The 54,325-nt window shown below is 65.7% G+C and carries 58 protein-coding genes, 1 tRNA gene, 3 pseudogenes and 1 riboswitch; of the genes and pseudogenes, 36 read left to right on the top strand and 26 right to left on the bottom strand.

The window, feature by feature from the left end:
* Positions 1–89: 89 nt before the first annotated feature.
* The 8 genes and pseudogenes from GGQ98_RS12385 to GGQ98_RS12350 all read left to right on the top strand — a co-directional run.
* A pseudogene (locus tag GGQ98_RS12385) lies at positions 90–1,473 on the top strand (TraG/VirB4 family ATPase); the annotation flags it as partial.
* Positions 1,470–2,201 (top strand): P-type conjugative transfer protein TrbJ, encoded by a 732-nt coding sequence (gene trbJ, locus GGQ98_RS12380; RefSeq protein ID WP_184069954.1) that lies wholly within the window; start codon positions 1,470–1,472, stop codon positions 2,199–2,201. The pseudogene GGQ98_RS12385 and the gene trbJ, both read left to right, overlap by 4 nt.
* Positions 2,202–2,329: 128 nt before the next feature.
* Positions 2,330–3,625 carry a P-type conjugative transfer protein TrbL gene (gene trbL / locus GGQ98_RS12375; protein ID WP_184069952.1) on the top strand — a complete coding sequence of 432 codons (1,296 nt, stop codon included), beginning with the start codon at positions 2,330–2,332 and terminating at the stop codon, positions 3,623–3,625.
* A 3-nt stretch (positions 3,626–3,628) separates the two neighbouring features.
* The gene (gene trbF / locus GGQ98_RS12370; protein ID WP_184069950.1) at positions 3,629–4,399 is read left to right on the top strand and encodes a conjugal transfer protein TrbF; all 771 of its coding nucleotides are present in this window, start codon (positions 3,629–3,631) and stop codon (positions 4,397–4,399) included.
* Complete coding sequence (trbG, locus tag GGQ98_RS12365) at positions 4,396–5,223, top strand: P-type conjugative transfer protein TrbG (RefSeq protein ID WP_184069947.1); 828 nt, start codon at positions 4,396–4,398, stop codon at positions 5,221–5,223. The genes trbF and trbG overlap by 4 nt, the downstream gene beginning before the upstream one ends.
* A gap of 395 nt (positions 5,224–5,618) precedes the next feature.
* Positions 5,619–6,503, top strand: coding sequence for a TraB/TrbI/VirB10 family type IV secretion system protein (locus GGQ98_RS12360; protein WP_341534206.1), 885 nt, complete (start codon positions 5,619–5,621; stop codon positions 6,501–6,503).
* Positions 6,496–6,720 (top strand): DUF2274 domain-containing protein, encoded by a 225-nt coding sequence (locus tag GGQ98_RS12355; RefSeq protein ID WP_184069943.1) that lies wholly within the window; start codon positions 6,496–6,498, stop codon positions 6,718–6,720. Before GGQ98_RS12360 ends, GGQ98_RS12355 begins: the two co-directional genes overlap by 8 nt.
* Positions 6,721–6,725: 5 nt before the next feature.
* On the top strand, positions 6,726–6,947 hold the full coding sequence (locus GGQ98_RS12350; protein ID WP_184069941.1) for a helix-turn-helix transcriptional regulator: 222 nt from the start codon (positions 6,726–6,728) through the stop codon (positions 6,945–6,947).
* Positions 6,948–6,956: 9 nt separating this feature from the next.
* Here the strand turns inward: GGQ98_RS12350 and GGQ98_RS18665 are convergent, their stop codons facing one another.
* From GGQ98_RS18665 to flgB, 23 genes are all read right to left on the bottom strand, one after another.
* Positions 6,957–7,784: a tyrosine-type recombinase/integrase gene (locus GGQ98_RS18665; RefSeq protein ID WP_424141358.1), complete on the bottom strand. Its 828-nt coding sequence runs from the start codon at positions 7,782–7,784 to the stop codon at positions 6,957–6,959.
* Entirely contained in the window at positions 7,706–8,293 is a 588-nt protein-coding gene (locus tag GGQ98_RS18660; protein WP_279380245.1) for a tyrosine-type recombinase/integrase, read from the bottom strand. The genes GGQ98_RS18665 and GGQ98_RS18660 overlap by 79 nt, the downstream gene beginning before the upstream one ends.
* Before the next feature lie 167 nt (positions 8,294–8,460).
* A tRNA-Ser gene (locus tag GGQ98_RS12340) sits at positions 8,461–8,550 on the bottom strand.
* Positions 8,551–8,648: 98 nt separating this feature from the next.
* A complete protein-coding gene (gene purU, locus GGQ98_RS12335) occupies positions 8,649–9,509 on the bottom strand; it encodes a formyltetrahydrofolate deformylase (protein WP_184069939.1) in 861 nt (286 codons plus the stop codon).
* Between the two features lie 10 nt (positions 9,510–9,519).
* Positions 9,520–10,023, bottom strand: coding sequence for a sarcosine oxidase subunit gamma (locus GGQ98_RS12330; protein ID WP_184069937.1), 504 nt, complete (start codon positions 10,021–10,023; stop codon positions 9,520–9,522).
* Positions 10,016–12,940, bottom strand: a complete 2,925-nt coding sequence (locus GGQ98_RS12325; RefSeq protein WP_184069935.1) for a sarcosine oxidase subunit alpha family protein — start codon at positions 12,938–12,940, stop codon at positions 10,016–10,018. The genes GGQ98_RS12330 and GGQ98_RS12325 overlap by 8 nt, the downstream gene beginning before the upstream one ends.
* The gene (locus GGQ98_RS12320; protein WP_184069933.1) at positions 12,937–13,224 is read right to left on the bottom strand and encodes a sarcosine oxidase subunit delta; all 288 of its coding nucleotides are present in this window, start codon (positions 13,222–13,224) and stop codon (positions 12,937–12,939) included. The genes GGQ98_RS12325 and GGQ98_RS12320 overlap by 4 nt, the downstream gene beginning before the upstream one ends.
* Positions 13,225–13,231: 7 nt before the next feature.
* Entirely contained in the window at positions 13,232–14,476 is a 1,245-nt protein-coding gene (locus GGQ98_RS12315; protein ID WP_184069931.1) for a sarcosine oxidase subunit beta family protein, read from the bottom strand.
* Positions 14,477–14,636: 160 nt separating this feature from the next.
* On the bottom strand, positions 14,637–15,296 hold the full coding sequence (locus GGQ98_RS12310) for a TetR/AcrR family transcriptional regulator (protein ID WP_184069929.1): 660 nt from the start codon (positions 15,294–15,296) through the stop codon (positions 14,637–14,639).
* Positions 15,297–15,360: 64 nt separating this feature from the next.
* Complete coding sequence (locus GGQ98_RS12305; RefSeq protein WP_184069926.1) at positions 15,361–15,930, bottom strand: TMEM165/GDT1 family protein; 570 nt, start codon at positions 15,928–15,930, stop codon at positions 15,361–15,363.
* 11 nt (positions 15,931–15,941) lie between these two features.
* Positions 15,942–16,122: riboswitch (yybP-ykoY riboswitch) on the bottom strand.
* A gap of 40 nt (positions 16,123–16,162) precedes the next feature.
* Entirely contained in the window at positions 16,163–17,104 is a 942-nt protein-coding gene (locus GGQ98_RS12300; protein ID WP_184069924.1) for a flagellar motor protein MotB, read from the bottom strand.
* Positions 17,101–17,964 carry a flagellar motor stator protein MotA gene (motA, locus tag GGQ98_RS12295; protein WP_184069922.1) on the bottom strand — a complete coding sequence of 288 codons (864 nt, stop codon included), beginning with the start codon at positions 17,962–17,964 and terminating at the stop codon, positions 17,101–17,103. The genes GGQ98_RS12300 and motA overlap by 4 nt, the downstream gene beginning before the upstream one ends.
* A gap of 164 nt (positions 17,965–18,128) precedes the next feature.
* Entirely contained in the window at positions 18,129–19,049 is a 921-nt protein-coding gene (flgL, locus tag GGQ98_RS12290) for a flagellar hook-associated protein FlgL (RefSeq protein ID WP_184069920.1), read from the bottom strand.
* Positions 19,050–19,066: 17 nt separating this feature from the next.
* Positions 19,067–20,956 carry a flagellar hook-associated protein FlgK gene (gene flgK / locus GGQ98_RS12285; protein ID WP_184069918.1) on the bottom strand — a complete coding sequence of 630 codons (1,890 nt, stop codon included), beginning with the start codon at positions 20,954–20,956 and terminating at the stop codon, positions 19,067–19,069.
* Positions 20,953–21,264, bottom strand: coding sequence for a rod-binding protein (locus tag GGQ98_RS12280; RefSeq protein ID WP_184069916.1), 312 nt, complete (start codon positions 21,262–21,264; stop codon positions 20,953–20,955). The genes flgK and GGQ98_RS12280 overlap by 4 nt, the downstream gene beginning before the upstream one ends.
* Positions 21,261–22,355, bottom strand: coding sequence for a flagellar basal body P-ring protein FlgI (locus GGQ98_RS12275; protein ID WP_184069914.1), 1,095 nt, complete (start codon positions 22,353–22,355; stop codon positions 21,261–21,263). The genes GGQ98_RS12280 and GGQ98_RS12275 overlap by 4 nt, the downstream gene beginning before the upstream one ends.
* A 14-nt stretch (positions 22,356–22,369) precedes the next feature.
* The gene (locus GGQ98_RS12270; protein WP_184069912.1) at positions 22,370–23,029 is read right to left on the bottom strand and encodes a flagellar basal body L-ring protein FlgH; all 660 of its coding nucleotides are present in this window, start codon (positions 23,027–23,029) and stop codon (positions 22,370–22,372) included.
* Positions 23,030–23,147: 118 nt separating this feature from the next.
* Entirely contained in the window at positions 23,148–23,933 is a 786-nt protein-coding gene (gene flgG, locus GGQ98_RS12265; RefSeq protein ID WP_184069910.1) for a flagellar basal-body rod protein FlgG, read from the bottom strand.
* A 19-nt stretch (positions 23,934–23,952) separates the two neighbouring features.
* A complete protein-coding gene (gene flgF, locus GGQ98_RS12260) occupies positions 23,953–24,696 on the bottom strand; it encodes a flagellar basal-body rod protein FlgF (protein WP_184069908.1) in 744 nt (247 codons plus the stop codon).
* A 25-nt stretch (positions 24,697–24,721) separates the two neighbouring features.
* On the bottom strand, positions 24,722–26,017 hold the full coding sequence (locus GGQ98_RS12255; protein ID WP_184069907.1) for a flagellar hook protein FlgE: 1,296 nt from the start codon (positions 26,015–26,017) through the stop codon (positions 24,722–24,724).
* Between the two features lie 30 nt (positions 26,018–26,047).
* Complete coding sequence (locus GGQ98_RS12250) at positions 26,048–26,728, bottom strand: flagellar hook assembly protein FlgD (protein ID WP_184069905.1); 681 nt, start codon at positions 26,726–26,728, stop codon at positions 26,048–26,050.
* Between the two features lie 7 nt (positions 26,729–26,735).
* On the bottom strand, positions 26,736–27,146 hold the full coding sequence (gene flgC / locus GGQ98_RS12245; protein ID WP_184069903.1) for a flagellar basal body rod protein FlgC: 411 nt from the start codon (positions 27,144–27,146) through the stop codon (positions 26,736–26,738).
* Positions 27,147–27,148: 2 nt separating this feature from the next.
* Positions 27,149–27,535 carry a flagellar basal body rod protein FlgB gene (flgB, locus tag GGQ98_RS12240; protein WP_184069901.1) on the bottom strand — a complete coding sequence of 129 codons (387 nt, stop codon included), beginning with the start codon at positions 27,533–27,535 and terminating at the stop codon, positions 27,149–27,151.
* A 200-nt stretch (positions 27,536–27,735) separates the two neighbouring features.
* Here flgB and GGQ98_RS12235 point away from each other — a divergent pair, with 200 nt between their 5' ends.
* The 10 genes from GGQ98_RS12235 (at position 27,736) to GGQ98_RS12190 (ending at position 36,247) form a co-directional block, all read left to right on the top strand.
* Positions 27,736–28,113, top strand: a complete 378-nt coding sequence (locus GGQ98_RS12235) for an LPP20 family lipoprotein (RefSeq protein WP_184069899.1) — start codon at positions 27,736–27,738, stop codon at positions 28,111–28,113.
* Positions 28,113–29,183 carry a flagellar assembly protein T N-terminal domain-containing protein gene (locus GGQ98_RS12230; RefSeq protein ID WP_184069897.1) on the top strand — a complete coding sequence of 357 codons (1,071 nt, stop codon included), beginning with the start codon at positions 28,113–28,115 and terminating at the stop codon, positions 29,181–29,183. Before GGQ98_RS12235 ends, GGQ98_RS12230 begins: the two co-directional genes overlap by 1 nt.
* 51 nt (positions 29,184–29,234) lie before the next feature.
* Complete coding sequence (flgA, locus tag GGQ98_RS12225) at positions 29,235–29,954, top strand: flagellar basal body P-ring formation chaperone FlgA (protein WP_184069895.1); 720 nt, start codon at positions 29,235–29,237, stop codon at positions 29,952–29,954.
* Between the two features lie 47 nt (positions 29,955–30,001).
* Positions 30,002–30,301 (top strand): flagellar biosynthesis anti-sigma factor FlgM, encoded by a 300-nt coding sequence (flgM, locus tag GGQ98_RS12220; protein ID WP_184069893.1) that lies wholly within the window; start codon positions 30,002–30,004, stop codon positions 30,299–30,301.
* Positions 30,298–30,663 carry a hypothetical protein gene (locus GGQ98_RS12215; RefSeq protein WP_184069891.1) on the top strand — a complete coding sequence of 122 codons (366 nt, stop codon included), beginning with the start codon at positions 30,298–30,300 and terminating at the stop codon, positions 30,661–30,663. Before flgM ends, GGQ98_RS12215 begins: the two co-directional genes overlap by 4 nt.
* Before the next feature lie 65 nt (positions 30,664–30,728).
* Complete coding sequence (locus GGQ98_RS12210) at positions 30,729–31,523, top strand: lysozyme family protein (protein WP_184069890.1); 795 nt, start codon at positions 30,729–30,731, stop codon at positions 31,521–31,523.
* Between the two features lie 72 nt (positions 31,524–31,595).
* On the top strand, positions 31,596–33,665 hold the full coding sequence (gene flhA / locus GGQ98_RS12205; protein ID WP_184069958.1) for a flagellar biosynthesis protein FlhA: 2,070 nt from the start codon (positions 31,596–31,598) through the stop codon (positions 33,663–33,665).
* Between the two features lie 17 nt (positions 33,666–33,682).
* A complete protein-coding gene (locus GGQ98_RS12200) occupies positions 33,683–34,639 on the top strand; it encodes a flagellar biosynthesis protein FlhF (RefSeq protein ID WP_184069888.1) in 957 nt (318 codons plus the stop codon).
* A gap of 41 nt (positions 34,640–34,680) precedes the next feature.
* Complete coding sequence (locus GGQ98_RS12195; RefSeq protein ID WP_184069886.1) at positions 34,681–35,526, top strand: P-loop NTPase; 846 nt, start codon at positions 34,681–34,683, stop codon at positions 35,524–35,526.
* The gene (locus tag GGQ98_RS12190; RefSeq protein ID WP_184069884.1) at positions 35,510–36,247 is read left to right on the top strand and encodes a sigma-70 family RNA polymerase sigma factor; all 738 of its coding nucleotides are present in this window, start codon (positions 35,510–35,512) and stop codon (positions 36,245–36,247) included. The genes GGQ98_RS12195 and GGQ98_RS12190 overlap by 17 nt, the downstream gene beginning before the upstream one ends.
* A 12-nt stretch (positions 36,248–36,259) precedes the next feature.
* Here the strand turns inward: GGQ98_RS12190 and GGQ98_RS12185 are convergent, their stop codons facing one another.
* The 3 genes and pseudogenes from GGQ98_RS12185 to GGQ98_RS19015 form a co-directional block, all read right to left on the bottom strand.
* On the bottom strand, positions 36,260–36,982 hold the full coding sequence (locus tag GGQ98_RS12185) for a hypothetical protein (protein ID WP_184069882.1): 723 nt from the start codon (positions 36,980–36,982) through the stop codon (positions 36,260–36,262).
* Positions 36,983–37,077: 95 nt separating this feature from the next.
* Positions 37,078–37,332, bottom strand: a pseudogene (locus GGQ98_RS19020) (flagellin); the annotation flags it as partial.
* Positions 37,333–38,010: 678 nt separating this feature from the next.
* A pseudogene (locus GGQ98_RS19015) lies at positions 38,011–38,715 on the bottom strand (flagellin N-terminal helical domain-containing protein); the annotation flags it as partial.
* Positions 38,716–38,955: 240 nt separating this feature from the next.
* Between GGQ98_RS19015 and fliE the strand changes: the two are divergent.
* The 18 genes from fliE (at position 38,956) to GGQ98_RS12090 (ending at position 54,234) form a co-directional block, all read left to right on the top strand.
* Positions 38,956–39,273: a flagellar hook-basal body complex protein FliE gene (fliE, locus tag GGQ98_RS12175; protein ID WP_184069878.1), complete on the top strand. Its 318-nt coding sequence runs from the start codon at positions 38,956–38,958 to the stop codon at positions 39,271–39,273.
* A 53-nt stretch (positions 39,274–39,326) separates the two neighbouring features.
* Positions 39,327–41,057, top strand: coding sequence for a flagellar basal-body MS-ring/collar protein FliF (gene fliF, locus GGQ98_RS12170; protein ID WP_184069876.1), 1,731 nt, complete (start codon positions 39,327–39,329; stop codon positions 41,055–41,057).
* On the top strand, positions 41,050–42,069 hold the full coding sequence (gene fliG / locus GGQ98_RS12165) for a flagellar motor switch protein FliG (RefSeq protein ID WP_184069874.1): 1,020 nt from the start codon (positions 41,050–41,052) through the stop codon (positions 42,067–42,069). The genes fliF and fliG overlap by 8 nt, the downstream gene beginning before the upstream one ends.
* Positions 42,062–42,757, top strand: a complete 696-nt coding sequence (locus tag GGQ98_RS12160; protein WP_184069872.1) for a FliH/SctL family protein — start codon at positions 42,062–42,064, stop codon at positions 42,755–42,757. The genes fliG and GGQ98_RS12160 overlap by 8 nt, the downstream gene beginning before the upstream one ends.
* 26 nt (positions 42,758–42,783) lie before the next feature.
* Positions 42,784–44,094 carry a FliI/YscN family ATPase gene (locus tag GGQ98_RS12155; RefSeq protein ID WP_184069956.1) on the top strand — a complete coding sequence of 437 codons (1,311 nt, stop codon included), beginning with the start codon at positions 42,784–42,786 and terminating at the stop codon, positions 44,092–44,094.
* Position 44,095: 1 nt separating this feature from the next.
* Positions 44,096–44,512, top strand: coding sequence for a hypothetical protein (locus tag GGQ98_RS12150; RefSeq protein WP_184069870.1), 417 nt, complete (start codon positions 44,096–44,098; stop codon positions 44,510–44,512).
* A gap of 75 nt (positions 44,513–44,587) precedes the next feature.
* Entirely contained in the window at positions 44,588–46,093 is a 1,506-nt protein-coding gene (locus GGQ98_RS12145) for a flagellar hook-length control protein FliK (protein WP_184069868.1), read from the top strand.
* Positions 46,094–46,104: 11 nt separating this feature from the next.
* Entirely contained in the window at positions 46,105–46,662 is a 558-nt protein-coding gene (locus GGQ98_RS12140; protein ID WP_184069866.1) for a flagellar basal body-associated FliL family protein, read from the top strand.
* Between the two features lie 7 nt (positions 46,663–46,669).
* Positions 46,670–47,659 carry a flagellar motor switch protein FliM gene (gene fliM / locus GGQ98_RS12135; protein ID WP_184069864.1) on the top strand — a complete coding sequence of 330 codons (990 nt, stop codon included), beginning with the start codon at positions 46,670–46,672 and terminating at the stop codon, positions 47,657–47,659.
* A gap of 16 nt (positions 47,660–47,675) precedes the next feature.
* A complete protein-coding gene (gene fliN / locus GGQ98_RS12130; RefSeq protein WP_184069862.1) occupies positions 47,676–47,990 on the top strand; it encodes a flagellar motor switch protein FliN in 315 nt (104 codons plus the stop codon).
* A 28-nt stretch (positions 47,991–48,018) separates the two neighbouring features.
* Entirely contained in the window at positions 48,019–48,327 is a 309-nt protein-coding gene (locus GGQ98_RS12125) for a flagellar biosynthetic protein FliO (protein WP_184069860.1), read from the top strand.
* Positions 48,317–49,108 carry a flagellar type III secretion system pore protein FliP gene (gene fliP / locus GGQ98_RS12120; RefSeq protein ID WP_184069858.1) on the top strand — a complete coding sequence of 264 codons (792 nt, stop codon included), beginning with the start codon at positions 48,317–48,319 and terminating at the stop codon, positions 49,106–49,108. The genes GGQ98_RS12125 and fliP overlap by 11 nt, the downstream gene beginning before the upstream one ends.
* Positions 49,109–49,119: 11 nt before the next feature.
* On the top strand, positions 49,120–49,389 hold the full coding sequence (gene fliQ, locus GGQ98_RS12115; protein ID WP_184069856.1) for a flagellar biosynthesis protein FliQ: 270 nt from the start codon (positions 49,120–49,122) through the stop codon (positions 49,387–49,389).
* Between the two features lie 154 nt (positions 49,390–49,543).
* Entirely contained in the window at positions 49,544–50,311 is a 768-nt protein-coding gene (gene fliR / locus GGQ98_RS12110) for a flagellar biosynthetic protein FliR (protein ID WP_184069854.1), read from the top strand.
* A gap of 3 nt (positions 50,312–50,314) precedes the next feature.
* Positions 50,315–51,442 carry an EscU/YscU/HrcU family type III secretion system export apparatus switch protein gene (locus GGQ98_RS12105; protein ID WP_184069852.1) on the top strand — a complete coding sequence of 376 codons (1,128 nt, stop codon included), beginning with the start codon at positions 50,315–50,317 and terminating at the stop codon, positions 51,440–51,442.
* A gap of 109 nt (positions 51,443–51,551) precedes the next feature.
* On the top strand, positions 51,552–53,537 hold the full coding sequence (gene fliD / locus GGQ98_RS12100) for a flagellar filament capping protein FliD (RefSeq protein ID WP_184069850.1): 1,986 nt from the start codon (positions 51,552–51,554) through the stop codon (positions 53,535–53,537).
* Positions 53,537–53,920: a flagellar export chaperone FliS gene (fliS, locus tag GGQ98_RS12095; protein WP_184069848.1), complete on the top strand. Its 384-nt coding sequence runs from the start codon at positions 53,537–53,539 to the stop codon at positions 53,918–53,920. Before fliD ends, fliS begins: the two co-directional genes overlap by 1 nt.
* Positions 53,917–54,234 (top strand): hypothetical protein, encoded by a 318-nt coding sequence (locus GGQ98_RS12090; protein ID WP_184069846.1) that lies wholly within the window; start codon positions 53,917–53,919, stop codon positions 54,232–54,234. The genes fliS and GGQ98_RS12090 overlap by 4 nt, the downstream gene beginning before the upstream one ends.
* Positions 54,235–54,325 lie beyond the last annotated feature (91 nt).

Genomic DNA, 54,325 nt, shown 5'->3' with positions numbered 1-54,325 from the left:
ACCCCATATGAATATGTCTGCAAAATATGGTCCGAGCAGCCAAAACGGTTTATCAGAGAACCGCACCATCAAAACGAGGGACTAAACACATAGGCTTCACCTGCATTCGCGAGGACGTCAATGCCGTGGAAGCCTGGCTCGGATCGCTCCCGGGGCAGGTTTACGCCAATGTCCGGCAACCCCTCGTTCATACGCTCAACCTCGCGCATCTGATGCCGCTGTCGTCGGTGTGGGCGGGACCGGCGCGCAACGCGCATCTGGACGGCCCGCCTTTGCTCTATGCCGAGACCAGCGGGTCGACACCGTTCCGGCTCTCCACCCATGTCGGCGACGTCGGCCACATGCTCGTCGTCGGTCCGACGGGCGCGGGAAAGTCGGTTCTGCTTGCGCTGCTGGCACTGCAGTTCCGCCGCTAACCGGAAAGCGCAGATCTATATCTTCGACAAGGGATATTCCGCGCGCGCCGCCGTGCTCGCGTGTGGAGGCGCGTATCACGCGCTCGGGCTGGGCGGAGGGAGCGAGCACAACGAAGGCGGCGGCGCCGTCACCTTCCAGCCTTTGCGCCGCATCGACCGGACCGGCGAGCGGGTATGGGCGGCGGAATGGATCGGCGCGCTGCTCGCGCACGAAAAGGTACTGGTCACGCCGGAGGTCAAGGAAGCCGTCTGGTCGGCGCTCAGCAATCTCGCGACCGCCCCGATCGAAGAGCGGACGCTCACCGGCCTCTCGCTGCTGCTGCAGTTTGTACAGCTGCGATCGGCACTGGCTCCCTACACGCTCGAAGGGCCGTTCGGACGCCTGCTCGATGCCGCCGAGGACGATTTGCGCGTCGCCGATGTGCAGTGTTTCGAGACAGAAGCCCTGATGGGGCAGGCAGGCGTGGTTGCGCCGGTCCTCACCTATCTCTTTCACCGCCTGGAGGAACGATTCACGGGCAGGCCGACGCTTCTCATTCTTGATGAGGCCTGGATCTTCCTCGATCACCCGCTGTTTGCCGCGCGCATCCGCGAATGGCTGAAAGTGCTCAGGAAGAAAAATGTCAGCGTCGTGTTTGCGACGCAGAGCCTCGCGGACATTGCGGACTCGACCATCGCGCCTGCGATCATCGAGAGCTGCCCGCAGCGTATCCTGCTTCCCAACGACCGCGCGATCGAACCGCAATCCCAGGCAGCTTACGCCCGCTTCGGACTCAACGCGCGCCAGATCGAGCTCGTCAGCCGCGCGGTGCCCAAGCGGCAATATTATCTGCAATCGGCGCGCGGGCACAGGCTGTTCGAGCTCGCCCTGGGGCCGATCGCACTCGCGCTTTGCGGGGCGTCCGATCCTGAAAGCCAGGCACGCATCGACGCGGTGCTGGCCGAATACGGAGGGCGCGATTTTGCCAAGCATTTCCTGCGCGCGTCAGGCCTCGATTGGGCAGCCGACCTGCTCGCTGAATTCACTGAAACAGAAAGCCGAAGGAGTCCCTCATGAGAACAACCATTGTTCGTGCCGCTTTGTCCGCGTCGTTCGTCGCAGCAACAATTGTTGGGGCTGTGGTCGCGGTCGCGCCGGCCTATGCGATCCCGGTCTTCGACAGCACCAACTATGCGCAGAATCTGCTGATCGCGGCGCGCACGCTCAGCCAGATCAACAACCAGATCCTGTCGCTGCAGAACGAAGCGAAGATGCTTCTGAACCAGGGCAAGAACCTCTCGCGGATCGATTTCCCGCAGCTGGATGCACTTCGTGAGCGGCTCGCCGATATCGACGGGCTGATGGGCGAGGCGAAGGGAATCGACTTTCAAATCGATAGCCTCGATGAGCGCTACCGGGAGCTGTTCCCTGACAGCTTCGACAGTGTGTTCAGCCGCGACCAGCGCATCGTCCGTGCGCGCGACCAGCTGGACAGCGCCATGGCGGCGTTCCGGCAGACAATGGATCTTCAGAACCGCATCGTCCTCACTGTAAAGCGTGACGCAGAAGTGCTCGGCGAGATCGCCGGGAAAAGCCAGGACGCGGAAGGCGCGCTGCAGGTCGCCCAGGCGACCAACCAGCTTCTCGCGCTTGGCGCCAAGCAGCAATTGCAGATCCAGCAGATGATGGCCGCCGAGTATCGCAGCCAGGCGATCGAGAAGGCGCGCGCCGGGCAGATCGCGCGCGAAGCGCGCGAATCCACGCGCCGTTTCCTCGGCGACGGCAAGGCGTACACGCGCGATTGAGTTTGGGACGAGGGCAGGGCTGCTTCCCCCAAGCTCCCCCGGCCCGCCCTGGTCCCGTCGCGGGGCTCGGCAGATGTGCCGGCTGTCACCGCTGCCGGCCCCGCGGCACCATCAGGAGATGTGCAAACGTGGATGATCTAAGCGTCATTGATGGGTTCCTGGAGGCGTTCATCGCCTACATCGACAGCGGCTTCGGGCTGCTCGGCGGAGATGTCGGGTTCCTGACCTCAATCCTCATCGGCATCGACATCACGCTTGCCGGCCTCTTCTGGGCTCTGGGCGGCGAAGACAATGTCATCGGAAAATTTCTTGGCAAGATCCTCTACATCGGTGTCTTCGCGCTCATCATCAACAGTTTCTCCGTGCTCTCGGACATCATCTTTCATTCGTTCGCCGGCCTCGGCCTTACCGCAGGCGGCGGCACGATCACTCCGGACGACCTGCTGCACCCCGGGCATCTTGCCGGCACGGGCTTCGAGGCGGCGGCGCCGCTGCTTGCGCAGGCCGCAGACCTCGTCGGGCCGGTCGCGTTCTTCGAGAACTTCGTCGAAATCGCGGTGCTGATGATCGCCTGGATCATCGTCATCGCCGCCTTCTTCATCCTCGCAATCCAGCTCTTCGTCACCATCCTCGAGTTCAAGCTGACCAGCCTTGCGGGGTTCATCCTCGTGCCCTTCGCGCTCTGGACCCGGACGGCGTTCCTCGCCGAGCGCGTGCTCGGCCATGTCGTGAGTTCGGGCGTCAAGGTGATGGTGCTCGCCGTCATTGTCGGCATCGGTTCGGGCTATTTTGCGGATTTCACGGGCGCGCTCACCGGCGATACCGTCAATATCGAACAGGCGATGTCGCTGATGCTCGCAAGCCTTGCGATGTTCGGTCTCGCGATCTTCGGTCCGGGCATCGCGTCAGGGCTTGTTGCAGGCGCCCCACAGCTTGGTGCGGGTTCAGCGATCACGACGACGGCGCTTGCCGCCGGCGGTCTTGCTGCGGGCGGCGCGGGCGCTGTCGCGGGCGCGCGCGGCGTGGCGAGCGCCGGTCTCGGCGCTGTCCGTGCGGGTACGTCCATGGGCGCAGCGGCGCACGCTTCCTACAGGCTCGGCCAGGAAACGTCTGGCGCAAGTACCGTTCGCGCGGGTCTCGGCGGTGTCGGCACGGCGCTCAAAGGTGGGGCACTCCAAGGCGCCGACAATGCGCTCGGCCTCAGGTCCGCAGTGGCGGAGGGCAGAACGGCGGCATGGCAAGCCGGCGCGGGCCTATCGCGTCCGCCGGCAAACTCTCAATCCGCCGAGCCCATGCCCGCCTGGGCGCAGAAGCTTCAGAGCGCGCAGTCCGCCCGCCACCGGCGTCAGATGGCGATCCACGCGATCCGAGATGGCGACCGCGGCGGCGGCGGGATCACGCCGGACATCAAGGAAAGGGACTGAGCCATGCGATTCAGACGTGCTGTTCAGCGTTACGGCAAGACACCCGAGCCGGAGACGCCGTACCAGAGGGCGGGACAACTCTGGGACGACCGGATCGGTGCCGCGCGTGTCCAGGCGCGCAGCTGGCGATGGATGGCGTTCGGCGGACTATTTCTCACCGCAGGCCTGTCCGCCGCGCTCGTCTGGCAATCGCTGCAGAGCCGTATCGTTCCCTACGTGGTCGAGGTCGACCGGGTCGGCGAGGCGCGCAGCGTCGCGCCTGCGGCGGCCGACTTCGATCCCACCGATCCCCAGATCGCCTGGCACCTCGGGCGTTTCATCAGCAATGTCCGCAGCCGGTCACTCGACTCGGTGCTGATGCGCGAAAATTGGCTCTCGGCCTATGACTTCGCAGGCGAGCGCGCGGTGCGCTTCCTTGGCGAATACGCCCGCGACGCAAGTCCGTTCGCCGAGGTCGGACGCCGCACCGTGTCGGTGCAGGTGACGAGCATCGTCCGCGCGTCAGACGACAGCTTCCGCGTCAACTGGACCGAGAGCGAATATGAGAGGGGCAGCCTTGCCGGCACCTCGCAGTGGACGGCGATGGTCACAGTCAGGATCCAAACGCCCCGCTCCGCCGAGGTGTTGCGCAAGAATCCTCTCGGTCTCTACGTCGAGGCAATCGACTGGAGCCGCGAACTCGACGCCGGGGATCTTCGCGAAGCACGCCCGACCGCAACGCATCCGGCGGTCTCCGCAGACCATGACATGCTCGATGAAAGGAGTGCCCGATGATCCGTACGTTCATTGCGTCGGCGAGCCTTATGGTGCTCGCCGGACCTGTCGCCGCCGAACCTGCTGCCCACGTCAAGGCGGCGAACGCGGCGGCACTCCGTGAACCCTCGCGCGCCGGTTACGTCGATGCCGTGCAAGTCTATCCCTATAGCGAAGGCGCGCTCTACCGACTCTATGCCGCGCCCGAGCGCGTCACCGACATCGCGTTGCAGCCGGGAGAAACCATCACGTCCGTTGCCGCCGGCGACACCGTGCGCTGGACCGTGGGCGACACCACGAGCGGAAACGGCGAGGCGAAGCGCGCGCACATCCTTGTGAAGCCGTTCAGCGCAGGGCTTTCCACCAATCTCGTCATCACCACCGACCGCCGCGTCTACCGTCTGCAACTCGCGAGCACCGCCGCGACAAGCATGGCGGCGATCAGCTGGACGTATCCTGCCGATGCGCTGCTCGCGATCAAGCGCAGGCAGGAGCAGACGGAAGCGGCAAAGCCCGCGGCTGCAGGCATTGCGGTCGAACACCTCAATTTCGATTATGTCATTACCGGCGACAACCCGGCATGGCGGCCGCTCCGCGCGTTCGACGATGGGCGGCAAACCTTTGTCGCGTTTTCACCCGATATTGCCGTCGGCGAGGCGCCGCCGCTGTTCGTGCTTGGTCCAGACGGCGATGCGCAGCTCGTCAACTACCGCGTCTCCGGCCTTTATTATATCGTCGATCGGCTCTTCGGCGCCGCCGAACTCCGTCTGGGCGAGAAGACGCAGCAGATCGTGCGCATCACGCGCACCGAATCCGGGCGACGTAAAGACCGGAGGGCGTCGTGACCGAAGGTGACAATACAAAGGCTGCTCCCGCCGAGGCCGCTCCAACCAAGGCCGCTCCAACCAGGTCCGCTCCGCCGAAGGCTGATCCCGAGGCTTTGGCCCTACGCGCACGTCCAGTGCGTGTGACCCGGTTTCGGCGCGGCGTGGTCATCGCCGTGGCCGCTGTCGGTTCAACGGCTATCGTTGGTGTGGCCTGGTTTGCGCTCAAACCGTCGTCGCTCGAGTTCTCCTCGGAGCGTGAGTGGCCGGAACGTGTCGCAAAGGCACCTGTCGATGCGCTCGCGGGTGCGCCCACAAGCTACGCCGATGTGCCGGAACTTGGCGAGCCGTTGCCCGGTGACCTTGGGAGGCCCATTCTTAATCGGCGGCGTGAACTGGGAATGACATCTCCGGAAATGACCGATGAGGCAGCAAGAGCCGCCGCGCAGAAGGCTGAGGCCGAGCGTCAGCGCCTGGAGGCCGAGGAACGCGCGGCACGCATTTCGAGCGTCATGCTGCAGACGGGGCGCTCAGCTACGCTCAATGCGACTATGCCCAGCCTGGCGGTAGCGGCTGGGGACGGCGGCGGAGGGGCTCCGGAGGATAATAGCCTGGCGCCGGATACTGCTCGCGATCCGAGCGGTCAGCAGCGCAAGAACGCCCTTGTCGGGCGCGCGGACAATGGCGACGACATCAACCCGCACACGTTGGTACAGCCCGTCTCGCCCTGGACGCTCCATGCCGGCAGCATCATATCGGCGAGCCTGATCACCGGCCTGAACTCTGACCTCCCCGGTTTTGTGACGGCGCAGGTCACCGAGAATGTTTACGACAGCGTGACCGGGCGGACCTTGCTCATCCCGCAGGGATCGAGGCTCATCGGCAGCTACGACAGTGTCGTTGCGTTCGGGCAGAGCCGCGCGCTCGTCGTATGGCAGCGCATCATCCTGCCGGACGGGGCCTCGATCCGGATCGACAACGTGCCGGGCACGGATACCGAGGGCTATGCCGGGCTGTCGGATCGGATCGACCGACATACGTGGCAGCTGCTGAAGGGTGTCGCGCTTTCGACGCTGCTCGGGGTCGGAACGGAACTCGGCTGGGGCAGCAGCGAAAGCGACCTTGTCCGCGCGATCCGTGACTCCACGCAGCAGGCGGGAAGCCGGGCAGGGGACGAGCTTGTCCGGCAGAGCCTCGACGTGCAGCCGACCTTGCGTGTGCGGCCGGGCTGGCCGCTCCGTGTGGTTCTTCACAAGGATCTGATATTGCGAGAATGGAAGCCGGGAGGTGTTCATGGCTGATCTTGCGCTACCGAAACTGCCGGATCGGACACCTGTTAAGATCACGATCGTCATCACGCCCGAGCTGCGGCAGACGTTGGAGGATTATGCGGCGGTGTATCAAAATGCCTACGGCGTTGATGAACCCATCACTGAACTCATTCCTCAGATGTTGACCCACTTCTTGTCGAAAGACCGGGCGTTCAATCGCGCGCGCGCCGGGCGGGTGCGATCCTAGTCGTCATGACTGAATCCGAGACCAAGCCCGACCGCCTCCTGCGGCTCAAAGAGGTGAGCCGCAGGGTCGGCCTCGGGAAGACGATGATCTACAACTTGATCGGTCAGGGCAGGTTTCCAGCGCCTTACAAGCTTACTCCCGCCGCAGCCCGCTGGAGTGAGCAGGAAATTGTTGCCTGGATCGGGCTCGTAAAAGACGGGTTTGAGGGCAAGAAACGCCGCGTCTGACCGTTTGAGCTAGCCCGACAGGAACGGAAAGCGGAAATCGGCAGGAACGGGACCGGGTATTCTCCTACGTGAATGGGCTCCGATATCCCGGGCAGGACGCTCCAGGAGAACGATCGGAGAGGGAAGCTGGGCTGAGAGCATGTCGGCCCAAATCTGTGACAATTCCCGTCGTCTCGGCAAATAGGCGGCCCGATTATAAGCGGACTCAATCTTTTCCTTGGGAACATGCGCCAGCATGAGATCGATGATCTTGCGATCATGTTCCTTTCCGTGCTGCTCGGCCCACTCGTTCATAATGGTCGAAAAGGCTGCGCGAAATCCGTGAGGCACGTGGCGCCCGTGATAACCGGCGCGGTTGAGCAAATAGCCGATGGCGTTCTCGCTCATCGGATGGTGGGCATGGCGGGAACTGGGGAACACAAGCGTGCCCGCACCGGTCAGTGGCCATATTGCCCTAAGAACGGCTACCGACTGATGTGCCAGCGGTACGAGGTGATCGCCGCCGATTTCTTCCTTTCGGTCCTGACCACCTTTCATACGGGCAGCAGGAATCCGCCAGAGCGGGTTCTTCCCGTCCAGGTCTTCAAACTCGATCCAGCGGGCGCCTCTGATCTCATTCGGACGCACGGCCGTGAGCGCAATAAATCGCAAAGCGAGGCGTGTGATCGGACGCGCATGATCTTCTTCAGCGGCATTGAGCATGCGTTGCAGCTCGGCAAGGTCGGTAATGGCCGGCTGACGACCTTTCCGGAGCGGTTTCAGGACGACGCCAAGCCGTTCCGATGGATCATGCTGCGCAAGTCCCTGGGCGATCGCATAGACGAAGGCGGCGGATATGCGTTGCCGTACGCGTTTCGCCGTCTCCAGGGCGCCCCGACCCTCGATCGTGCGCGCAAGACGTCAAGGACGAGCGGTGCGGGTATTTCTGAGACCGGGAGCGGACCAAGGACGGGGAAGACGTCTCGCTCCAGGCTGCGGAGAACGTCGTCAGCATGCACGCGGGCCCACTGCGCTTTGGTAACTTCATGCCACTTTCTGGCGATACGCTCGAACGTGTTTTGGGCAGCCGCCAGATTCTCGTGAATCAGGAGCTTCTTGGCAATGACGGGATCTTTCCCCTGGGCAAGAATCGCGCGCGCTTCATCCCGCTTCTCGCGGGCTTCAAGCAGGCTGACCACGGGGTAGGCGCCGAACGCCATGGTCTTTTGCTTGCCGCCGAACTGGTAGCTCCAGCGCCAGAGCTTTCCACCCGAAGGCGTGACGAGAAGATAAAGTCGATTGCTGTCGGTGAGCTTGTACGCGTTCGCGCGCGGCTTTGCCGCCCGCAGTTTTGCGTCACTTAGCATGGTCTACCTCCGTACCACGTTTTCCTCGCGCCCGTACCACGTTTCGTACCACGCTCCGGGTCGGAGGCGTGCGAACGGCTACGGTTCGATCGACTCGCTAAGTATTCGATTTCAGAGGAAAATTCGCAATCCTGGTGGACTGCTACGGTGTGCTACGGAAGGGGGTCTGGCGGAGAGGGTGGGATTCGAACCCACGGTACGGTTGCCCGCACAACGGTTTTCGAGACCGTCCCAATCGACCACTCTGGCACCTCTCCGCACCGGGCGGCGCTGTCCCGGAGGCAAGCGCTGGATCGACGAAAGGGGGCTATAGGCGAGGTGTCGGTGTCTTGCCAAGCCTGCAAATGCCCGGATTTCAGATCAATACGACAGTTTGGTTGCCGTTGCCCAGAATTCGGTGCTCCGCGTGCCAGCGGACGGCGCGGGAAAGGACGGAGGCTTCGACTTCGCGGCCGATCGCGACCATCTCGTCTGCGGTGGTGGCATGGGTCACGCGGCGGACGTCCTGCTCGATGATCGGCCCTTCGTCGAGGTCTGCGGTGACGTAGTGTGCCGTGGCGCCGATCAGCTTCACCCCGCGGGTTTTCGCCTGATGATAGGGTTTCGCGCCCTTGAAGCTCGGCAGGAAGCTGTGGTGGATGTTGATGCAGCGTCCGTCGAGCCTTTCGGCGAAGTTGTCCGAGAGGATCTGCATGTAGCGTGCGAGCACGGTGAGTTCGGCGCCGCTTTCCTCGATGATCTCAAGGAAGCGCCGTTCCTGCGCGGCCTTGTCGGTGCGGTCGACGGGGAGGTGATGGTAGGGGATGCCGTGCCATTCGACGCGGCTGCGTTCCTGCTCGTGGTTCGAGACGACCGAGACGATGCGTATGGGGAGGGCGCCGATTTCCACCTTGTGCAGGAGGTCGACGAGGCAGTGGTTGAACTTCGAGACGGCGATGAGGACGGGCATCGGTTCCGCGATGTCGTGAACCTCCCAATCCAGCTGCAATGCCGCGACGGCGGGGGCGATCTGCCGGGGCAGGTCTGCGATTTTGGCGCGATCGCTTGCGAGTTCCATGCGCGTGAAGAAGGTGGCTGTGTCCGGATCGCCGTAGATGGTGGCTTCGCGGATATCCCAGCCGTTTTCGGTGAGGAGCGGCGTCAGGCCGGCGAGAATGCCGGGTTGGTCGGGAGAGCGGAAGCGGAGCACGCAGCGCGCGCGGCTTGGTACGTTCATGGTGGTCTTCCTAGGAAAGCAGATGACGCAGGTGGCTCGCGTAGCTCTGGTCGACGATCAGGAGGAACGCGGGGGCCTCGCCGGTGCGTGCGATGAAGACGCCGATGTCGGCGAGACGCGTGCGTACCGCTGCGCCGGTCGGCAAGCGTTCCGGGCGCAGATCGAGCGGGGTGAAGGCGGCAAGCCAATCGCGGCCCTCCGGCCCTTCGAGCCGCAGCGCGGTGCGCCCGTGCGTCAGATCGATTGCGAGAACGGTTGCATCCTCGATGCCTTCGGCGCGCCTCATCGCCTCGGTGACGCTCTCGCCGCTGCCGGTCAGCAGCCACTCGCCGGGCGCGATCGCGGCGAGGGCGATATCGTCGTTGCCGGTGAAGCGGTTCGGCGCGGGCGTATCGATACCGAGCGCGGCGGCCAGCCGGCCGGGCACGTCCGCGCCGCCTGTGATGTGGATTTTCGCGACGGCGAGGCCTGTATCGAAACGGCACCAGCCGGGCATGTCGGGCGCATCAGGCATCGAGCCGGGCTCCTTCCGGGTCAAGGCGGCAGAGCGCGGTGATGCGGGCTTCGCGCCACTGCCCGAGATCGAGGATGCGCACGCGCTCGCCCATGCGTTCCTGCCCGCGTTCGACGAGCGCGAGCGCGAGCGGCGTCTCCAGCGTGGGCGACCAGGTGCTCGATGTCACCCAGCCCTGGCTCGGCTGCGACGGCGCAGGCGTTTCGGGAAACACATGCGCGCCTACAACGAGGGGCGCCGGTTTGCCGTCGGTCACTTCGAGCCCGACGAGGCTGCGCCGATCATCCCGCATCCCGTCGGGACGGAGCGCGGAGCGGCGGCCGACGAAATCCTGTTTCTTCTTCTGCATGATGCCGCCGAAGCCGACGTCCTGCGGCAGAGTCGTGCCGTCGGTGTCGGAGCCGACGTGCAGGAAGCCTTTTTCGATGCGCAGCGTCATCAAGGTCTCGACACCGAAGGGTGTCAGCCCGTGGGGCTTTCCGGCTTCGACCAGCAGCGTCCAGAGGCGCTGCGCTTCGCGCCACGGAACGGCGATCTCGTAGGAAAGCTCCCCCGAGAAGCTGACGCGCATGATACGCGTGGGGATACCGGCCAGATGCCCGGAGCGCGCGGTCATGTGCGGGAAGGCCGCGCCGGAGATATCCATGTCGGGCTCAAGCGCGGCAAGGATATCGCGCGCCCTGGGGCCGGCGATGTTGGCGACCGCCCAGCACGTGGTGACGTCTTCGACGAGCACCTGCATCTGCGTCCATTCGCATTGCAGCCACTCGCGGAACGCCTCGGTCACCGCTGCGGCATGGCCGCTGGTCGTGCCGACGAGGAAGTGATCGTCGCTGAACCGCGTGACGACACCGTCGTCGAACACGATGCCGTTTTCCGACAGCATGATCGCATAGCGGCAGCGCCCGACCTTCAGCGTGCTGATCGTGTTCACGTAAAGCCGATCGAGGAACGCGGCGGCGTCGGGGCCTTTCACCTCCACCTTGCCGAGCGGCGAGGCTTCGAAGATCCCCGCGCCGCTGCGGATGGCCAGCACTTCGCGGCGAACGGCATCGGCTTCCGTCTCGCCCGGCTGCGGATAGGCGGCGGGGCGCATCCAGCCGCCATATTCGTCGAGGAGGGCGCCTTGCGCGACGTGCCAGTCGTGAAGCGCGAGAAAGCGGCGCGCGCGCAGCCCTTCGCCGACGCGGTGGCCCGCGAGCACGCCGAAGGGGATAGGATCATAAGGCGGGCGGAACTTGGTGGTGCCGATCGCGTCCATCGGCTTGTCGATGAGCGTGCCGAGAATGCCGATACCGCTGACGTTCGATGTCTTGCCCTGGTCGGACGCCATGCCAAGCGTGGTGTACCGCTTCAGGTGCTCGACGGACCGGAAGTTCTCGCGCGCCGCGAGCGCAACATCTCCGGCGGTCACGTCGTTCTGGAAATCGACCCAGGCTTCGGGGTGCGGCTCTCCGGTTTCGGAAATCGACCAAAGCGCCGGGATCGGGGATACCGTGCGGGGCGCGTCGCTTCCGCGCGCGGAAGCGAGCGTGCCCTCGATCGCGAAATCGCCGGCCGCAGCGCCCACGCTCCGGTCTGCGGCGGCGACAGGAACGAAGCTGTGGAGATCGGTATCGAGCGCCAGACGTCCTCCGCCCTGCGAGTGGAGATGGACGGCGGGGTTCCAGCCGCCCGAGACGAGCAGCGTGTCGCAGCGCAGCGTCTGCGTGGCGCCCTCGATACGGCCTGTGCCGGTCACGCGGCCGATCCGCACGCCGCGCAGGGTCCGTCCGCCGATCGCGGCTGCGGGCGCCATGCCGGTGTGGACGGCGATGCCAAGGACGCGGGCATGGTCGGTCAGCGCTGAAGGCGGAACCGGGCGTGCATCGACGATGCCCACGATGTTCGCTCCGGCGTCCGCCAGATCGAATGCCGCCTGCCACGCGCTGTCGTTGTTGGCGGCGACGACGATCGCCTGCCCGGCAACGACGCCGTAGCGATGCAGATAGGCGCGCGCCGCGCCCGCCAGCAGCACGCCGGGGCGGTCGTTGCCCGGAAACACGAGTGGGCGTTCGAAGGCGCCGGTCGCCAGAATCAGCGCATCGGCGCGCACGCGCCACAGCCGCTGGCGTGGCCCGCTGCGTGCAGCGAGCGGCAGATGATCGGTCAGCCGCTCGCACAGCGCAACCATGCCGTGATCGTAATGTCCCGTGGCGAGCGTGCGCGTTTTCAGCGTGACGTTCGGCATGGCGGCGAGCGCGCGGAGCGCATCGTCGATCCAGATCCGCGCGGGCTTGCCTTCCACCACGTCGGCGGTTCCGGCGAGCCTGCCGCCCCAGTGCGCGCCGCCCGTGACCAGCATCACCGATTTGCCCGACTGCCCTGCATGCAGCGCGGCGGCAAGACCGGCGATGCCGCCGCCCACGACGAGAACGTCGGTATGCGCGGACGCCTGTGCGTACACATCGGTATCGGGCAGCCGGGGCGACTTGCCCAGGCCCGCCGCCTTGCGGATCGAGGGTTCGAACAGAAGCCAGTTCGGCCACATGAAGGTTTTGTAGTAGAACGCGGCGGGAATGAAGCGTTTGACGAGCCCGTTCACCGCAAGCAGATCGAAGCCGAGACGCGGCCACGCGTTCACCGGATCGGCGTTCAGCCCGTCGTAAAGCTCCACATAGGGGGCCTTGAGATTGGGGATCGTCTGCGCGCCGCGTTCCAGCTGAACGATGAAATTGGGTTCGTCGAGGCCCGCTGCGATCAGCCCGCGCGGCCGGTGGTATTTGAAGCTGCGCCCCACCATACGCACGCCGCTCGCGAGCAGGGCGGAGGCGAGCGTGTCGCCCGCGAAGCCCGCGTAGCTTTTGCCTTCCCAGATGAAATTCACGGCGCGGCTGCGATCGATATCGCCGCCTGCCGCGAGGCGGTAGCCGCTCATGCCTCGCTCTCCAGCGCCGGGCGGGGATCGGTCATGCCGTAGACCGCGAGGACACGGTGCGAAACGGTATCGCGCGCGATGTTGAACCAGAGCCCGCAGCCGAAGCGGTGGTGCCAGCGCTCGAAGCCCAGACCCTTCGCATTGTCGCGGTAGAACATGTATTGCGCCCAGGCTTCGTCATCAGTCGTCGCCGGATCGGTGGGGCGGACGATCGGGCTTTCACCGCCGCAGCGGAATTCGTTTTCGGCGCGAGGGCCACACCAGGGACATTCGATCAGCAGCATAAGGGCCTCAGTGGGCAATGCCGGAGGCGGACGCTTCATCGATGAGCGCGCCGGTCCGGAAACGGTCGAGGGAGAAAGCCGCGGCGAGCGTGTGCGCTTCGCCCGTTGCCATATGGTGGGCAAAACAGAAGCCGCCGGCGGGAATCGCCTTGAAGCCGCCGGTGCCCCATCCGCAATTGAGGTACAGGCCCTTCACCGGGCTTTCGCCGAGGATGGGCGTGGAATCGTGGACGACATCGACGATGCCCGCCCATTGCCGCAGCAGGCGCACGCGCGAGAATTGCGGGAACAGATCGATAAGCCCTGCCGCCGTGGATTCGAGCACGGGCAGGCTGCCGCGCTGGGCATAGGATGGGAACAGATCGAGCGCGCTTCCCACGACGATCTCGCCCTTGTCGGACTGACTGAGATAGGTGCCGGTGGACGGTGCCAGCACGACGGTGTCGAGCACCGGCTTCATCGGTTCCGATACGAACGCCTGCAGCGCGTAGGACGTGATCGGCAGGCGGAAACCCGCGCGGCGCGCCATCACGCTGCTGTGCCCGGCAACCGCGATGCCCACGCGATCGGCGGCGATATCGCCGAGCGTTGTCTGAACGCCCGCGATGCGGCCTTCGCGGATATCGAAGCCGGTGACTTCGCAGTTCTGGATGATATCGACGCCGAGGGCATCGGCGGCGCGCGCATAGCCCCAGGCGACGGCGTCGTGGCGGGCGGTGCCGCCGCGCGGCTGGTTGAGACCGGCGAGGATCGGGAAGCGCGGGGAGGGGTTCAGGCCGGGGATACGGCGCAGGACTTCATCGGCCTCGTGATACTCGGCGTCGGCGCCGTTGATTTGCATCGCATTTACCGAACGGCGCAGCATCTCCACACCGTGGCGGTCGTGCGCGAAGCTCCACATGCCGCGCTGCGAGAACATGATGTTGTAATTGAGTTCGCGCGACAGGTTTTCGTAGAGCGAAAGCGAGAAATCGTAGAAGCGCGCGCTTTCGGGGAAGAAATAGTTGGACCGGATCACGGTGGTGTTGCGCCCCGTGTTGCCGCCGCCGATCCAGCCCCGCTCGATCACCGCGATGTCGCGCAGGCCATGCTTGCTCGCGAGATAATACGCCGTCGCAAGCCCGTGCCCGCCGCCGCCGATAATGACGGCCTGATAGCGCTTTTTGGGTTTCGCGTCCCGCCAGGCCGGGGTCCATGTCCGCTGCCCGGAGAGACCTGCGCGCAGCAGCGACCACGCCGAATATCGTGTCACTCGCCCGTTCCCTGCCTTTCGATTCCCGCACTCTCTTTCAAACAATAATAGATACACTAGTGTTTGGAAGCAAGCCTGCGAAATGCGGCAGGGACAAAAGATTTTTCGTTCCGGGAAGCTCTGCTTCCCGGATCACGATACAGGCTTGCACTGTGGCAGGTCAGCCTGCGGCCTTGCGCCCCTTGCGCTTGGGGGCGGGCATCTCGCGGACCAGATCGTCGAGCTTTTTGAGCAGGTTCGCCCCGGCCTCGTGTCCGGTCAGGACGCGGTAGTAGAGCGGCACCAGACGAAGCCGCTCGGCGGTCGGCTCCCGAAAGCCGAGCGCGTAATAGCCGATCTGGTGGAAATGCGTGATCCGCGCCCGGACGAGGCTTTCGTCCGCGTCGAAACCGCTCTTTTCGAAGAGTTCCTGCAGCAGGGCGATCCATGCGGCATCGGAGCGCTCCACGGCCTCGGCGACATCGGTGCTCTTGCGCGCCCAGGCCCTTACGGCAACGTCGAACGAGGGGAAGGCGGGATCGGATTCCAGCCAGCTCGCCACGACCTCGGTGAGATCGGGCGCGTTTTTCGCCCAGCGCGCGCGAATCTGGGCGATCTCGTAGTAATTGCGGGCTTCCCAGTCGGTCAGCAGCGTATCCAGAAGGTCGCGGCGATGCTGGAAATGCCAGTAGAAACTGCCGCGCGTGACGCGCATCTGCTTGGCCAGCCGATCGACCTTCACATCGTCCACGCCGCGCTCAACGAGTGTCTTGCGCGCGCTTGCGACCCAGTCTTCTCGGGTGAAACGGCGCGTCGCGGGCGCCTTAGGCTTAGCAGTCATGGGCCAGAGCGATGCGCGCTGACGCCCGGATTGTCCAGTGCTTCCTTGCAGACGCGACCGCGTATCATACCCAGCCCGCCGTCTGCGCCGTCACCCACAGGCCGATCACGAGAAACAGCAGCGCGGCGGCGATATGAACGGCACGCATCGGCACGCGGCGGATCAGCGCATCGCCGAGGAAGACGGCGGGTATGTTTGCGATCATCATGCCAAGTGTGGTGCCGATCGTCACCGGAATCACGTTCTCGAAACGCGCGCCGAGCGCGACTGTGGCGATCTGCGTCTTGTCGCCCATCTCGACGAGGAAGAAGGCAAACAGCGTCGTGAGGAAGGCGCCGAAACGCGCGGGCTTGTCCTCCACGCCGTCGAGCGTGTCGGGAATGAGCGTCCAGATCGCCATGGCGATGAACGACGCGCCGACTGCATAGCGGAACCATACGCCTTCAAGGATCGAAGCGACCTGGCTGCCCACGAGCGCGGCAAGGAAATGGTTGGCGATCGTGGCGACGAAGATGCCCGCGATGATCGGCCACGGACGCTTGAATCGGGCGGCAAGGACGATGGCGAGCAGCTGGGTCTTGTCGCCGATTTCGGCGAGGGCGACCACGGCGGTCGAGACGAGCAGGGCTTCCAAGGAGCATCTCCGGGGTCGGGCAGTGCGAAAATCCAACGACATCGCTTCCCCCGCCCGACCGGACAAGGAAACGATGTCATTGGTCTCGCCCGAACGGTGATCCCGTTCCCCTCGCACCATGGCCTCTCGACCAAGTATGTTGACGCGAAGGCCCGTCCGAAGACGGCTGGCTACTCCCCAGATGACAGGGCGCTGCTACCCCGGTTTGCGCCAGGACGCAAGCCGGTTCGCCTTACTGGGCGGTGGGCGCGGCTGCAGCCGGGGTCGGCGTGCGGTAGAGCAGGGTCACGCTGATGCGCCGGTTGCGCGGATCGTAGGGATTGGCGCTGTTGAAAGGCTCGCGGTCGGCGACGCCTTCGAGGCGCGAAAAGCGCGTCGGATCGACGCCGCTCGCAGCAAGCGCGGCGCGCGTGGCTTCGGCGCGCTGGGCGGAAAGCACCCAGTTGTTCATGCCGCCGGGCGCTGCGCCGAGCGAACCGCCCGCAAACGGAAGGCTGTCGGTGTGGCCGCGCATCGCGATCGGGTTCGGCATCGTCTGCACAGCCGACGAGACGGCGCGCACGAGATCCTGCGCCTGCCGGGACATTCGGTCGGTGCCGAGCGCGAACATGGCGAAATCGGCCTCGTCGAGGATATCGATGCGCAGCCCCTCCGGCGTGACCGAGAGGCGGAGCTGATCGCGGAGCTGGGCGAGGTTCCGGTCGCTTGCCATGCGCTTTTCCAAGGCCTCGGCAGCCGCTTCGAAGCGCGCGACGTCTTCCTTGCGCAGCTGGTCCGCCTGCGCGCGCTCCTCGGGCGTCGGCGGGGCGACGCGCGCGAAGCTGGTGACGGGCATCAGGCGCTGCGAACCCTTGGGCGTGGCGTTGGGCGCATTGCCGTCGGGCGACATCATGGCGCGGCCGCCCATCACGCCGTTCGATCCGCCCGCCTTGGTGTGCTGGACGAGCGTGGGCGAGAAATAGTCGGCGATGCCCTTGCGCTGATCCTCGTTGGTGGCGCCGACGATCCACAGCAGAAGGAAGAACGCCATCATCGCGGTCACGAAGTCGGCATAGGCCACCTTCCACGCGCCGCCGTGGTGGCCGGCATGCGCTTCGATGGTGATCTTCTTGATGATGATCGGCGGCGGGACTTCCGCAGCGGCGACGAGCGGCTTGATCGGTACTGCGCTCATCGGGCGCGAAGCCCGTCGAACACTTCGGCGAAGCCGGGCTGGTTCTTGCTGCTGATGCTGGTGCGCGCCGCCTCGATCACCATCGCGGGGGCGTTGCCGTGCAGCGACGAGATGATGATCGCCTTGGCGACGTGATAGATTTCGCCGTCTTCCTCGAGGATCTGTTCAAGCCGGTTCGAAATCGGCGACACGATTCCGTAAGCGAGGAACACGCCGAGGAAGGTGCCGACAAGTGCCGCACCGATCATGCCGCCCAGAATTGCGGGCGGCTGGTCGATCGATCCCATGGTCTTGATGACGCCGAGAACGGCGGCGACGATGCCGAGCGCGGGCAGCGCGTCGCCGGTGGTCTGAAGCACCTTCACCGGCTTTATCGCGCTGTGGTGGTGCGTCTTCAGCGCGTTGTCCATGATCTCTTCGACCGCATGGACGTTGAGCGTACCCGAGGAGACGACCACAAGGCGGATCGCGTCGGCCATGAAATCGATGAGGAAGTGATCCTTCAGCAGCTTGGGATACTCCTGAAAGATGCTGCTCGATTTGGGATCTTCGATATGGGCTTCCATGGCGACCGGACCGTCGGTCTTCATGGTCTTCATGAGTTTCGACGTCAGAAAGATCGTGTCCAGATAGTCCTTGCGGTTGTAGCTCGGCCCCTTGAAGACCTTGGCGATACCGCCGCCGACGGCTTTCAGGATGCCGAAGTTGTTGCCGATCAGAAGCGCGCCCACCGCCGAGCCGCCGATGATGATCATTTCGTGCGGAATCGCGTTGAGAACCGGCTGGAGGTTGCCGCCCGCGAGCGCGAACCCGCCGAAGACCATCGCAAAAAGGACAACAAGGCCGATTGCCGCAAACATCTAACGCATAACTCCATGGCCGGCGGGCACTGCCGGACTTCCGCGATGCCGCGCGCCCATCAGGCTTAACGACATAAATTCACGGGCATTTAGGCATCCAAAGATTGAGAAAGACTTCCCCGGATGCTTATTTGTTGCAGTGCAGCACATAATTTCCGGGCGCCTCACAGGTAGCTGAACAGCGAGAGTTTCTTGATCTGGGCGAAACTCTGCTGCGAGGCGTCGAGCAAGGTCATCGCGCTCTTCAGCTCGACGATCGCAGCGGCGACATCCAGGCTTTCGATACTGCTCTTCGCGGTCGTCAGAGTCACTTCGAGCGACGTCAGCCGGTCGGTTTCCGTCTCGATCTGCGCCATGCGCGATCCGAAGGTCGCGCGCTGGTCGGCCAGGCGATCGACGCCCGCGCTCATGTCGCTGAGCGCCTTGTCCATGCCGCTTTGCAGCGCCGCGGCATCGAGGCCGGGCGTGTCGAGCACAGCCTTGAATTCGCTGAGCGAGGCCAGGATCGTCTGGCGTCCGCCGCTGGTTTCGATGGACAGCATGTCGAGCCCGCTGACACTCGATGCGATCGCAACGTCGCTGCTCACCGGCACCTTCGGCGGTTGGCCGCTGCCCTGCCAGACGATGGCGCCGCTGCCGTCGACCGCGAAGGGTGCGGTGCTCACCGCTGCGCCGGAGAACAGATAGTTGCCGGAGGCGTCGCGGGTGTTGGAAAGCGACAGCATCTGATCGAGGATCTGGCCGAGTTCGGTGCTGATGTTCTTGCGGTCGGTGTCGGTCAGCGTGCCGTTTGCCGCCTGAATGGCAAGTTCCTTGGCGCGCACCATCTGGTTCGACATCGATTCCGCAGCGCTGTCGGCGAGCGAAAGCTGGGTCGTCACCGTGTCCATGTTGCGGATGAACTGCTGGTTGTTGTCGATGCTGCGCTGCAGGTCGGCGATGCGGCTCGATCCCAGCGGATCGTCGGCGGGATCGAGAACGCGCTTGCCCGATGCGATCTGCGCCTCCAGGCGGGATATCGTCGATTGCAGCGAGCCCATGCGGCTGATCTGCGACTGGAAAGACTGGAAAGTGCCAACGCGCATGTTTCGGTTTCCCGTGCTCACCGGATGTCGAGGATGGTCTGGAAGATCTCGCGGGCGGCGGCGATGATCTTCGCGGAGGCCTGATAGGCCTGCTGGAAACGGATGAGGTCGGCGGCTTCCTCGTCAAGGTTGACGGCGGAGGCGGAATCGCGTGCCTCCAGCGCCTTGTCGCGCACCGCTTTCGTTGCGGAGGCCAGCGCCTGGGTGTCGTTGAGGCTGGTTGCGACCCGCGTGACCTCACGCGTGTAGCGGCTTTCGAAACCGGGATTGCCGAGGCGCGTGTCGATCATCCGCTGCATGTTGGCGTTGTCGGCCATGCCTGCGGTGGTGGGGGCGACGACGAAGCTGTCGCCTTCCTGCGCGGCGCCCGAAATCTGCACGTCGAAGCCGTTCACCGGAATCCATGCGCCGGGCGTCCAGGGTCCGCTCGCCAGCACCGTCGGCGGATCGGCGATGTCCGTCGTGTCGATGATCTCGTAGGTGTTTCCCGCGCCCATGCGGATCGTGAAGCTCGCCGGAATGGGGGCGGGCAGGGCGGCTGCGGCGGGATTGCTGCGTACCGCGACCGTGCCGGTGCCCTGATTGGCGGCCGCGATATTCGCCGACCACGGCGCGGCGGCTGCGATTTCGGCGCCGTCGGAAACGAGGACACGCATGCCCGCCGCGCCCGTGATGCCTTCCAGATTGAACCAGTCGCCGCCCTTGGGCGCGCCGCCGAGTTCGAGATGGATGCCGTCGAGGTCGAGCGAGCCGGTGCCGCTGATCGAGGCGCTGCCGTCGTTTCGCGAGAGCGTCCACTGGCTGGTGCCGCCGTCGTAGCGCAGCTCGTAACCGCCCGCGAATACCAGCGATTCGTCCGTCACCTCCATCTGGATGGTGGCCTGCCCGGTGTTGGTGCGCGAAGGCGTCGCCGCCAGCGAGCTGGCCGCGAACAGATCGCCGCCGGGGACACCGTTCAGATCGACGCCCTGGCCGTGCGCGGCGTTGACGCTGGTGACGAACTGCTGCGCCAGCGTGTCGATGGCGCGGCTGCTGTCGGCGTTCTGCGTGTAGGCGTCGGCGAGACCGGCGAGCACGCCGCTCGACGGCACTGCGATCAGTCCGGAATTGCCGAACGGATCAAGCGTCAGCTGGATGCGCCCGTTCGCTTCGGTTGCGCCGAGCAGCTTGGGGCCCATCTGATCGAGCAGCATCGGCCCGTTCGAATTGTCGAGGCGAACATCGACGGTGCCGTCGGCGCGCGTGGTCACGTCGATCCTGGTCAGCGATGCGAGTTCGTTCAGCAGCCGGTCGCGTTCGTCGGCGATGCTCGCGGCCTGCGATGTGCCGGCGGCTGTGCGCCGCATCGAAGCATTCAGAGTCGAAAGCGAATTCGTGATGTCGTTGATGCGGCCGACGGTCTGGTCGACATCCTGCTTGATGCCGATCCGCACATTGTCGAAGGATTGCGCAAGCCCCCGGAACTGCGCCGCGACTTCGCCCGCCGCCGCGACGAATGCATCGCGCGCCGACAGCGAGGTGGGGTCGGCGGCAACGTCCTGCGCGGCGTTGTAAAACGCCGTCATGCGTCCCGACAGGCCCTGCGTGTCGGTGTTCAGGAAGGACTGGATTTCGCTCAGCCAGTACTGGCGCGCCTCGGCGCGGGCATAGTCGCCGCCGGCGAGGCGCGCGTCTTCCGCCAGGAAGGCATCATAGGCGCGCGCGATGCTGCTGACGTTGACGCCGTTGCCCGCGGCTGTCTGCCGGATCAGCGGATAGCCGCTGCCTGCAGAGGGATTTTCGGTGATGACGGCGGTGCGCCGCGAATAGCCGGCGACATTGGCGTTGGCGATGTTTTCACCGACAACATCGAGCGCGGTCTGGTAGGCGCGGACGCCCGAGGCGCCAAGCGCGAGAAGGTCACTCATTTCGGTTCGCTTCCTTTTGCCTGCCGCCCGCGTTCAAGGAACGTGGTTAGCGCTTCGGCGATGCCGAGCGGGCTGTGCTTGGCCATCTCGCCGGAGAGTTGGCGATCCTGCATCTCGCGGAAGGTGTTCAGCGCATCGCTCTGGATCAGGCCGCCGTCGGGGGCCGCCTGCCGCGCCTGCTTCAGCATCAGGTTCACGAACACCGCCTCGAACTGCTGCGCGGCCTTGTCGAGGTTCGCGCGCGAGTTCTGCCGGCTGTCGTCGACTGCCGCCGTGCCGCTATTCTGGATGCCGCCGATGCCGCTCATATCACGATCAGCTCCGCCTTGAGCGCGCCGGCCTGTTTCAGGGCTTCGAGGATCGCGACAAGGTCGCCGGGCGTGGCGCCGAGCGCGTTCACCGCCGTGACGATGTCGTCGAGCGCGACGCCGGGATTGAACAGGAACATGTGCGCGCCGCCCTGCTCGACCTCGATGCCGCTGTCGGGCGTCACGGTCGTTTGGCCGCGCGAGAAGGGGCCGGGCTGGCTGACCTGCGGGTTTTCCGTCACCCTCACGACCATGCTGCCGTGGCTGACGGCGGCGGGCGAGACGCGGACGTTCGCACCGATTACGACGGTGCCGGTGCGCGAATTGATGACGACGCGCGCCGCAGGCGATGCGGGCTGCACTTCGATATTCTCGATGATCGAGACGAGGCTGATGCGCTGGTCGGCCTGCATCGGCGCCGTCACTTCAATGGAAACCGCGTCGAGAGCCGAAGCGGTGCCTGCGCCGAGCGTCCGGTTGATGGCGTCGGACACGCGCTGCGTCGTCGTGAAATCGGCTTCGCGAAGATTGAGCACGAGGCTCGGAGAGGTCGCGAAAGGCGTATCCACCATGCGCTCCACGCTGGCGCCCTGCGGGATGCGGCCGGTGGAGGGCACGTTCACCGTGACCTTCGATCCGTCCTGCCCCTCGACACCGAGACCGCCGACAGCAAGGCTGCCCTGCGACATCGCATAGACCTCGCCGTCCGCACCGACGAGCGGGGTGAGCAGCAGGTTGCCGCCGCGAAGCGACTTCGCTTTGCCGATGGCGGAAACCGTCACATCGATCTTCTGGCCGGGCTTGGCGAAGGGCGGCAGCTCGGCCGTCACCATCACGGCGGCGGCGTTCTTCAGGCTGGCCTTGACGCCCGGCGGGATCACCACGCCGAAGCGCGCGATGGCGCTGCGCATGCTCTGGATCGTGTATTCGAGATTGTCGTCGCCGGTGCCGTTCAGGCCCACGACGATGCCGTAGCCGACGAGTTGGTTCGACCGGATCCCGGCGAAATCGCCCAGATCCTTGACACGCTCCGCCGAAGCCGGCGCGGCGAGGCCAAGAACGATGGCGAAGGCGAGAAGCAAGCGGCGCATGAGCGTCCTTTGGGTCAGAAGGGTGAAATCGCGGTGAAGAAGCGCTGCAGCCAGCCCATGCGGGTCTGCTGTGCGAGTTCGCCGGTGCCGGAGTAAGCGATGCGGGCATCGGCGACGCGCGTGGAGGCGACGCGGTTTTCCGGCGTCACGTCCTGCGGGCGCACGATGCCTGATATCTGCAGATACTCCTCGCCGCGGTTGAGCTTGATGAGCTTCTGGCCGCGCACCAGCATGGTGCCGTTGGTGTAGACCTGCGCCACCGTCACGGTCATCTCGCCGGTCAGCTGGTTGGATTGCGCGGCGGAACCCTGGCCTGAAAAGCTCTGTCCGCTGCCGCCCGAAAGCAGCCCGCTCGGCACCCACGAGAAGGGCTTCGCGTCCGGCAGCGTCAGCGCCATGTCGCTGTTGCGCGCGCTGGCGCTCGATACCGATTTCGCGGCCTGCGTCTTCTCGACGAGCACGATGGTCAGCACATCGCCGACGCGACGCGCGCGATTGTCCTCGACCAGGCTCGCAAAGCGCCCGGCCTGATAGATCGCGCCCGTCGCCTGCACCGGCTTTACCGGCTCCGGCGCATGGCTTGCCGCGAATTCCGCCATCGGCCGCTCGTATGGCGCGGCGCAAGCTGCGGTGGCGGCAAGCAGCGACAGCGCCGCGAGCCTGTGCATCTTCATTCCGGTCAGGCTGAGCCGAAAAGGGTGGCTTTTGAGAACCGGAGCGCAGCGGACATCAGGTCCGTGAGCACCGGAAGCGCAGAAAGCCGCCCTTTGCAGGCCAGCCTCACCGGAATGCCTAAAGGTTCTGCGTGACATATTGCATCATCCCGTCGACGGTTGAGATCACCTTCGAGTTCACCTCGTAGGCGCGCTGGGTCTCGATCATGTTGACCATTTCCTCGACCATGTTGACGTTCGAGGTTTCCAGCATGTTCTGGTTGATTTCGCCGAGGCCATCGACGCCCGGCGTACCGAGCAGCGGCGCGCCGCTCGATGCGGTTTCGGCGAACAGGTTGTCGCCCATCGGCTGGAGGCCGGCGGGATTGAGGAAGTTCACCGTCTGCACCTGGCCGATCTGGCTGGGCAGCGTGTCACCGGCGTTGACGATGCTCACCGTGCCGTCCTTGCCGATGGTCAGCGACCGCGCGCCTTCGGGAATGTTGATGTCGGGCTGCAAGGCGTAGCCGTCGTTGGTGACGAGCAGGCCCTCCGCGCTCACCGTGAACGATCCGTCGCGCGTGTACTGGATGGTGCCGTCCGGCTTCAGAACCTGGAAGAAGCCTGCGCCGTTGATCGCCATGTCGGTGGGGTTGTCGGTGGATTGCATCGAACCCTGCGTGTTGATGCGCTCGGTGCCCACAACGCGCACGCCCGTGCCGATGTTGAGGCCGGTGGCGTACTGCGTCGATTGCTCGCTGTTGGCGCCTGCCTGCCGGTAATTCTGGTACATCAGGCTCTGGAATTCGGCGCGGTCGCGCTTGAAGCCCGTCGTGTTGACGTTGGCGAGGTTGTTGGAGATGACCCGCATGCGCATGTCCTGCGCGTCGAGGCCGCTCCGTGCGGTGTGCAGTGCCGAACTCATCTGCCGGGCTCCTTCTTTTCTATTCCAGACGCAGCAGCGATGTGCTGCTCATGTCCATGTCGCGAACGCTGGTCACGAGCTGCACCTGCACCTCGTACGCGCGCGCCTGCTCGATCATGTCGACCATCGAGGCCATCATGTTGACGTTCGATCCTTCAAGCCCGCCGGTCTGCAGACGGGCCGTATCGTCCTGCGCGATCTCGCCGCCATTTGCGGCGCGCATCAGGTTGTCGAGGCCCTTCTTCAGTTCGTCCGCCTCGGGGGAGACCAGCTTGATGCGGCCGATCTCGGACATTTCGTTCAGCTGCCCGCCCTGCGGCCGGATGCTGATCGTGCCGTCGGCGCCGATTTCCACCGTGTTCGCGGGCGGCACCGTGATCGGCCCGCCTTCGCCGACGACCGCAAGGCCGTCGCCGGTCTCGAGCACGCCCGTTGCGCTGATGCGCAGGTCGCCGCGCCGCGTGTAGGCTTCGGTGCCGTCGGGCGCGAGGACCGCCATCATCGCGTCGCCGTCGAGCGCGATGTCGAGCGAACGGCCGGTCTGGTTGATCGTGCCGGGTGCCTGATCGGCGGAAAGCGTGCCTTCCGCCGCCTGGATGCGGCTTGCGAACGACTGTCCGCCGACAAGATACCGGCTCTGCGCCTCGCTGACGTCGCGCTTGAAGCCGATCGTGCTGGCGTTGGCGATGTTGTGCGCCGTCACGTCCTGCGCAGACATTGCGCTGCGCAGGCCGGAGAGGGCGGTGTAAACGAGGCGGTCCATGTCGGCGTCCGGTCAGTCTGTCCGCTTAGCTGCGGATGTTGATGATGGCGGTGGTCATGGCGCTGTCGGTTTCGATCGCCTTGGCGTTCGCCTGGAAATTCCGCTGCGCGGTAATCAGGTTGACCAGCTCTTCGGTGATGTCGACGTTCGCCATTTCGAGCGCGCCCGAACGGATCGTGCCGATGCCGCTCGCGCCCGCCTCGCCGAGGATCGGTTCGCCCGAAATGCCCGTGGAGGTGTAGTGCGCGTCGCCGGTCTGCTTCAGGCCGTTGGCGTTGGCGAAGGTCGCCACCGCCACCTTGCCCAGCGCCTGCGTCTGGCCGTTTGTGAAGCTGGCGCGAACGACGCCGTTGTTGTCCACCGTCACGCTGTCGAGACGCCCGGAAGGGTAACCGTCCTGCGTCATCGAGACGATCGAGAACGGGTCCGAATACTGCGTCGTCGACGTGCCGTGGTCGAGCGAGACCAGCAGCGGATCACCGCCCGGAATGGCGAGCGGATCGAAGCCGACGCCGGTCGTGGGGGTGAGCAGCTGACCTGCGGAGTCGAAGCTGAGTTCCATCGGCGACGGACCCGACGACGGCGTCAGTTCGGTGCCGTCGACCACGACATGGACGTTCCAGTCGTTGGTGGTCGCCAAGGAGTTCGAGCTCGACGTGCGGACGTAATAGATTTCCGCCGCCATCGGATTGCCGAGCGAATCGTAGACCGTCGTGGAGGTCGACCGGTTGAACGTCGTGGGATCGCTGGGATCGAAGGCATAGGGATTCGCGGGCGTGTAGATCGGGTTGCTCGGGATAACCTCAGCGTCCGACGGCAGGTTGAGCGAGAGGTTGATGCCGGTCGTCGCGCGCGGCTGGCCAGAGGTCAGCGGCAGGCGCAGCGCGCGCGTGTCGTTGATGCTCGTGGAGATCACCGTGCCCGAATCGTTGACCGGATAGACCTGCAGCGCCTGGCCGCCGCTATCCACGACGAAACGCTCGTTGTTCACGGAGAACGATCCGTTGCGCGTGAACTGCATGTCGGTGGTGCCGGAGGTGGACTTCACCATGAAGAAGCCTTCGCCCATCATCGCGAGGTCCATCACGTTGAGACTCGACTGGATCGCGCCCTGCGTGAACTGCTGCTTGATCGTTTTGAGCGCGGTGCCCGATCCGGCGACGCGGCCGGCGCTCTGCAGCGCGGAGCTGGAGATGATGTCGCCGAATTCGGCGCGCGAGCGCTTGAAGCCGACGGTGCCGACGTTCGCGATGTTGTTCGAGGTCGTCGAGAGGTCGGTCTGCGCGGCGTTGAGGCCGGTGAGCGAGGTGTACATGGCCATGAGTAGGGTCTCCTGTCGAAACGGTGAAAACTAGCTGCTGATCTTTTGAACCTTGTCGAACGTCACGGAGCCGATGCCGAGCAGATCGAGCGTCATCGGCGTGTTCACGGTTGCCGTGCTGACCGACTGAACGAGGGCGTAAACCGAGGTTGAAAGCGCCTCGCGCTTGCCGCCGACGTTTGCCGTCGTCTCGATGGTCACGGGCCCCGGTTCGACGGCTTCACCCGCATCGTTCTTGCCGTCCCAGGCAAACTCGTGGGTGCCGGCCTCGACCGCGCCGAGCTTCAGTGTGCGGATCGTCGCGCCGCCGGAATCCTTGATGGCGATCGTCGTGTCGGTCGCGCCTTCGGGAATGGTGATGGCGCCGTAGACCGCGCCGGTGCCGTCGGGCACCGCCTTGTTGCCGGACGTCAGCACGTATTTCCCGACAAGGCCGGTGGCGGTCGAAAGCTGATTGTTGTTCAGCGAATCGAGAATGCTGCCGAGCTTTGTATTCATCTCGGAAATGCCCGCGAGCGACGAGAACTGCGCCATCTGCGCAACGAACGCCTCGTTCTCGACCGGATTGAGCGGATCCTGGTTCTTCAGCTGCGTGGTCAGCAGCTTCAGGAAATCGCTCTGGTCGAGCTGGCTCTTCTGGGAAACCGTGGTGCTCGTTTCGTAGCCGCTCAGACCGAGCGCATTGAGATCAAGACCGCTTGTGCTGGTCATACCGGCCTCACTGTCCGAGTTTCAGGGTGTTGAGCATCAGCGACTTGGCGGTCTGGATGACCTCCACGTTGTTCTGATACTGGCGAGAGGCTTCCAGCAACTCGACCATCTCCTGGGTCTGGTCGACTGCGGCCTCGTAGATATACCCGTCCTTGTCGGCCATCGGGTGGCCGGGGTAGTAGCGCTTCACCGGCGTGCCGCCCGCCGAGACGATCTCGGCGATGTCCACGGTGGCCGCCGCGCCGCCGCTCGCCTGGTCGAAATAGGTTTCGAACACGGGCTTGCGTGCCCGAAAGGCTTCCGCCTCGCTGCGCGCGACCGATCCGGCGTTGGCAAGGTTGCTCGCGGTGGTGTTCAGCCGCACGAGCTGCGCCGACATGGCGCGGCCCGAAATGTCGAAGATGGAAAGACCGGCCATCGTCATTCGCCTTTCAGCGCGCGCGTCAGCGTCGAGATGCGGCCGTTCAGGAATGCCAGCGTCGTCTGGTACTGAACGGCGTTCTCGCCGAAGCGCGTCTGCTCGGTGGAAAGCTCGACCGTATTGCCGTCGAGCGAGCTCTGGTTCGGAATGCGGTAGAGAGCGCCGCCGGCGGCTGCCGGTCCGCCCATCCCGATGTGGCCGGTGCTGGTCGCGGCGAGCGCGGTGCCGCTCTGGGCCTGCTTCAGCTGCGACGCGAAATCGATGTCGCGCGCCTTGTAGCCGGGCGTCGCGGCATTCGCGATGTTCGAGGCGAGCAGCTCGAGCCGCTTCGAACGCAATTCAAGCGCCTGCCCGTGCACACCGAAATAATTGTCGAGTACGTCCATGTCGGTACGTCCTGATGCTTTTGTCCGCTGACGCTCCAGCAAGTGGCGTGCCAGATACGTAATGTACTGATTTGAATGATTTAATTTCGATGGTCTGGGACGCTTGTCGGTGCCTTGACGGTCCTCCGTCGGTTTCCCGACGCTGCGGGACGCCCACTTAATCTTAACCGGCACCTGTCGTTATTCAGACCATGAGACTCATGACGATCCGAACCGTCCTTGCGGCGATTGCTCTGCTTGGTGCGCCCGCAACGGCGCAGGAAGCGGCGCCCGCCGTGCTCACCGGCGTCGGTTTCGCCCCGATTTCGTCGCAGCCTGCGAAAACGGACGAGGAGCGGCGCCTGCTCGCGATCCGCGCCTCGCACCTTGCCGCGCTGCGAAACCTTGCCGAGCAGGTCTACGGCGTGAAGCTGCAGTCGCAGTCCTCGGCATCGAACACGTCGCTTCAATCGGATTCGATCCGCGCGAGCGTGAGCGGCACCGTGTCGGGCGCGCGCATCGTCAAGATCACGCCCAAGGGTGACGACACCTACGAAACCATCGTCGAGATGCGGCGTCCGGCAAGTGGCGCCGACTGATGCGACACGCCGCTGCCCTGCTCTCTCTTGTCGCTCTGCTCGCGGTCTTTCCCGCGTCAGCGGACACGCGCGTCGCTGTGGAAGGCGCCGCGCCGCTCGGCGCCGACGCGGCGCGCGCGCGGCGCGCGGCGATCGGGGATGCGCTGCGGCAGGCGGTCGCGGCCGGGGGCATGGATGTCGAGGCGCGCACCATCATCGACCGCAACATCGTGCGCTCCGATACGCTCTGGGCGACCGCGCGCGCGAAGGTGACGGCGTTCGAGGTGACGGACGAGTGGCGCGAAAACGGCCTGCTGCGGGTTGCTGTATCCGCAACGCTGGCGCCGCTCGACGCCAATGTCTGCAACGCCGCGCGCCCGGCGATGCATGTGGGCGCGCTGCGGGTGGATATCGATCCGGCGATCGATCCCGCGATCGCAGAGCCGGTGCGCGCTGACGCCGAGCGCACGTTCCGTGCCGCTTACGGCGAAGCCGCCGCCCCGCCGCTTGCCGCCGCGCAGCGGTCTTCCGATCGTTATGCGGCGATCGCGCACGGCGGCGCGCCCGGATACGGGCTGTTCGTGCAGCCGTTCATCGAAATCCGCGCGCACCGGGTCGAAGGCGCCGGGCTGGTTTCAGGCAAGCGCGCCGAGGCGGTGCTCGGGGTCGAGGTGTTCGACGCCGTGCGCGGCACGCTGCTCGGGCGGATCACGCGCGACAGCGACTGGACGCTTTCGGCGCGGTCCTGGGAGTATCTGCCCGCAGACTACCGCCCTTCGCGCCGCGCGGCTGCGCCGGATTTCGGCAGGAAATTCGCCGATCTTGTCGAGGACGCCGGCGCGTTTGCGCGCTGCCGACCGCTGGAAGTGGCCGTGAACGGCGCTTCGGGCGATGAGCTGCTGATTTCAGCGGCGCGCGGCGATCTCGTTGTCGGCGACTTGCTCGGGCTCGGCGACACGCGGGTGGCGGCAGGGGCCGGACCGGGCTGGACGTTCGCCGAGGTGGTTTCGGTTTCGGGCAGCGCGGCGAGGGCGCGCGTGCTCGGCGACGGCGTGCCGCCCGGCACACGAACGGCAACGCGTCTGCGCTGATGTCCCCGCCTTGGCATGGACATTGCTTTGAAACGTGTCATGCAAGGCTGGATGAACAAAACGACGGTTTCCCGACGCTGGGCCTTGGCGGCGATGATCGCCGCCGCCTCGCCTGCGGGGGCGCAACCGGTCGTCTTCGAAAATCTCGATCGTCTTGAAGCGCACATCGGTGACTTCGCGGGCCCGCACCGCGCGCCGCGCGTGGATCGCCGCCTGAAGCTCGGCGCGTGCGCGATGCGGCCCGAACTGGTTTGGTACGGCGCGGGGCAGACGACGGTGCTCGTGCGCTGCGGCGCGCCGGACGGCTGGCAGATCTATGTGCCGGTGGACATGAAACCGGCGGGGCAGGGGGCTGTTCAGGACGGCAGCGGCGCTGTCGTTGTCGTTCGTCCGGTTCCGCGCGGCGGTACGATCACGGCGGGCGACGTGGATTTCCGGCCCGATACCTATGTGCCCGGCGGCGCGACCGCGATCGACCAGGTGGTCGGCAAGGTGGTGATCCGCGCGCTCAGCCCCGGCGAGACGGTGCGCACCAACGTGGTGATCGCGCCCAATGCCGTGAAACGCGGCGACCCTGTACAGATCAGGAGCGGGGGGACGGGGATCGAGGTCGCGGTGGAGGGCGTCGCCGAACAGGATGCGCCCGTGGGCGGCCGCGTTCGCGTTCGCGTTCGCAACGTGGCTTCAGGCAGCCGGATTCAAACGATTGTGGTCAGCCCGGGAATTGTTGCACTGCCGGGCTATAAGAATCCGGAAACCGGTCGTGAATGAATTTATAATAGGCTTGTGCGCCGCTGCGGCGATGATGAGGCGATAATATGGTAGACGGAATTTCGGGCCGACCGGCCGGGCTGAACGGAGCATCGGTGCTGCTGGATCCGGCTGCCGCGAAAGCGGCCGGGGCTGCAAAGACCGCCACGGCCGAAGCCGCGCCGACGCCTGCGCGCGCCGAGCTTTCCGCCCTCGCAAGCGCCGCGCGAGATGCCGCCGCTGCGCCGGTGGATAACGCGCGCGTTGCCGAGCTTCGCGCCGCCATCGCAAGCGGCAGCTACACGGTCGACCCCGAGCAGATCGCCCGCAAGATGGTCGATCTCGATCTCGGCTGGGCGTCTCAATGATGGATGCCCCTGCCTACCGGCAGACCCTGAAGACCCTGAACGAAACGCTGCGCGCAGAGCTTGCGGCTTTGGAAAGCGGGGACATCAGCGTCCTCGAATCCTCAACGCCCGCGAAGCTCGCTGCCATTTCTGCGCTCCAGCTTTCGCCGATCGTCGAAAGCGATGCCGAAACAGATGCGCTGATCCGCGAAGGCGCGGAGCTTTGCGAGCAGGCCGCGCTGCGCGTGAACCTGCTGCTTGCTGGCGTCGAGCGCCGCCTCGCCGTGCTCTCGCGCGCGGCCGGGCATGCCCCGCAAAGCCGCTATGGCCGCAACGGCCGCATGGACGGCGGCTACCGTTCGCTGGACCTCGACTGCGCCTGAGCGCGCTGATTTTCTGACACTGGCACGGCCCTTGCTTCATCTCCCTCAAAGGAGACGAAGCCGTCATGAATCCGACGCCCATTTCTACGATCGCTGCAGGCGCCGACCGCGTCCGCACGGCGATTGCCGAAGCGAGCCGGCGAACCGGCGTCGATTTCGATTATCTTTATAATCAGGCGAAGGTCGAAAGCGGCCTGCGGCCCGACGCAAAGGCGAAGACAAGCAGCGCCACCGGCCTCTATCAGTTCATCGACCAGAGCTGGCTCGGCGCGCTGAAGCGTCACGGCGCCGACCACGGCCTCGGCTGGGCGGCGAACGCCATCAGAACCGACGCGCGCGGGCGACTTTCCGTCGCGGATTCCGGCCTGCGCACGGCGATCATGAACCTCCGCAACCAGCCCGAAGCCTCCGCGCTGATGGCCGCCGAAACCGCGCGCGACAATCAAAGCGCCATCGAGGGGACAACGGGCCGCACGGCAAATGCGACCGATCTCTACATGGGCCATTTCCTCGGCCCGCGCGGCGCATCGAAATTCCTCGGCGCCATGGCATCGAACCCCGATCAGCGCGCCGATCAGGTGATGCCCGCCGCAGCCGCCGCGAACCGCGCGGTGTTCTATGCGGCAAACGGCACGCCGCGCTCGCTCGCCGACGTTTACGAGCGTTTCGGGGCCAAGATGGGCGACAAAGCGCCCGGTCAGGCGCTTGCCGCGGCGGCACCGCAATCCGCACCGCCGCTGCCGATGAGCCTCGCGCTCGCGCTCGCTGGCGAGGATGCCGCATCTTTCGACGGTCTGCTCATGGCCACGAAACCGGAAGCCGCACGGCTTGCCTATCTCACGCTCGCCAGCCTCGGCTGAGCGCTTTTACACGGAGTTTGAAGCCTTGAAGACCAGCGCCCGGAGCCGTTCGTGACCACAGCAGCGCTCCAGATGAACCGCTCGATCTGGGCAGGCGCGGGCCGCGCGGCCGTGCTGCCGATCGGCATCCTGCTGCTCGTCGTGCTGATGGTGGTGCCGATCCCGCCGTTCCTGCTCGACACGTTCTTCATCTTCAACATCATGATCTCGCTCGCCGTGCTCATGGTGGCGCTGAACACGCAGAAGCCGCTCGATTTCTCGTCGTTCCCCACCGTGCTGCTGTTCGCGACGCTGCTCCGCCTCGCGCTCAACGTCGCCTCCACGCGCGTCGTGCTGGTCAACGGCCACGAAGGGCCGCATGCCGCCGGCAAGGTGATCGAGGCGTTCGGCAACTTCCTGATCGGCGGCGACTATATCGTCGGCATTTTCGTCTTCGCGATCCTGATGATTATCAACCTGGTGGTGATCACGAAGGGCGCGGGCCGCGTTTCGGAAGTGTCCGCACGCTTCACGCTCGATGCTTTGCCCGGCAAGCAGATGGCGATCGACGCCGATCTCAACGCGGGCCTGCTGACGCCCGACGAAGCCAAGGCCCGCCGACAGGAAGTCGCGACCGAGGCGGATTTCTACGGTTCGATGGACGGTGCCTCGAAGTTCGTGAAGGGCGATGCCGTCGCGGGCATCCTTATCCTGTTCGTCAACATCGTAGGCGGCCTCATTCTCGGCACGGTGCAGCATGGTCTGACACTGGCGGAGGCGGGCTCGAACTACATCCTGCTCGCGATCGGCGACGGCCTCGTCGCGCAGATCCCGGCGCTGCTGCTTTCGATCGCAGCGGCGATCATCGTGACGCGCGTGTCGTCGCCGCTCGATCTCACCGGCCAGGTTTCCAGCCAGTTCGGCTCGGCGGGCGCGTGGACGCCCGTTGCGGTCATCCTCACGCTGCTCGGCGTCGTTCCGGGCATGCCGCACGGCATGATCCTTACCGCCGCCGCCATCGCGGGTGTCGTCGCGTGGCGTCTGAAGCGGGCCAAGACCATCGCCGAGGCCGTGCCTCTCGTCGAGACGCCGCTCGCCGATCCGAATGCGGAATCCCAGATCAGCTGGGAGGATGTGACCGACAACGTCCAGATCAGCGTGGAGATCGGCTACGGCCTCATCGGTCTTGTCAACGAGAAGCTCGGCGCGCCGCTGATGGGCCGCCTCACAGGCATCCGCCGTCAGCTGTCGCGCGAACTCGGCTTCGTCATCCCGATGATCCGGGTGCGCGACAACATGGCGCTGCCGCCTCATGCTTACCGCGTGCTCGTTTCGGGCGTCGTTTACGGCGAGGACGAAGTGGCGCCGCAGGAGATGCTCGCGCTCGATTCCGGTCTCGTCCATGCGTCGGTTTCCGGACGCGCCGTCAAGGATCCGACGTTCGGGCTCGATGCGCTCTGGATCCCGCCGGAAGAAAAAGATCAGGCGGTCGCGAACGGCTACACGGTCGTCGATCCCTCGACGGTGATGGCGACGCACGTCAACCAGATCCTCACAGGCGAAGCGCGCCAGCTGCTCGGGCAGGACGAGGTGCAGAAGCTGCTCGATACGTTGCAGAACGCGGCGCCGCAGCTTGTCGGTGCGGTCACCAAGTCGCTGTCGTTGCAGACGATCACACATGTCTTGCAGACCTTGCTCGACGAGGCCGTGCCGGTCCGCGATTTCCGGCGGATTATCGAGGCTTTGTCGGGCGTTTCGCACCGCACGCAGGACGCCGCGGAGCTGACCGAACTCGTGCGCCCGGCCCTCGGCGGGCTGATCGTGCAGCGGCTTTGCGGCATGCGCGATCAGCTGAAGATCATCACGCTCGACGGCGAGCTGGAGCAGCTTCTGGTCGCGTCCGTCCGCGCCGATCCGGCGGGGGCCTATCCGCTCGATCCGGCGCTGTCGCAGCGCATCCTCACCGCGCTCGGCGAGGCGGCGCGTCCGCTGCTGTCGGATGGCACGACATTTGCAGTTGTCACGACACCGCTCGTGCGCAGGCCGCTGTTCCAGCTTCTGCGCCAGCATCTGCCGGATGTGACGGTACTGTCCTTCTACGAGATTCCGGACAGTCGTCAGGTTCAGGTGGTGGCCGTCGTCGGCCGCGGCAACGAACACTAGGGAGTTGAAGTCGCATCATGCAGACCACGACCATCGTAGCACCGAGCAGCCGCATCGCGCTTGAACGTGTCGCCGAAATGTTCGGCCCCGACGCCGTCGTTTACGAGACCCGCACCACGCGCCACGGTGTGGAGGTTGTCGCGGGCGGCATCGAGCGGCAGATGAAGAGGCCTGTCTCCGCCCCCGCTCCGAAGGGCAAGGATCCGATGGTGCGCTTTATCGCGCAGGCGCGCGCGGTCGGCATCGATCCCGAATTCCTCACCGGCGAGATGGCGGCGGCCGGAACCGACCTTGCCGATGCCTGGTCCCGCTTTCTGATCCGCGTCGAACGCGGCGTGACGATCGCGCCGCCGCCGCACACAGACCTCGCGCACGTCTGCGTGGTGGGCGACAGCGGCAGCGCCAAGACGACAACGCTGGCGCAGCTCGCCGCGATGGCGCGCGCGGTGCGCCCCGGCGAACGCATCACCTTCCTTTCCGGAGACCGTCGCCCCGGCGCGCGCGAGCAGCTTCGCGTGATCGGCGCCATTCTGAAAATTCCCGTGGCCGAACCGGCGCGCGGAGAGAGCCTTGCCGACGCGGCGCGGCGTCTTTCCCGCAAGGAGCGGCTGTTCATCGATATGCCGAGCGATCCGCGCCTTGCCGCGTGCGAAGTGGATGAACTGCGCGCGGCACTGGAGCGCGCGGGCACGCTCACCGTGCTCTGCACGATACCGCTCAGCGGCCAGCTCGCGCGGCACCGCCAGATCGCGGAGATGTTTTCGCAAGGTTTCGATGCCTATGTTCTTACCCATGCGGGTGAAACCCTGCCGCCCGGGGCGGTGCTGACCATGCTGCTGTCGAGCGGAGTGCCCCTGGCGGGGATCGGACGTTCCGCCGATTTCGGCAGCGGCTACGATGCTGCGCGGGCGACCGGCCTTTGCCGGATGGTCGCGGCGGCACTTTCCCACGGCGCGACGGCGACGCTGCAATGATCGCTGCTCTCAATCGTGTGCCAACGGAAGGCTTGTACCGAATGACCTCGCCCGCGCCGACCGGCCAGGATATCCGCAACCGCCCCGTCGTCGTGGCGGTCGCCAGCGGCAAGGGCGGTGTCGGCAAGACGCACATCTCGGTCAACCTCTCGGTCGCGCTCGCGAAATCGGGCAAGCGCGTGATGCTGTTCGATGCCGATCTCGGGCTCGCGAACGCGGGGGTCATGCTCGGGCGTCCTGCGGGTCGCACGGTACGCGATGCCCTGAAGGACGGCGTTCCGCTCACCGAGATCGTGCAGCCGGGTCCGGCGGGGATCGGGCTTGTGAGCGGCGGTTCCGGGGATGCCGGCCTTGCCGTGATCGAGGATGGCGTGCTCGATGGATTCTGCCGCGAGTTTCGCGTCTTCGAGGACGATCTCGACTATCTCGTCATCGACACGGCGGCGGGCATCGCGCCGAGCGTCACGAGCCTTGTCGAGAAGAGCGATTTCGCGGTTATCGTGCTCACCGACGAGCCGGCCTCGTTCATCGATGCCTACGGTATTCTCAAGGTGCTCGCACAGCGCGGGCGTTGCCGCGAGGTGCTGGTCGTCACCAACATGGTGCCGAACGCGCTTGCGGGCCGCAGGCTCTTCGCGCGCTTCAAGCAGGTGGCGGGCACGTTCCTTGATATCAATCTCGAACACCTGGGCTCGATCCCGCACGACAACCATGTGCACAGCGCCGCGATGCGCAAGCGCTGTCTCGTGGAAGCCTTTCCGCTGTCGGCGGCGGGGCAGGCGTTCAACAGCCTCGCGCTCGACATCGCGAAGCGGACGCGCACGGACATTCTCGCGACGCCGAACACCGCCTTCTTCGGAGAGGGATGCGATGCACGCGCGGGCTGAGCTTGCCGGAGGTCTTGTTTATGGTCGGCGTCAGGCAGCGCCGACGCCGCAGCAGCTTGTCGAGGCCAATCTGGGCCTCGTCCGCAAGATCGCGTGGCATGTCTTCGGGCGCATGAGTTCGGCGATCGAGATCGGTGATCTCGTTCAGATCGGCACGATCGCCCTGCTGGAAGCGGCGCGCAACTTCGAGGAGCGCGGCACTGCCGCCTTCTCCACCTATGCCACCACGCGCATCCGCGGCGCGATGATCGATCAGCTTCGGCGGCAGGCGAACATGTGCCGCAGCGCGCTCGTGCGCCGCAAGCAGCTTAACGATGCGCGCCGCGAGGCGGAACGCGCACTCGGGCGCCCGCCGACACAGATGGAACTCGCCGCGCGCATGGGCATCACGCTCGAAGCGCTGCAGGTGGAAATCGATGCGACGCAGGGCGTCCGCTACGAGAATATCGACGAGGTCTATTCAGACCATTCGCAGTGGTTCGCGGACGAGGGCGAGGCGCCCGACGAAACGCTCGAACGCAAGGATCTCGAACGCGCGCTCGCCGAAGGCATACGCACGCTGCCCGAACGCGAGGCGATGGTGCTCCAGCTTTATTATGTCGAGGAACTGAACCTCGAAGAAATCGGTGCCGTGCTCGGCGTCGGCGCCGCGCGCGTCTGCCAGATCAAGAAAGCCGCGCTCGACCGGATGCGCGGCGGCCTTTCAGAATGGGCGGCCTGACATTCCGCGTCACTAAGGATAGCTGATCTCTTCCCCGGCGGGCCGCTTCTTTTCGGCAGCCGCCGCAACGATCGGCGTGCTCAGAACCTTTGCGGCCTCGGCGGTGCGTTCCGGGCGTTTCGGCGCCGTGCTGCGCTGAACGGCGGGGCGGGCGGCTTGCGGCCGGGCGTTTGCCGGGGCAGCCGCGCGGCGAGGCTCGGTGCGCGCGAGGCGGGCATTGACCTGCTTCATCACCACCGATGGAAGCTGCTCGGTCATCTGCTGATTGGCTTTCACCGCTGCAGCGAGCGCGTTGATCTGGCCGTCCACCGATTGCGGCGATGCCGCTGCGGCGAGGCCGGGGCGTGTCGACAGTTCGTCGATGGCGTCGCGCTGCTGTTCCATCAACGTCTGCAGCGCATTGAGCTTGGCGATCACGTCTTTCGTCGAACCGGCGCTGCTCGCCTCCGCGGCGATGCTCGCGGCGCGCCACGATTGCACGGCCGCAAGCGTTGAGGTGAGGACGCAAACACCGAGACAGGCGGCAATCGCCATGCCCGAGCGCGACGGTTTGCGCGAGGCCGGAGCGGCGGGCTCGGCAGGCTCGGCGGGCTTCGATTCTGCGGCAGGTGCTGCTGAGGCCTCCGGTTTCGGATCGGTCGCCGGGGTTTCGGCTTGCGCCTTCGGGGGCGCCGGCTGCGCCTGCGGCGCTTCCGCGTCGAAGGTCAATTCCTCGTCGTCTTCTTCGGTTGCCACGAAAACCCCCAACGTCTCTCGTCTTCAAGAAAAAGCGGCCCCGGCGTTCGGATGAGCGCCGGGGCCGAGCCCGTACTACTTTAAGGCGCTAACCCTTAACGAAGCAGCGACAGCACGTTCTGCTGCGTCTGGTTCGCCTGAGCGAGCATGGCGGTCGCCGCCTGGCTGAGAACCTGCGAGCGGGCGAGATTGGTGCTCTCCGCCGAGAAGTCCGCGTCTTCGATACGCGAGCGGGCTTCGGTCAGGTTGGTCGATGTCGTCGTCAGGTTGCTGACGGTCGATTCGAGGCGGTTCTGAAGCGCACCGAGATCGCCGCGGGTCGATGCGACCGAGTCGATCGCTTCGTCGAGCACGCTGAGCGCCGCAACCGCAGACTCCTGGCTGCTGATATCGAGCGTCGAGGTCATGTAGGCGGTGCCGCCCTGAGCCACGAAGCCGATCGCCGCCGCACCGGCGCCCTCGACGCGGATGCCGCTGCCGTCGGTGGAGGTCAGCACGAGGCTCGTGCCGCTCACCGTGGCCGCAACGCCCGTGTTGTCGCTCGCCGCGTTGATCGCCGCTGCCTTGTCTGCCGCCGACGCCGTCGCCGAAGCGCCGATCTCGACACCGTTGATGACCAGCGCATCGGCTGCGAGAGCCGCACCGGAAACCGCGCCGCCCATGAAGGACACGCCGTCCGAAGCGACGTTCAGGCCCATCAGCTGCACGTCGGCGATCGCGGTAGCCGGCGTCGTGTCGGTGCCGACAACCTTGATGTCGCTGCCGTCGCTGCTCTGCAGGCTCACGAAGCCCTGGTAGGTGGCCGCCGTGAAGCCGCCGGCAGCGGTGCCGCCCACGGTGATCGCTTTGCCGTCCGTGTTCGACAGGCTGATCGTCTTGTCGGCGTTCAGCGTCGCGGTGACGCCGAAGTCGTTGCGGTTGATGTTCGAGACCAGTTCCTCGACGCTGGCGGCCGCACCGACGGACACGCCGCCGATGGTGATGTCGCCCACGGCGAAGCTCTCGGCCGTGATCTTGGCGCTGGTGACGTTGTTGGAGGCTGTCGCCTTTACGCCGTGCTTGTCGCTGTTCTCGTTGATCGCGGCGGCAAGCGCTTCAGCGGTGGCTGCGGTCGGCACGCTGCCGAGCGCATCGACGCCGTTGAACGTCACGTCGCCGACGGCAAGACCGGTGACGGCGCCGACGCGGCCCGTCGTGATCTGGCCAGGTGCGCCGCCGCTGGTGAGGCCCAGCGCATTCGACGAGACGTTCGCCATCGAGATGCTGACGCTGTCGCCGGCATTGACGCCGGTCTGCAGCTTCAGGTTCGTGACCGAACCGTCGAGCAGCTTCAGGCCGTTGAAGTTCGCCGTTTTCGAGATGTTGTTGACCTCGGCGAGCAGCTGGTTGGTTTCGTCCTGCAGGCTCGAGCGGTTCTGTGCGCTGAACGTGCCGTTCGCCGACTGCACGGTCAGCTCGCGGATACGCTGCAGAATGTTGGTGACTTCGCCGAGTGCGCCTTCAGCCGTCTGCGCCATCGAGATGCCGTCGTTGGCGTTGCGGATGGCGACGGCCATGCCGCGGATGTTGGCGGTCATGCGCTGCGAAATGGCGAGGCCGGCGGCGTCGTCCTTCGCGGAGTTGATGCGCTTGCCGGTGGACAGACGTTCCATCGCCTTCGACAGCGATGATTCAGCAGCAGCGCTGCCGCTCTGGGCGCGCAGGGCCGAAATATTCGTGTTGATAACAGTCATGGCTCTCTCTCTTTTTCCCGCTCTAAAAGCCGGCTCAGCCATGCGCCTCAGTGGCGAAGCATCTGCCGTAATCCTGTTCACGACCAGCCTGCGCCAAAGTTTAACACCGAAAATTTCGTCGCCGCTTTCCGTCGGGTTTCCGACGCTCTCCTGCGGGGCGGGGCGTCCGGTTTTCGACAGGGCCGCCGCCGCGCCCTTGTTTTCCGCGATTGGCACGGCCGTTGCATTGAGATGCGGACTATGACGATTGATGCAAAAGGCCTTCTCGCGATCCGCTCCCAGATTCTGGAGCGGAACGACGTGCTTTCCCGCGCCGGCACCCCGCAGGCCGCGACGAAGCCGGATTTCGGCAACGTGATGGAAAGCGCGATGCAGGCTGTGAACACACAGCAGTCGCGCGCCTCCCAGGCCTCCGCCGCCTACGAGCGCGGCGAGACGACGGATATCGCGGCGGTGATGTTGCAGCGCCAGAAGGCATCGATCGGCTTCGAGGCGACCATGCAGGTGAGAAACCGCCTGCTGACCGCCTACAAGGACATCATGAACATGCCCGTCTGATCCCGCCTTCTGACCCCGTCCAATCTCCAGACAAAGACTGACGAGCCCCATTCATGAGTGACGCCGCTTCATCGCCAGCCATATCCGCGCCGCCATCCGCACCGTTTGGTCCGGGTGTCGGTCGTCTTCAGGCGCAGCTGAAGGCGATGCTCGCGCAGCCCGCCGTCCGCCGCAGCCTGCCGATGGTGATCGGCACGCTCGCGATCGCCGCGGTGGCGATGGCGTACATCCTCACCCGCACGCCCGAGATGCGGACCTTGTTCCCCGGGCTTGCGGAGGCGGACAAGGCCGCTGTCGTCGAAGCGCTGCAATCGGCGGGCATTTCGCCCGGCATGGACAATATGACCGGTAGCGTTCAGGTGCCCGCAGGCGACTATCACCGCGCCCGGATGCTGCTTGCGGGGCAGGGGCTGCCGAAGGCTGCGGCCGAAGGGTATGCACTGCTCGACGACATGCCGCTCGGCACCAGCCGCGCGATCGAACAGGCCCGCCTCAAGCAGAGCCAGGAAAGCGAACTTGCCCGAAGCGTCGCCGAGATCGCCTCGGTCGAATCCGCGCGCGTGCATCTGGCGCTTCCCGAACAGTCCGTGTTCGTGCGCGATCAGGCGCAGCCGACCGCGTCGGTGTTCGTCAAACTGTCGCCGGGCCGCGCGCTCGGCGAGGCGCAGGTGCGTTCCATCGTCAACCTCATCGCGTCGTCGGTGCCGTCTCTTCCCGCCGACCGCGTGTCGGTGATCGATCAGATGGGCACGCTGCTCACCCCCGATTCGGGCGGTGACGAATTCGGTGAAAGCCGCCGCCGCATCGCCTTCCAGTCCAAGATGGAAAGCATGTACCGCGAGCGGCTGCTCGCGCTGCTGACGCCCATTATCGGCAGCGACAATTTCACCGCCGAGGTGCATCTGGATCTCGATTTCACCGAAACCCAGCAGACGAACGAAGCGTGGGACAAGGACAACGCCGTCGTCCGCAGCGAGCAGGGCTCGTCGCAGTCGAGCAGCGGCGAACTCGGTCCGCGCGGCATCCCGGGCGCGCTTTCCAACATCGCGCCGCCCGCCGCAACCGTCGGGACGCCGGAGCAGGCGCAGGCCCCGAACACGGCCGATCCCGCCGCGCCCGCCGCGCCGCCCTCAGGCCCGCGCAGCGAAACCTACACGCGCAACTACGAGATTGGTAAGCAGGTTTCCGTCACGAAGGCGCCGATAGGCGAGATTCGCCGCGTCTCCGCTGCCGTCGTGCTGCGCGAAAACGGCAAGGCGATGACCGAAGCCGAGACGAAAGCCATCGAGAAACTCGTGCAGAGCAGCATCGGCTTCAACGCGGAGCGGGGCGATATCGTCGCCGTCACGGCCCGGCCCTTCGTCGATCCGGAGGCGACAACGCAGGCCTGGTATCAGTTCGACTTCCAGAGCAACGCCTGGATCGGAGACGTGCTCAAGATCCTCGCGGCGCTGCTCATCTTCATCGTCGTGTTCTTCATGGTGCTGCGGCCGTTCCTGAAGAAGGCGCTCGCAGCGGCCGATGCCGTGCCCGTGGGCGGCATCCTCGGCGCGCCGCGCTCCATCGTTCTGGACGGCGGCGACCTGCAGACGATGGAAGCGCTCAAGGCCCGCCTGAAACCGCGCGGCGGCCTGCCGCCCGAGGTGCTGACGATGGCGAACAGCTACGACGACAAGGTCGCCGTGGTCCGCATGTTCGTCGCCGAAGACACGGCCCGCGCCTCAAATGTCGTCCGCCAGTTGATCCGCACGGAAACCGCAGCCCAGGGAAATTCCAATGAGTGAGGAACTCACGCTCGCGCCGCGGCATCTGTCCGGCACCCAGAAAAGCGCCATCCTGATGCTGCTGCTGGGTGAGGACGAAGCGGCCGATCTTCTGAAGCACATGGGCCCGCGCGAGGTGCAGAACCTCGGCCAGGCGATGTATTCGGTGGCCGATGTCGATCAGGATACCGTGAATGTCGTTCTCGACGAATTCATCCTCGCCGCGCGCGAACAGACCAGCCTTGGTCTCGGCACCGGGCCGTATGTGAAGAACGTCTTCGTGAAGGCGCTGGGTGAGGAGAAGGCGGGCAGCGTGCTCGGCCGCATGAGTTCCTCGGCGCCGCAGAAGGGCATCGAGATTCTCGACTGGATGGATGCCCGCTCGATCGCCGCCACGATTTCCATGGAGCATCCGCAGGTCATCGCCGCCGTGCTCTGTCATCTGGAGCCGGGGCTTGCTGCGGAAGTTCTGCAACTGCTTCCCGAAGAGATGCAGCCCGACATGATGCTGCGCGTGGCGACGCTCGATTCGATCCAGCCCGATGCGCTCGCCGAACTCGAACGCGTGATGCAGAAGCAGATCAAGACGAATGCCGCCGTGCGCTCGGCGACAGCCGGGGGAACGACCACGGCGGCGCGCATCATGAACTATGTGCGCGGCGGTGCGGATCGCCGGATCATCGAACAGTTGACCACGCTCAACGAGAATATCGGCCAGAGCATTCAGGATCAGATGTTCGTGTTCGAGAACCTGCTCGCGCTCGACGACCGCAGCATGCAGACGCTGCTCCGCTCGGTGGACAACACGCTGCTCGTCGCCGCGCTCAAGGGTTCGGACGAGCGGATGCGGACCAAGATGTTCGCCGCCATGTCGCAGCGCGCTGCGCAGAGCGTGCAGGACGAGATCGAATCGCGCGGCCCCATGAAGGTGAGCGAGGTGCAGGACGCGCAGAAGCGCATCCTCGCGATCGCGCGCCAGCTCGGGGAAAGCGGCGCCATCATGCTCGGTGGTTCGGGAGATGATTATGTCTAGTGTTTTCGGTGCAGATGCCCGCCCAGTGGCTCTTGCCGATATGTTCGCAACCAGCCGCGGCGACTTCGTTCCGATGTTCGCTTCCCGGCCGGTCGGCGACTTTGTGCCGCGCGCGGATTTCGCTCACCCCTCGTCGGAATTCTCGCGCGGCACGATACACGTTGAAACCATCGAAACGACGGAAGCCGAGCTTGCCGCCGCGCTTGCCGAAGCCGAAGCGCAGGGCCATGCCGCCGGGCTCGAGGCCGGACGCGCCGAAGTGCGCGCCGAGGCGGAGCGGGCGCGGGAGGAATGCCGCTCGCTGCTGCGCAGTCTCGATGAGACGCGGGCCATCGACAAGGCGGCGCTGGGGCCGAAGCTGCGCCGTGCCGTGCTTGATCTGGTGGAGCGCATCGTCGGGGCGCATGTCGCGGTGGAGCCGGCGTTCGTGAACGGCTGTGTCACGCGGGCGCTTGAGACGCTGAAAGAGACGACCGAGACGGCGCGTCTGTTCCTTCATCCCGAGGACTTTGCTGTCATCGAAGACGAGAATGTCAATGAATACAAGAACCTCACGCTTGCCGTCGATCCCGAATTGCAACGCGGCAGCGTGAGGCTCGAAGCCGGGGGCGGCGAGGTGGAGGACGGCGTTCGTCCTCGCCTCGCCAAACTGGAACAGGCACTGCGCGCCGCAGGCATCGCCGCGTGAACACCGCGACCGACGAGATCGCGCAAATGCTAGGCGGCATCGGCCGAACACCGATCGACACCGCGCCGCTCCAGATCGGGCGCCTTACCAGCTACGACGGCATGCTCCTGGAAGCCTCCGGCCTCGCCGCGCCGGTGGGCACCGTCTGCCGCATCGAAACCGCCAGCGAGGAAACTGCGGAGGCCGAGGTCATCGGCTTTCGCAACGGCCGCTGCATCCTGATGTCGCTCGGCCAGCGCGCCGACGTGCTTCCCGATGCGCGGGTCTTCCCGCAAAGCAACCAGTCGCGCGTCGATGTGGGCGACGGCCTTCTCGGGCGCGTCATCGACGGCTCCGGCCTGCCGCTCGACGGGCTCGGCGCAATCGAGACGCAGCAGGATTGGCCGCTCGTCGGGCGGCTGCAAAATCCTCTCGAACGCGGCCGCGTCACTGAAGCCTTCGACGTGGGCGTGCGCGCACTGAACGGCCTCTTCACCTTCGGGCGGGGCCAGCGGGTCGGCATCATCGCCGGGTCGGGCGTCGGCAAATCCGTGCTGCTCGGCATGATGACGCGCTATTCGAAAGCCGACGTCGTCGTCGTCGGCCTGATCGGGGAGCGCAGCCGCGAAGTCACCGATTTCCTTGCGACCAAACTCCACGGCCCTGCGCGGCAGCGTTCCGTTGTCGTCGCGGTTCCGGCCAATCATTCGCCGATCATGCGCATCCGGGCCGCGCACCGCGCCACCGCGATCGCCGAATATTATCGCGGGCAGGGCAAGAGCGTTCTGCTCATCATCGACAGCCTGACGCGCGTGGCGCACGCGCAGCGCGAAATCGGGCTTGCGCTCGGCGAACAGCCGACCGCGAAGGGCTATCCGCCCTCGGTCATCTCGCTGCTGCCGAACCTTATCGAACGCGCGGGCAACGATGCGACATCGGGCGGTTCGATCACCGCGTTCTACACGGTGCTTGCCGACGGCGACGATACGCTCGGCGATCCGGTCGTCGATACCGCGCGCGCGATCCTGGACGGACACATCGTGCTGTCGCGCAAGCAGGCCGAACGCGGCGTCTATCCGGCGGTGGACATCGCCGCGTCGATCAGCCGCGTGATGAGCGACGTTGCCGATCGCGGTCATATCCGCGCCGCGCAGATGCTGAAGCGCCTGTTCTCGCTTTACGAGGAAAACCGCGATCTCATCCTGATGGGCGCCTACAGCCGAGGCAGCGATCCCGCGCTCGATGCCGCCATCGCGGCGCAGGCGAGCATTACCGATTTCATCACGCAGGGCGAGGACGCCCCTGTCGATTTCGCGGCATCCGTCGCGGCGCTGATCGCGCAGTTCGGCGAGCATTGATATGGCGGGGAAGGCGGATCGTCTCGCGCGCGTGGCGCGCATCCGCACGCTTCAGAAACAGCATGCGCTTGCCCAGGAGGCGAATGCCGCCGCCGATCTCGATCAGGTGCGCCACATGCACAGCCGCATCGAAACGCTCCGCGATTCCTACACGCCCGTCGCCGACGACGAGGCTGCCTTCGCGCTCAAATCGATGGCGCATCAGTACGACCGGCTCGGCAAGGCGCTTGCCGCCACGCGCGACCGCGCGGCGCGGGCCGAGCTGCGGCTGGAAGATGCCCGTCAGGTGACGCTCGGCGCACATCGTCGCAAGCGCGCCGCCGAGGAACTCGCGGACCGTGCCGGGGCGGCCGAAGCCCGCGAGGCAGAGGCGCGGCGCGAACGCGCCGCTCCGCCGAGGCGCATTCCGCGCGCCTGAAGCGGCGCCTGTCGATCCGCCCCAAAATGGCACGCTTATTGCTGAGTGTTCGGCTGAAAGAGCGAAGGGGTTCAAATGTCTGTCAACGCGACTGGTCTTGGAGAGCTTCCGGCACTGCCGGAGCTGTCGCTGCAGACCGCGGCCCGCCCCGGAATTCCGGCCTCCGCGCCCGATTTTCTGTCGATCATGGCGCTGAAAACCGCGCCTCCCGCCAAAGCCGGCGGACCCGGCCCCGCCGTCGGGCTGCCGTCGGCAGGCGACGGAAACCCGACGTCGGCCAAAGCGCAGCCCGCCGTCCCGGCGGTCGCCGTTCCCGCCGTTCCCGCCGCTTCTGATGAAACCGCCGAAAGCGACCGGGATATGGCCATCGATCTTCCGCTTCCCGCCATGCCGTCGCGCCGGTCCGTGCCGTCCGAACCGAAAGCGCCGGGCGGACGTTTCGCGGCTGTCGCGGCCCGCTATCCGGCACCCGCCGAGCCCGCGACGGTTCCGAAATCCGCAACCGGCGCAGACAGTGACGCCGATGCAGAAGCTGGGGATGAAGACACGCCCGCCGTGATTACGCCGGAGGCGCGCATCGTTCCGCAGGCTGCCCAGCCTGCCGTTCCCATCGCGGCCCCGTTTACAGCGCCCGTACCGCCGCCGCCCGCAGAGACCGCTGTTTCGGATTCCGACCAGACAAGCCCGGCACCAACACCGGCACCGACCTTTCCGACGCCCGAGCCTTCGCGCGCCGATCAGCAGGGCGTGCCCGCACGCAGCGACGGGCCGCCGCCGTTTGCACAAACCGGCGGCGATACGCCTGCCGCCGATGCGCAGGCCGATACGGCGATGCCGCTGACCGTGGCCGGCCCGGCGATGCAGCGCCCGCCGATATCTGAGCGCCCGGCCAATCTTGAGGCCACGGAGGCTGCCGACACGGCGGCTCTGACGCCCGGAACCCTTGCAGGCGCGGGCACTGAGTCCGAAGCCGTAACCCTGCCAGCACCGCTGCGCGACGCCGTTCCGGCATCGCAGACGCCGCAAGCGGTGCAGACGCCGCAGATGGGGCAGGCCGTGCTTGCCGCGATCCATGATGCCGCACCCGGCCTGCATGCGCCCGAACGCGGCGACGTGTCGCCGGGCCAGGCGGCGCAGGCCGAAGCGCTGCTCGACGATCTGTTCATCGGCGCCGCCGGCGACGAGGCGTGGGTCGATCAGCTCGCCGCCGATGTCGAAACGCTGGTGAGAGGCGACAGGCGCGAGGCGCAGTTGCATCTCAAGCCGCGCGAACTCGGCGATCTTTTCATCCGGCTCGAAACAAACGGCAACCAGGCCAGGGTGCATTTCACGGTGGAAACCGCCGCCGCGCAGGGCTTCATCACCGATGCCGCGCCGCGTCTTCACTCCATGATGGAAACGCGCGGCGTCCGCCTGGAGGAAGCCTCCGTCGATGTCGGCGGCGGGCGTCAGGATCGCGGCGAGCAGCCGCGTGAAACGCCCGCTGATCCGCTGTTCGGCAGCCGTCCGCGCAGCGCCGCGTCGCAAGCCGAAACCCTTCGTACCCTTGTTCGCCAGACCGCCATCGAGCGCTTCGCCTAGGAAAGATCGACATGAGTGATACTCCCGCACCTGCCCCCAAGAAGAAGAGCGGCCTTGTCGGCAAGCTCATTCCCGTTATCGGCGCCCTTGTTCTGCTGGGCGGCGGCGCGGCGGGCGGCTGGTATGCCACGACGAGCGGCCTGATCGGTGGCGGCCACGGCCCCAAGGTGGACAAGAACAAGCCGCAACTTGTCGAACGCGCGGAAGGCGGTGACGCGCCGACGCAGACCGACGCGGACGGCGACGGCCATTACGAGACGATCTATTTCGAGATGAAGCGCGAGTTCACCGCGAACCTGACCGATCCCAACCGCTATATCCAGGTCGGGCTCGGCGTCGCGACGAACTACGACAACCGCGTGATCGAGGCGGTCGAGAAGAACGAGCCCGCGATCCGCAGCGCCATCCTCGGCGTGCTCGGAGAGCAGACCGCCGACCATGTCGCGACCGTGAAGGGCAAGGAAGAGCTGCAACGCCGCCTTCGCGCCGGGATCAACAAGACGCTTCAGGACAAAACCGGTTTCGGCGGAATTTCCCACGTCTATTTCACCAGCTTCGTAATCCAGTAGGCGCGCCATGAGTTCCGATCTCAATCTCAGCAAGGAAGAAATCGAAGCGCTGCAGGCGGGCATCGCCGACGGCAGCATCGCATCGGGTGCGGGCGTGATGCCCGACGGTGTGATCGCGCCGTGGAGCTTCGACAGCGGCGACGAACGCGAGTTCGGCGACCTGCACGCACTCCACATGCTGAACGAGCGCATCGCGCGCGGCATGCGGCAGGTGTTCCAGCCGATGCTGCGCGTTGCGCCCAAGGTGGATTGCGGTCTCACCTCGCTCGAATCCTTCGGCAGCTATTCGGAAGGCTTCGAGGATTTCCTCAGCCTCACCATCGTCCGCATGGAGCCGCTGCGCGGCAACGGCCTCGTGGTGATGAAGCCTGATCTGATCGGCACGATCGTCGACGCCTATTACGGCGGCCGGGGCGAAGCGCCTGCAACGCGCGCAAGCGAGTTCACCGCCGCCGAAGACCGCGTGCAGCAATCGCTGCTCGGCCGACTGTTCGCGCAGCTCGATGCGGCGTGGGCGGATATCTTCCACCTTCAGTTCAGCCGCATTTCAAGCGAAAGCCACCCGCAGTTCCTCTCGTTCCTCGAAACGAACGACATGGTCGTCGTTACGCGCTTTCTGCTGCACCTGCCGCGCGGCGGCACGTCGGCCATCGATGTGGTTTATCCGCTGAACGCGCTGAAACCGCTGCTGCCGCTGCTGCGCCTGCGGATCATCACCGAACAGAGCGAAACCGATCCCGGCTGGAAAGGCCGCCTGAAATCCGCGCTGCTCGATGTCGAGCTGCCGGTGCGCTCGATCCTTGCGGAGCCGACGATGTCGATGCGCGCGATCATGGCGCTGAAGGTCGGCGACGTGGTGCCCATCCATGTGCCCGAAGAGCTGCACATGCTCGTCGAGAAAACCACATTCGGTGTCGGGTCGCCCGGCGAGGCCAACGGCAACGCCGCGCTGAAGATCCGAACCATCGCGCGTCCCCGCGCCACCACCAACCGCTAGTTTCAAGGAGCCTGACATGACTGAAGCCGAAGCCGCCGAAAACGCCAGGGCCGAGGATCCCTGGAAGCCCGGATCCGCCAACCTTCGCCTGCTGCAGGAAATCGATGTCCGCCTTTCGGTCGAGGTCGGCACCAGCCAGGTGAAGATCCGCGATCTGCTCAACCTCAACGAAGGCAGCATCGTCGAGCTGGACCGCCCGGCGGGCGCCCCGCTCGACCTGTTCGCAAATGGCACACTCTTTGCGAGGGGCGAGGTGGTGACGGTCGGTGGACGCTTCGGCGTACGGATTACCGACATTGTGGCACCGGGAGAACGCGTCAAGGACATCTGACGCGTCAAGATTTTGACGGGGGTGGACCTTGATCGGGGATTATGTGTTGCGGCTGGCGATCATGCTGCCGCTGGTGTGCGGGCTGATCGTTGCCGGATTGTGGCTCGCGAAACGCTATAACCTCGGCGGACTCACGGGCGGGCTCAAATCCCGCACCGCCGTCCGCTCCGCCGCCCGGCTTTCCGGAACCGTGTTCCTCACCCCGGCGGTCAAGCTCGCCGTCGTCGATTTCGAAGGCAAGCGGCTCCTTCTCGCCGTAACGAAGCAGGGCGCGAACCTCCTCTCCGAAGTGCCCGCGATCAGCTTCACGCTCGAGGACGACGACGATGCGCGCTGATCGTCTCAAACGCTTTGCGCCGTTTCTCGTCGCCGCGCTGTTCCTGCTTGCCGCGCCCGCGCTCGCGCAGACTGCGCCCGCCGGGCCTTCGCCCGTCCAGTTCGCCGCCGATACGTTGACCGGCGCTGCCGCGCCCGGCGCGCGCCAGCCGCTCTCGCTGTCGCTGCAGGTTCTCGTCCTGATGACATTGCTGTCGGTGCTACCGGCAGTGATCCTGATGATGACGGCGTTCACGCGCATCATCATCGTGCTTTCGATCCTGCGGCAGGCGCTCGGCCTTGCGCAGACGCCGCCCAATCAGGTGCTGATCGGCCTGTCGCTGTTCCTCACCTTCTTCGTGATGAGCCCGGCGCTGACCGAGATCAACGAAACCGCCTTCAAGCCCTATGCGGCGAACGCCATGCCGATCGATACCGCCGTGGAAAAGGGCGGCACCGTGCTGCACCGCTTCATGATGGCGCAGACGCGGCAGAAGGATATCATCCTGTTCGCCAACCTGAAGAAGGACGGCGCCTATGAACAGGCTTCCGACGTGCCGTTTTCGGTGCTGCTGCCCGCGTTCGTCACGAGCGAGCTGAAGACGGCGTTCCAGATCGGATTTCTGATCTTCCTGCCGTTCCTCGTCATCGATCTGGTCGTCGCTGCGGTGCTGATGTCGCTGGGCATGATGATGCTGTCGCCGACGCTGATCTCGCTTCCCTTCAAACTGCTGCTGTTCGTTCTCGTCGACGGCTGGGCGCTCACCATGGGCTCGCTCGCCGGCAGCTTCTTCACGACTTGAGGGGACACGCGATGGATGCAGCCTATTTCACCGCCGCCGCCGGACAGGCGCTCTGGATTCTCGTTCTGGTTTCCGCGCCGGTCATCATCCCCGCGCTCGCCATCGGCGTGCTGCTCGGCATGGTGCAGGCGGCAACCTCGATCAACGAGGCGACGCTCAGCTTCGTGCCCAAATTGCTCGGCGTGCTCGTCTGCCTCGGCCTCTTCGGCGGGCTGATGATGGGGCTGCTCGTCGATTTCACGCAGGACATTTTCGAGCGGATTCCGGACCTCGTGCGATGACGGGCGGACTTGCCGTTCACCCCTCCTCTTCAGGGGAGGGGCCGGGGGTGGGGCGTCGCCCCAAACGCCATCCCCGGAAATTCCATCACTGCTCCACCCCAACCCCTCTGAAGAGGAGGGGCTTTCAGGGCCTCGTCCTTCGATGAGCGAAATCATGTCCATCGGGATCGAGGCGTGGCTGATGCAGCTGATGTTCGCCATGCTGCGCATCGGCGGCACGCTGGTGGCCGCGCCGATCTTCTCGGCGATCGGCGTGCCGCTGCAGGTGCGCATCGTGCTCGCGGGCGCGATCGGCGTGCTGGTGCTGTCGGTCTATCCGGTGAACGTGCCCCACGACATCCTGTCGCTGCAGGGGCTGGTGATCGTGATCCAGGAGCTGATGATCGGGCTTTCGGTCGGCTTCATCCTGCAGCTCGCGTTCGCCGCGCCGCTGCTGGCGGGCGAATATATCGCCAATTCGATCGGCCTCGGCTTCGCCAACATGGTCGATCCGCAGAGCGGCAACAACAGCGCGGTCGTCGGGCAGTTCCTGATGATCCTGATGACGCTGCTGTTCCTGGCGCTGAACGGCCACCTCATTCTCGTGCGCCTGATCGTGGAGAGCTACGCGCTGATGCCGCTCGGCGGGGACTGGCTGACGCGCGACCATTTCTGGGCGATCGTGAAGTTCGGCGGGTTCGTGTTCGCGGGCGGGCTCGCCATCGCGTTGCCCGTCGGCTTCGCGCTGTTCGCGCTCAACCTGCTCGTCGGTGTGCTGACGCGCACCGCGCCGCAGCTCAACATCTTCGCCGTCGGCCTGCCGCTGACGCTGATGGTGGGCTTCGTCGTGCTCGCGATCGCGTTTCCGGCGATGAGCGACCTGATGCAGTCCGCAGCGGACACGGGCCTCGACGAGGCGCAGACCTGGCTGGAAGGGCGTTAGGCGGTGGCCGACAAACCCGAAAAGGACCAGCAAACCGAAGCGCCGACCGAAAAGCGCAAGCGCGACGCGTCGAAAAAGGGCGATGTCCTGCGCTCGCGCGAACTCACCACCGCGCTCGTGATGCTCGTCGGCGCGGGGTATCTCGCGCTTGCGGGGGGCTGGATGGTCTCCAGCCTCGAAACCATGCTGAAGACCGGCCTGCTCGGGCTCAAGCACGGCGGCACGAACTTCCAGCCCGCCGCGATGACGTGGGCGCTGGGCAAGGCCGTCGCGTTCCCGCTCGCGGGGCTGCTGGGCGCCTGCTTCGTCGCGGCGATCGCCAGCCAGGCGCTCCTCGGCACGTTCCAGTTCAACATGTCGCTGATGGCGCCCAAGGCCTCGCGCATGAACCCGATGAACTATGTGAAGCGCACCTTCGGGATTCAGGGTCTCACCGAGCTGGGCAAATCCATCCTGAAGGTCGTCCTCGTCGGCGCGATCGGCTGGTGGATGCTCTCGGGCTACGCGCGCGACATGGCGGCGCTCGGCGCGGAAGACGTGATGACGGCGATCGGCCACACCGGGCACCTCGCAATCGTTTTCATGCTCGTCCTGTCGTTCGGGCTCGTCCTGGTGGCGGGGATCGATATTCCGCTTCAGGCGATCCAGCTCCTGCGCAAGCTCCGCATGTCGCGGCAGGAAATCAAGGACGAGATGAAGCAGACCGAAGGTTCGCCCGAGGTGAAGATGCAGCTTCGCCGCCGCCAGCGCGAAGCGACGCGCAACAACATGCGCGCGGGCATGCAGCAGGCGCATGTCGTGCTGACGAACCCGACGCATTTCGCCGTGGCGCTGCGCTACGACAAGACGCGCGATCTCGCGCCGATCGTCGTCGCGAAGGGCAAGGATCTCGTCGCGGAGGTGATTCGCGATCTCGCGGCGGAAAACGAAGTGCCGGTGCTGTCGTATCCGCTGCTCGCCCGCGCCGTGTTCTTCACCTCGAAGATCGGCCAGGAAATCCGCGACGATCTTTATGTCGCCGTGGCGGGCGTGCTGGCGTTCGTGTTCAGCGTGGAGCGCGACCGCCTGAGCCAGCCGGACATCGACGTGCCCGAAGGTGCGCGCTTCGACGAGACGGGGCGGGCACTGTGATGCGCGCGCCCGCGAATCTTTACCGATTATTCCCTAAATCCCGGGCAGAACCGGTCGTCAACAGTCAGAGCGGATGGCGCGCGTCCGCTGGAACAAGAAGGCAGTCTCAATGTCCATCCTGACATCGCTCGGCAGTGGATCGGGAATCGATACCACGCAGCTGATTGCGGACCTCGTCGCCGCGCAGCGTTCGGGCAGCGACACGAAGCTGACAGCGCGCCAGACGGCGGTGGACGCCAAGATTTCCAGCCTGTCCACGATCAGCTCCGCGCTTGCCGCCTTCTCGTCAGCGCTCGGTTCGCTGGTCGGCAGCGGCGCGCTCGGGCGTCAGGTCATCAGCAGCGATACGTCCTCGATCGCGCTGTCGCTGAGCGGGTCTTCGAGCCCGCCGTCGCTTTCGCATACGCTTGAAGTGACGCAGCTCGCGCAGCGCCAGACGGTCGCATCGGCAGCGGTCGCCGACCGCAATGCGCCGATCGGCGAGGGCACGCTGACGATCGATTTTGGGACGCTTTCGGGCACGTTTCCAACGCCTGCGGGCTTTTCGGCGGGCACCGCCGCGCCGCTTGCCATCACCATCGGGCCGGAAAACAACAGCCTCGTGGGGCTTCAGCAGGCGATCAACGCATCGAACGCGGGCGTCACCGCCTCGATCGTGGAGGATGCAAGCGGCGCCCGCCTTGTTCTGCGCGGCGAGACCGGCGCGGCGAGCGCCTTCACCATCGACGCCAGTGCCGGCCTCGAAGCCTTCGAATTCGGCCCCGGCACCGCCGGGATGACGTGGACGGCGCAGGCGAAGAACGCTGTCGTCGTGATCGACGGCCTTACCGTGGAACGGCCCACGAACAGCATTTCGGACCTTGTTTCCGGCCTGAAGCTCGATCTGATGAAGCTCACCGACGGGCCGGTGACGCTTTCGAGCGACTATGATGCCGCGACGCTGAAAACGGCGGTCGGCAATTACGTGGATGTTTATAACGAGCTTGTGTCCATGCTCGCGACGGAAACCCGGCCCGCGACAAGCGGGACGGAAGCCGGCGCGCTGGCGAGCGACCGCACGACGCGCGATCTCAAACGGATGCTCGCGGACCTCAGCACCCGGATGCTGCTGACCGACGGCGGCGGCCCTTCCAGCCTTGCCGAAATCGGCATCAAGACCAACCGCGACGGCACGCTCAGCATCGACGACGCGGCGCTCACGAAGGCCGTGACCGACCATCCCGGGCGTGTCCACGACATGTTCGTACCGGGCCAGACGAGCAGTTCGCCGCTGGTCGAGATCGCCAGCAGCCTCGGCGCGGCGAAGCCCGGAACCTACGCCGTCACCGATATCGTGGCGGCGACGTCCGGCACGCTGAGCGGCGCGGCGGCGGCTTCGGCCTTTGACGTGCCCGTCGTGATCGATGCGACGAACAAGAGCTTCACCGTCACGCTCGACGGCCGCACCTCGCTCGCGATCAGCCTGCCCGAAGGCAGCTACGCGACCGGCGCGGCGCTCGCTGCGGCGTTCGAGACCGCAATCAACGACGATTCGGTGCTGAAATCGTTCGGCCTGTCGCTGAGCGCGGCGTGGGACGGGTCTAGCTTCACCTTCACCTCGCGCGGCGTGGGCAGCACATCGGGCATTACGCTGGTGGGGCTGGACGGCACGCTCGCCGGCACGCTCGGGCTCGACGTGCCGAGCGCGATGGCGGGCACCAATGTTTCGGGCAAGATCGGCGGGGTCGATGCCATCGGCATCGGCAATCGCCTGATCGCCGCGTCCTCGTCTTCCGCATCGGGGCTCGCGGTTAATATTCTGGGCAACGCCACGTCCTCCACGATTGTCGTGCGGTCGACCGTTTCGGGCCTCATCAGCGACATCCAGAAGCAGCTCTCGGCCGCAGGCGGCGGGTTCACGACGGCCTCCGAAAGGCTGGCCAAGGAAGCCCAGTCGATCGCCGAGGAGCAGGAGCGGGTCGAGGCCCGCAGCCTTGCGCTCGAAGACCGGCTCACCATCCAGTTCGCCGCGATGGAACGCGCCATCGCGGCCTTCAACAGCACGCAGGAGTATATGAAGCAGCAAATCGACTTGTGGACGCGGGACGCCGGCTGATGACGCACGCCCTGCGCGCGCGGCAGCAGTACGCCGCAATCGACACCGCCACCCGCACCGAGCAGGCAAGCCCGCACCGCCTGATCGAGATGCTGTACGACGAACTGCTGTCCGCGCTTCGGCAGGCCGGTATCGCGATCGAACGGCAGGATTTTTCGCTGAAAAGCAGCCGCATCAGCCGCGCGCTTTCGATCCTGCACGGGCTCGAATCGGGTCTCGATTTCAATCGCGGCGGCGCGGTCGCGCAGTCGCTGGCGGCCGCCTACAACGATCTGCGTCAGGAGGCGTTCGCGGCCGGGCGCGATAACGACGCGCGCCGCCTCGCGGCGGTGACGGACGCCGCTGCTGCGCTCGCCGAAGCCTGGCGGCAGATTCGCCCGTGACGGCCATTCCGGCGCTTCTGGGCGATCTCGAATCGCTGTCCGGCATGGCGGCGCACGCCGCTGCCGGCGGCGACTGGACTGCGGTTGAGCGATATGAAACGGTGCGAATCGCGATTCTGAAGACGCTTTCCGGGCTCGCCGCCGATCCGGCGCTGCGTGCCGAGGCGCTCGGTGCGCTGCGCAAGGCCGATTCGCATTCCGTGACGATCGGCCATGCCATCGACGTGGGCCGCCGCGCGCATGAGCGCAGCACAAGGGCGCTGCGCCAATCCGGCACCGCGCGCAGGCTCTATGGAAAGGCGAGAACGGCCTAGCCCGTCTTATTCACCGGGAGCATGGGATGGGGTTGGCGGACGTGGTGTAAGTTACTGATCTGGAATAGAGAACGGGTGCTTACGCCATCCC

Origin of the sequence: Sphingosinicella soli, from assembly GCF_014199685.1 — a bacterium.
Classification (GTDB): Bacteria; Pseudomonadota; Alphaproteobacteria; order Sphingomonadales; family Sphingomonadaceae; genus Sphingosinicella; species Sphingosinicella soli.
Note: the sequence above shows the minus strand (reverse complement) of the source record. Positions and strands in the feature narration are given on the sequence as shown.

Coding starts and splice junctions, on each gene's coding strand:
- GGQ98_RS12300 (WP_184069924.1), bottom strand. CDS start 17,104: ATGAGCGCAGTACCGATCAAGCCGCTCGTCGCCGCTGCGGAAGTCCCG.
- flhA (WP_184069958.1), top strand. CDS start 31,596: ATGAACCGCTCGATCTGGGCAGGCGCGGGCCGCGCGGCCGTGCTGCCG.
- flgC (WP_184069903.1), bottom strand. CDS start 27,146: ATGGCCGGTCTTTCCATCTTCGACATTTCGGGCCGCGCCATGTCGGCG.
- GGQ98_RS12155 (WP_184069956.1), top strand. CDS start 42,784: ATGCTAGGCGGCATCGGCCGAACACCGATCGACACCGCGCCGCTCCAG.
- GGQ98_RS12215 (WP_184069891.1), top strand. CDS start 30,298: ATGATGGATGCCCCTGCCTACCGGCAGACCCTGAAGACCCTGAACGAA.
- flgB (WP_184069901.1), bottom strand. CDS start 27,535: ATGGACGTACTCGACAATTATTTCGGTGTGCACGGGCAGGCGCTTGAA.
- purU (WP_184069939.1), bottom strand. CDS start 9,509: ATGAACGTACCAAGCCGCGCGCGCTGCGTGCTCCGCTTCCGCTCTCCC.
- fliN (WP_184069862.1), top strand. CDS start 47,676: ATGACTGAAGCCGAAGCCGCCGAAAACGCCAGGGCCGAGGATCCCTGG.
- GGQ98_RS12150 (WP_184069870.1), top strand. CDS start 44,096: ATGGCGGGGAAGGCGGATCGTCTCGCGCGCGTGGCGCGCATCCGCACG.
- fliF (WP_184069876.1), top strand. CDS start 39,327: ATGAGTGACGCCGCTTCATCGCCAGCCATATCCGCGCCGCCATCCGCA.
- GGQ98_RS12140 (WP_184069866.1), top strand. CDS start 46,105: ATGAGTGATACTCCCGCACCTGCCCCCAAGAAGAAGAGCGGCCTTGTC.
- GGQ98_RS12230 (WP_184069897.1), top strand. CDS start 28,113: ATGCGACACGCCGCTGCCCTGCTCTCTCTTGTCGCTCTGCTCGCGGTC.
- GGQ98_RS12330 (WP_184069937.1), bottom strand. CDS start 10,023: ATGCCTGATGCGCCCGACATGCCCGGCTGGTGCCGTTTCGATACAGGC.
- motA (WP_184069922.1), bottom strand. CDS start 17,964: ATGTTTGCGGCAATCGGCCTTGTTGTCCTTTTTGCGATGGTCTTCGGC.
- GGQ98_RS12280 (WP_184069916.1), bottom strand. CDS start 21,264: ATGAGCGGCATCGGCGGCATCCAGAATAGCGGCACGGCGGCAGTCGAC.
- GGQ98_RS12250 (WP_184069905.1), bottom strand. CDS start 26,728: ATGACCAGCACAAGCGGTCTTGATCTCAATGCGCTCGGTCTGAGCGGC.
- GGQ98_RS18660 (WP_279380245.1), bottom strand. CDS start 8,293: ATGCTAAGTGACGCAAAACTGCGGGCGGCAAAGCCGCGCGCGAACGCG.
- GGQ98_RS12320 (WP_184069933.1), bottom strand. CDS start 13,224: ATGCTGCTGATCGAATGTCCCTGGTGTGGCCCTCGCGCCGAAAACGAA.
- GGQ98_RS12145 (WP_184069868.1), top strand. CDS start 44,588: ATGTCTGTCAACGCGACTGGTCTTGGAGAGCTTCCGGCACTGCCGGAG.
- flgA (WP_184069895.1), top strand. CDS start 29,235: ATGAACAAAACGACGGTTTCCCGACGCTGGGCCTTGGCGGCGATGATC.
- fliG (WP_184069874.1), top strand. CDS start 41,050: ATGAGTGAGGAACTCACGCTCGCGCCGCGGCATCTGTCCGGCACCCAG.
- GGQ98_RS12270 (WP_184069912.1), bottom strand. CDS start 23,029: ATGAAGATGCACAGGCTCGCGGCGCTGTCGCTGCTTGCCGCCACCGCA.
- GGQ98_RS12350 (WP_184069941.1), top strand. CDS start 6,726: ATGACTGAATCCGAGACCAAGCCCGACCGCCTCCTGCGGCTCAAAGAG.
- GGQ98_RS12355 (WP_184069943.1), top strand. CDS start 6,496: ATGGCTGATCTTGCGCTACCGAAACTGCCGGATCGGACACCTGTTAAG.
- GGQ98_RS12160 (WP_184069872.1), top strand. CDS start 42,062: ATGTCTAGTGTTTTCGGTGCAGATGCCCGCCCAGTGGCTCTTGCCGAT.
- GGQ98_RS12310 (WP_184069929.1), bottom strand. CDS start 15,296: ATGACTGCTAAGCCTAAGGCGCCCGCGACGCGCCGTTTCACCCGAGAA.
- GGQ98_RS12360 (WP_341534206.1), top strand. CDS start 5,619: ATGACCGATGAGGCAGCAAGAGCCGCCGCGCAGAAGGCTGAGGCCGAG.
- fliQ (WP_184069856.1), top strand. CDS start 49,120: ATGGATGCAGCCTATTTCACCGCCGCCGCCGGACAGGCGCTCTGGATT.
- fliR (WP_184069854.1), top strand. CDS start 49,544: ATGTCCATCGGGATCGAGGCGTGGCTGATGCAGCTGATGTTCGCCATG.
- fliS (WP_184069848.1), top strand. CDS start 53,537: ATGACGCACGCCCTGCGCGCGCGGCAGCAGTACGCCGCAATCGACACC.
- flgM (WP_184069893.1), top strand. CDS start 30,002: ATGGTAGACGGAATTTCGGGCCGACCGGCCGGGCTGAACGGAGCATCG.
- GGQ98_RS12325 (WP_184069935.1), bottom strand. CDS start 12,940: ATGAGCGGCTACCGCCTCGCGGCAGGCGGCGATATCGATCGCAGCCGC.
- GGQ98_RS12190 (WP_184069884.1), top strand. CDS start 35,510: ATGCACGCGCGGGCTGAGCTTGCCGGAGGTCTTGTTTATGGTCGGCGT.
- flgL (WP_184069920.1), bottom strand. CDS start 19,049: ATGCGCGTTGGCACTTTCCAGTCTTTCCAGTCGCAGATCAGCCGCATG.
- GGQ98_RS12255 (WP_184069907.1), bottom strand. CDS start 26,017: ATGGCCATGTACACCTCGCTCACCGGCCTCAACGCCGCGCAGACCGAC.
- GGQ98_RS12275 (WP_184069914.1), bottom strand. CDS start 22,355: ATGCGCCGCTTGCTTCTCGCCTTCGCCATCGTTCTTGGCCTCGCCGCG.
- flgG (WP_184069910.1), bottom strand. CDS start 23,933: ATGAGTTCGGCACTGCACACCGCACGGAGCGGCCTCGACGCGCAGGAC.
- fliP (WP_184069858.1), top strand. CDS start 48,317: ATGCGCGCTGATCGTCTCAAACGCTTTGCGCCGTTTCTCGTCGCCGCG.
- GGQ98_RS12195 (WP_184069886.1), top strand. CDS start 34,681: ATGACCTCGCCCGCGCCGACCGGCCAGGATATCCGCAACCGCCCCGTC.
- GGQ98_RS12235 (WP_184069899.1), top strand. CDS start 27,736: ATGACGATCCGAACCGTCCTTGCGGCGATTGCTCTGCTTGGTGCGCCC.
- trbG (WP_184069947.1), top strand. CDS start 4,396: ATGATCCGTACGTTCATTGCGTCGGCGAGCCTTATGGTGCTCGCCGGA.
- GGQ98_RS12210 (WP_184069890.1), top strand. CDS start 30,729: ATGAATCCGACGCCCATTTCTACGATCGCTGCAGGCGCCGACCGCGTC.
- flgK (WP_184069918.1), bottom strand. CDS start 20,956: ATGAGTGACCTTCTCGCGCTTGGCGCCTCGGGCGTCCGCGCCTACCAG.
- fliD (WP_184069850.1), top strand. CDS start 51,552: ATGTCCATCCTGACATCGCTCGGCAGTGGATCGGGAATCGATACCACG.
- trbF (WP_184069950.1), top strand. CDS start 3,629: ATGCGATTCAGACGTGCTGTTCAGCGTTACGGCAAGACACCCGAGCCG.
- trbJ (WP_184069954.1), top strand. CDS start 1,470: ATGAGAACAACCATTGTTCGTGCCGCTTTGTCCGCGTCGTTCGTCGCA.
- fliM (WP_184069864.1), top strand. CDS start 46,670: ATGAGTTCCGATCTCAATCTCAGCAAGGAAGAAATCGAAGCGCTGCAG.
- GGQ98_RS12200 (WP_184069888.1), top strand. CDS start 33,683: ATGCAGACCACGACCATCGTAGCACCGAGCAGCCGCATCGCGCTTGAA.
- flgF (WP_184069908.1), bottom strand. CDS start 24,696: ATGGACCGCCTCGTTTACACCGCCCTCTCCGGCCTGCGCAGCGCAATG.
- fliE (WP_184069878.1), top strand. CDS start 38,956: ATGACGATTGATGCAAAAGGCCTTCTCGCGATCCGCTCCCAGATTCTG.